Source organism: Emticicia sp. BO119 (assembly GCF_013912375.1).
Classification (GTDB): Bacteria; Bacteroidota; Bacteroidia; order Cytophagales; family Spirosomataceae; genus Emticicia.
Map to the genome: position 1 here is coordinate 1 of NZ_JACETV010000013.1, position 57,671 is coordinate 57,671.

The 57,671-nt window shown below is 38.1% G+C and carries 53 protein-coding genes (1 of these 53 running past the window's edge); 26 read left to right on the plus strand and 27 right to left on the minus strand.

Going from position 1 to position 57,671, the window contains the following annotated elements; genetic code table 11:
- Positions 1-239: 239 nt before the first annotated feature.
- From H1R81_RS25920 to H1R81_RS25940, 5 genes are all read left to right on the plus strand, one after another.
- Positions 240-1,043, plus strand: coding sequence for a helix-turn-helix domain-containing protein (locus H1R81_RS25920; protein ID WP_181843671.1), 804 nt, complete (start codon positions 240-242; stop codon positions 1,041-1,043).
- A gap of 94 nt (positions 1,044-1,137) precedes the next feature.
- Positions 1,138-1,656: a dihydrofolate reductase family protein gene (locus H1R81_RS25925; protein ID WP_181843672.1), complete on the plus strand. Its 519-nt coding sequence runs from the start codon at positions 1,138-1,140 to the stop codon at positions 1,654-1,656.
- A 179-nt stretch (positions 1,657-1,835) separates the two neighbouring features.
- Complete coding sequence (locus H1R81_RS25930; protein ID WP_181843673.1) at positions 1,836-2,459, plus strand: HPP family protein; 624 nt, start codon at positions 1,836-1,838, stop codon at positions 2,457-2,459.
- Between the two features lie 183 nt (positions 2,460-2,642).
- Positions 2,643-3,869, plus strand: a complete 1,227-nt coding sequence (locus H1R81_RS25935; RefSeq protein WP_181843674.1) for a hypothetical protein — start codon at positions 2,643-2,645, stop codon at positions 3,867-3,869.
- Positions 3,870-3,900: 31 nt separating this feature from the next.
- Positions 3,901-5,535 carry a hypothetical protein gene (locus tag H1R81_RS25940; RefSeq protein ID WP_220275321.1) on the plus strand — a complete coding sequence of 545 codons (1,635 nt, stop codon included), beginning with the start codon at positions 3,901-3,903 and terminating at the stop codon, positions 5,533-5,535.
- A 91-nt stretch (positions 5,536-5,626) separates the two neighbouring features.
- On the opposite strand, the gene H1R81_RS25945 is transcribed toward H1R81_RS25940, so the two are convergent.
- Complete coding sequence (locus H1R81_RS25945; protein ID WP_181843676.1) at positions 5,627-6,745, minus strand: DUF2971 domain-containing protein; 1,119 nt, start codon at positions 6,743-6,745, stop codon at positions 5,627-5,629.
- 28 nt (positions 6,746-6,773) lie between these two features.
- Complete coding sequence (locus H1R81_RS25950; RefSeq protein WP_181843677.1) at positions 6,774-7,688, minus strand: alpha/beta fold hydrolase; 915 nt, start codon at positions 7,686-7,688, stop codon at positions 6,774-6,776.
- A 186-nt stretch (positions 7,689-7,874) separates the two neighbouring features.
- Between H1R81_RS25950 and H1R81_RS27555 the strand changes: the two genes are divergently transcribed.
- A complete protein-coding gene (locus H1R81_RS27555; RefSeq protein ID WP_229251227.1) occupies positions 7,875-8,636 on the plus strand; it encodes a glycoside hydrolase family 97 N-terminal domain-containing protein in 762 nt (253 codons plus the stop codon).
- A gap of 32 nt (positions 8,637-8,668) precedes the next feature.
- Positions 8,669-9,847 carry a glycoside hydrolase family 97 catalytic domain-containing protein gene (locus H1R81_RS27560; RefSeq protein WP_229251228.1) on the plus strand — a complete coding sequence of 393 codons (1,179 nt, stop codon included), beginning with the start codon at positions 8,669-8,671 and terminating at the stop codon, positions 9,845-9,847.
- A gap of 69 nt (positions 9,848-9,916) precedes the next feature.
- On the opposite strand, the gene H1R81_RS25960 is transcribed toward H1R81_RS27560, so the two are convergent.
- From H1R81_RS25960 to rplK, 5 genes are all read right to left on the minus strand, one after another.
- Positions 9,917-11,362 carry a Gfo/Idh/MocA family protein gene (locus H1R81_RS25960; protein WP_181843678.1) on the minus strand — a complete coding sequence of 482 codons (1,446 nt, stop codon included), beginning with the start codon at positions 11,360-11,362 and terminating at the stop codon, positions 9,917-9,919.
- 403 nt (positions 11,363-11,765) lie between these two features.
- Positions 11,766-12,146, minus strand: coding sequence for a 50S ribosomal protein L7/L12 (rplL, locus tag H1R81_RS25965; protein WP_181843754.1), 381 nt, complete (start codon positions 12,144-12,146; stop codon positions 11,766-11,768).
- A gap of 123 nt (positions 12,147-12,269) precedes the next feature.
- Positions 12,270-12,803: a 50S ribosomal protein L10 gene (rplJ, locus tag H1R81_RS25970; protein ID WP_181843679.1), complete on the minus strand. Its 534-nt coding sequence runs from the start codon at positions 12,801-12,803 to the stop codon at positions 12,270-12,272.
- Between the two features lie 2 nt (positions 12,804-12,805).
- Positions 12,806-13,504, minus strand: coding sequence for a 50S ribosomal protein L1 (gene rplA, locus H1R81_RS25975; protein ID WP_181843680.1), 699 nt, complete (start codon positions 13,502-13,504; stop codon positions 12,806-12,808).
- Between the two features lie 79 nt (positions 13,505-13,583).
- Positions 13,584-14,021 carry a 50S ribosomal protein L11 gene (gene rplK / locus H1R81_RS25980; protein ID WP_181843681.1) on the minus strand — a complete coding sequence of 146 codons (438 nt, stop codon included), beginning with the start codon at positions 14,019-14,021 and terminating at the stop codon, positions 13,584-13,586.
- Between the two features lie 486 nt (positions 14,022-14,507).
- On the opposite strand from rplK, the gene H1R81_RS25985 reads away from it, so the two are divergent.
- Complete coding sequence (locus H1R81_RS25985) at positions 14,508-15,194, plus strand: response regulator transcription factor (protein WP_181843682.1); 687 nt, start codon at positions 14,508-14,510, stop codon at positions 15,192-15,194.
- Positions 15,195-15,279: 85 nt separating this feature from the next.
- A complete protein-coding gene (locus tag H1R81_RS25990; protein WP_181843683.1) occupies positions 15,280-16,344 on the plus strand; it encodes a cell wall metabolism sensor histidine kinase WalK in 1,065 nt (354 codons plus the stop codon).
- Positions 16,345-16,394: 50 nt separating this feature from the next.
- Here H1R81_RS25990 and H1R81_RS25995 read toward each other — a convergent pair whose 3' ends face one another.
- The 5 genes from H1R81_RS25995 to H1R81_RS26015 form a co-directional block, all read right to left on the minus strand.
- Positions 16,395-16,970 carry a collagen-like protein gene (locus H1R81_RS25995; protein WP_181843684.1) on the minus strand — a complete coding sequence of 192 codons (576 nt, stop codon included), beginning with the start codon at positions 16,968-16,970 and terminating at the stop codon, positions 16,395-16,397.
- Between the two features lie 37 nt (positions 16,971-17,007).
- On the minus strand, positions 17,008-17,583 hold the full coding sequence (locus H1R81_RS26000; RefSeq protein WP_181843685.1) for a collagen-like protein: 576 nt from the start codon (positions 17,581-17,583) through the stop codon (positions 17,008-17,010).
- A 45-nt stretch (positions 17,584-17,628) separates the two neighbouring features.
- Positions 17,629-18,210 carry a collagen-like protein gene (locus H1R81_RS26005; RefSeq protein ID WP_181843686.1) on the minus strand — a complete coding sequence of 194 codons (582 nt, stop codon included), beginning with the start codon at positions 18,208-18,210 and terminating at the stop codon, positions 17,629-17,631.
- A gap of 200 nt (positions 18,211-18,410) precedes the next feature.
- Positions 18,411-21,197: an S-layer family protein gene (locus H1R81_RS26010; RefSeq protein WP_181843687.1), complete on the minus strand. Its 2,787-nt coding sequence runs from the start codon at positions 21,195-21,197 to the stop codon at positions 18,411-18,413.
- Between the two features lie 126 nt (positions 21,198-21,323).
- Positions 21,324-24,122, minus strand: a complete 2,799-nt coding sequence (locus tag H1R81_RS26015) for an ATP-binding protein (RefSeq protein ID WP_181843688.1) — start codon at positions 24,120-24,122, stop codon at positions 21,324-21,326.
- Between the two features lie 264 nt (positions 24,123-24,386).
- Here H1R81_RS26015 and H1R81_RS26020 point away from each other — a divergent pair, with 264 nt between their 5' ends.
- Complete coding sequence (locus H1R81_RS26020; RefSeq protein ID WP_181843689.1) at positions 24,387-25,172, plus strand: RluA family pseudouridine synthase; 786 nt, start codon at positions 24,387-24,389, stop codon at positions 25,170-25,172.
- Positions 25,173-25,208: 36 nt separating this feature from the next.
- Here H1R81_RS26020 and H1R81_RS26025 read toward each other — a convergent pair whose 3' ends face one another.
- The 4 genes from H1R81_RS26025 to H1R81_RS26040 form a co-directional block, all read right to left on the minus strand.
- Complete coding sequence (locus H1R81_RS26025; protein WP_229251229.1) at positions 25,209-26,111, minus strand: EamA family transporter; 903 nt, start codon at positions 26,109-26,111, stop codon at positions 25,209-25,211.
- A gap of 68 nt (positions 26,112-26,179) precedes the next feature.
- Positions 26,180-26,599 carry a Fur family transcriptional regulator gene (locus H1R81_RS26030; protein WP_181843691.1) on the minus strand — a complete coding sequence of 140 codons (420 nt, stop codon included), beginning with the start codon at positions 26,597-26,599 and terminating at the stop codon, positions 26,180-26,182.
- A 93-nt stretch (positions 26,600-26,692) separates the two neighbouring features.
- The gene (locus H1R81_RS26035; protein WP_181843692.1) at positions 26,693-28,594 is read right to left on the minus strand and encodes an ABC transporter ATP-binding protein; all 1,902 of its coding nucleotides are present in this window, start codon (positions 28,592-28,594) and stop codon (positions 26,693-26,695) included.
- Between the two features lie 63 nt (positions 28,595-28,657).
- The gene (locus H1R81_RS26040) at positions 28,658-29,662 is read right to left on the minus strand and encodes a gliding motility protein (RefSeq protein WP_181843693.1); all 1,005 of its coding nucleotides are present in this window, start codon (positions 29,660-29,662) and stop codon (positions 28,658-28,660) included.
- 109 nt (positions 29,663-29,771) lie between these two features.
- Here H1R81_RS26040 and H1R81_RS26045 point away from each other — a divergent pair, with 109 nt between their 5' ends.
- Together H1R81_RS26045 and H1R81_RS26050 are read left to right on the plus strand one after the other, a co-directional pair.
- On the plus strand, positions 29,772-30,956 hold the full coding sequence (locus tag H1R81_RS26045) for a serine hydrolase (RefSeq protein ID WP_181843694.1): 1,185 nt from the start codon (positions 29,772-29,774) through the stop codon (positions 30,954-30,956).
- 323 nt (positions 30,957-31,279) lie between these two features.
- Positions 31,280-33,418, plus strand: a complete 2,139-nt coding sequence (locus H1R81_RS26050; RefSeq protein ID WP_181843695.1) for a peptidylprolyl isomerase — start codon at positions 31,280-31,282, stop codon at positions 33,416-33,418.
- A gap of 113 nt (positions 33,419-33,531) precedes the next feature.
- Here H1R81_RS26050 and H1R81_RS26055 read toward each other — a convergent pair whose 3' ends face one another.
- Together H1R81_RS26055 and H1R81_RS26060 are read right to left on the minus strand one after the other, a co-directional pair.
- A complete protein-coding gene (locus H1R81_RS26055; protein WP_181843696.1) occupies positions 33,532-34,680 on the minus strand; it encodes a hypothetical protein in 1,149 nt (382 codons plus the stop codon).
- Between the two features lie 215 nt (positions 34,681-34,895).
- Positions 34,896-36,011 (minus strand): alkane 1-monooxygenase, encoded by a 1,116-nt coding sequence (locus H1R81_RS26060; RefSeq protein ID WP_181843697.1) that lies wholly within the window; start codon positions 36,009-36,011, stop codon positions 34,896-34,898.
- 88 nt (positions 36,012-36,099) lie between these two features.
- Here H1R81_RS26060 and H1R81_RS26065 point away from each other — a divergent pair, with 88 nt between their 5' ends.
- The 3 genes from H1R81_RS26065 to H1R81_RS26075 all read left to right on the plus strand — a co-directional run bounded on the left by H1R81_RS26065 (position 36,100) and on the right by H1R81_RS26075 (position 40,067).
- Positions 36,100-36,693, plus strand: coding sequence for a HupE/UreJ family protein (locus tag H1R81_RS26065; protein ID WP_181843698.1), 594 nt, complete (start codon positions 36,100-36,102; stop codon positions 36,691-36,693).
- A gap of 103 nt (positions 36,694-36,796) precedes the next feature.
- Positions 36,797-39,175 carry a M1 family metallopeptidase gene (locus H1R81_RS26070; RefSeq protein ID WP_181843699.1) on the plus strand — a complete coding sequence of 793 codons (2,379 nt, stop codon included), beginning with the start codon at positions 36,797-36,799 and terminating at the stop codon, positions 39,173-39,175.
- A 16-nt stretch (positions 39,176-39,191) separates the two neighbouring features.
- Positions 39,192-40,067: a crotonase/enoyl-CoA hydratase family protein gene (locus tag H1R81_RS26075; protein ID WP_229251230.1), complete on the plus strand. Its 876-nt coding sequence runs from the start codon at positions 39,192-39,194 to the stop codon at positions 40,065-40,067.
- 77 nt (positions 40,068-40,144) lie between these two features.
- On the opposite strand, the gene typA is transcribed toward H1R81_RS26075, so the two are convergent.
- Both typA and H1R81_RS26085 read right to left on the minus strand, forming a co-directional pair.
- Positions 40,145-41,965 carry a translational GTPase TypA gene (gene typA / locus H1R81_RS26080; protein ID WP_181843700.1) on the minus strand — a complete coding sequence of 607 codons (1,821 nt, stop codon included), beginning with the start codon at positions 41,963-41,965 and terminating at the stop codon, positions 40,145-40,147.
- A 315-nt stretch (positions 41,966-42,280) separates the two neighbouring features.
- Positions 42,281-42,790: a hypothetical protein gene (locus H1R81_RS26085; RefSeq protein WP_181843701.1), complete on the minus strand. Its 510-nt coding sequence runs from the start codon at positions 42,788-42,790 to the stop codon at positions 42,281-42,283.
- 209 nt (positions 42,791-42,999) lie between these two features.
- On the opposite strand from H1R81_RS26085, the gene H1R81_RS26090 reads away from it, so the two are divergent.
- The gene (locus H1R81_RS26090) at positions 43,000-44,064 is read left to right on the plus strand and encodes an acyl transferase (RefSeq protein ID WP_181843702.1); all 1,065 of its coding nucleotides are present in this window, start codon (positions 43,000-43,002) and stop codon (positions 44,062-44,064) included.
- Between the two features lie 2 nt (positions 44,065-44,066).
- On the opposite strand, the gene H1R81_RS26095 is transcribed toward H1R81_RS26090, so the two are convergent.
- Entirely contained in the window at positions 44,067-44,948 is an 882-nt protein-coding gene (locus H1R81_RS26095) for a fructosamine kinase family protein (protein WP_181843703.1), read from the minus strand.
- 249 nt (positions 44,949-45,197) lie between these two features.
- Here H1R81_RS26095 and H1R81_RS26100 point away from each other — a divergent pair, with 249 nt between their 5' ends.
- On the plus strand, positions 45,198-46,349 hold the full coding sequence (locus H1R81_RS26100) for a 1-deoxy-D-xylulose-5-phosphate reductoisomerase (protein WP_181843704.1): 1,152 nt from the start codon (positions 45,198-45,200) through the stop codon (positions 46,347-46,349).
- A 3-nt stretch (positions 46,350-46,352) separates the two neighbouring features.
- On the opposite strand, the gene H1R81_RS26105 is transcribed toward H1R81_RS26100, so the two are convergent.
- Positions 46,353-46,847, minus strand: a complete 495-nt coding sequence (locus tag H1R81_RS26105; protein ID WP_181843705.1) for a globin family protein — start codon at positions 46,845-46,847, stop codon at positions 46,353-46,355.
- 346 nt (positions 46,848-47,193) lie between these two features.
- Here H1R81_RS26105 and H1R81_RS26110 point away from each other — a divergent pair, with 346 nt between their 5' ends.
- From H1R81_RS26110 to H1R81_RS26150, 9 genes are all read left to right on the plus strand, one after another.
- Complete coding sequence (locus H1R81_RS26110) at positions 47,194-47,598, plus strand: cupin domain-containing protein (RefSeq protein ID WP_181843706.1); 405 nt, start codon at positions 47,194-47,196, stop codon at positions 47,596-47,598.
- Between the two features lie 8 nt (positions 47,599-47,606).
- The gene (locus H1R81_RS26115; protein WP_229251231.1) at positions 47,607-48,044 is read left to right on the plus strand and encodes a putative quinol monooxygenase; all 438 of its coding nucleotides are present in this window, start codon (positions 47,607-47,609) and stop codon (positions 48,042-48,044) included.
- Between the two features lie 237 nt (positions 48,045-48,281).
- The gene (locus H1R81_RS26120; protein WP_181843707.1) at positions 48,282-48,644 is read left to right on the plus strand and encodes a hypothetical protein; all 363 of its coding nucleotides are present in this window, start codon (positions 48,282-48,284) and stop codon (positions 48,642-48,644) included.
- A 104-nt stretch (positions 48,645-48,748) separates the two neighbouring features.
- Positions 48,749-49,531, plus strand: a complete 783-nt coding sequence (locus H1R81_RS26125; RefSeq protein WP_181843708.1) for a hypothetical protein — start codon at positions 48,749-48,751, stop codon at positions 49,529-49,531.
- Positions 49,532-49,540: 9 nt separating this feature from the next.
- A complete protein-coding gene (locus H1R81_RS26130; RefSeq protein WP_181843709.1) occupies positions 49,541-49,924 on the plus strand; it encodes a hypothetical protein in 384 nt (127 codons plus the stop codon).
- Entirely contained in the window at positions 49,921-50,604 is a 684-nt protein-coding gene (locus H1R81_RS26135; RefSeq protein WP_181843710.1) for a DUF3592 domain-containing protein, read from the plus strand. The genes H1R81_RS26130 and H1R81_RS26135 overlap by 4 nt, the downstream gene beginning before the upstream one ends.
- Positions 50,605-50,722: 118 nt before the next feature.
- Positions 50,723-51,055, plus strand: a complete 333-nt coding sequence (locus H1R81_RS26140) for a LytTR family DNA-binding domain-containing protein (protein ID WP_181843711.1) — start codon at positions 50,723-50,725, stop codon at positions 51,053-51,055.
- Between the two features lie 84 nt (positions 51,056-51,139).
- A complete protein-coding gene (locus H1R81_RS26145; RefSeq protein ID WP_181843712.1) occupies positions 51,140-51,865 on the plus strand; it encodes an RluA family pseudouridine synthase in 726 nt (241 codons plus the stop codon).
- Positions 51,866-51,952: 87 nt separating this feature from the next.
- Complete coding sequence (locus tag H1R81_RS26150; RefSeq protein WP_181843713.1) at positions 51,953-52,891, plus strand: hydroxypyruvate isomerase family protein; 939 nt, start codon at positions 51,953-51,955, stop codon at positions 52,889-52,891.
- Positions 52,892-53,050: 159 nt separating this feature from the next.
- Here the strand turns inward: H1R81_RS26150 and H1R81_RS26155 are convergent, their stop codons facing one another.
- The 5 genes from H1R81_RS26155 to nuoL form a co-directional block, all read right to left on the minus strand.
- Positions 53,051-53,224: a hypothetical protein gene (locus tag H1R81_RS26155; RefSeq protein WP_181843714.1), complete on the minus strand. Its 174-nt coding sequence runs from the start codon at positions 53,222-53,224 to the stop codon at positions 53,051-53,053.
- Between the two features lie 143 nt (positions 53,225-53,367).
- A complete protein-coding gene (locus H1R81_RS26160; RefSeq protein ID WP_220275322.1) occupies positions 53,368-53,868 on the minus strand; it encodes a GtrA family protein in 501 nt (166 codons plus the stop codon).
- A gap of 28 nt (positions 53,869-53,896) precedes the next feature.
- A complete protein-coding gene (locus H1R81_RS26165; RefSeq protein ID WP_181843715.1) occupies positions 53,897-55,291 on the minus strand; it encodes an NADH-quinone oxidoreductase subunit N in 1,395 nt (464 codons plus the stop codon).
- 50 nt (positions 55,292-55,341) lie between these two features.
- Entirely contained in the window at positions 55,342-56,790 is a 1,449-nt protein-coding gene (locus H1R81_RS26170) for a NuoM family protein (protein WP_181843716.1), read from the minus strand.
- Positions 56,791-56,839: 49 nt separating this feature from the next.
- Positions 56,840-57,671, minus strand: partial view of an NADH-quinone oxidoreductase subunit L gene (nuoL, locus tag H1R81_RS26175; protein ID WP_181843717.1) — the final stretch only. 1,112 nt of this gene lie beyond the right edge of the window; the window shows 832 of its 1,944 coding nt (coding positions 1,113-1,944); the start codon falls outside the window, past its right edge; it ends in the stop codon at positions 56,840-56,842.

Here is a 57,671-nt window from a genome sequence, read left to right on the forward strand (position 1 = left end):
GGAAGTGAGATGCCATCGGGCACATATTTTTATGTGGCCAAGGTAACCTTGCAGCGATTGGATAAAAAGGATGAAACTCCCACAACTATTAAGGGTTGGATTCAACTGATAAGGTAAATAACCTGATATTTAGCTCAAAATCAATTATATTTTATAGATTTGTTAGCTGACTACTAATATTTTCATAAAATATTAGTAGTCATTTTCATATATGTTTTAGACTTATGAAATGAAGAGTTATGAAGTTAGAATTGTATCCCATCTTCCCCGAACTTCAGCCTTATATAAAGGCTATCTGTTCCATAGAAAGTGATATAGCTACACCATTCATTTCGCCTTTCAGAGTTCTGCCAGATGCTTGTGTCGAATTGTTTATCAACTTCAATAATAGTCAGGATACCTTAGCCACTATTACAGGCAGAAGAATATTTGATAATAGCCAGAGCTTTGTGATTTCACGTATGAGCGATTTTATGGATGTGCAGATGAAAAGTAAAACAGGGTTTATTTCAGTTTGCTTTTATCCAGACACAGCCTACCTGTTTTTTCAATTACCTATGAACCAGGTAGCAGATTCCCTGACAAATCTTCAGTATTTATGGCAATCAGAAGCGATACAGATGGAAGAAGAAGTAGGCAATGCTGATAGAAATGAGCAAAGGGCAGTAATTATTCAACAATATTTATTAAGACAATTAATCAGACAGAGGTTTGATAAGACTATTGCTTATTGTGTGCAGGAAATAAATAAAGCAAATACGCCATTTTCTGTAACTGAATTAGCCAATAAAGTAGGTTTAAGTCAAAGGCAATTAAGCCGGAAATTCAATTATTGTATTGGGCTTTCAACCAAAGAGTTTATTCATATTAATCGTTTTATTGCTTCATTGGTCTATCTCAAAAAATATCCCGCTATGAGCCTTACTGATATTGCTTATGAAAGCGGATATTACGATCAGGCACATTTTATACATGATTATAAATCATTTGCCGGACTTACTCCCGGTGCTGTACTAAATGCAGGAAATCTGGTGATATGTTAAAAGACCTGAGTAGTATTTTCTGTTTTCCTTCTATGTCTGATTTTTACAATTTTATTATCTGCTAACCTTGCAATTTTGTAGAAAAAACAATTGTATGAGAAAAGTAATTTTAGGATTGGCTATCAGCCTCGACAGTTTTATTGAAGGCCCTAACGGGGAATATGACTGGTGTTTTACAGACCAGGATTATGGCTTAAATGAATTTTATAAAAAAGTCGATTCGGTTTTTATCGGCCGCAAAAGCTATGAAATGTCGTATGGATTAGAAGACGGCGGAGGTTTTGGGTTGCCTAAAATGAAAGAATATGTTTTCTCCAATACTTTGCAGCAGGTAAAAGAGGGAACAACCTTAGTTTCGGGAGATATTAAGCAGGCAGTACAGAGAATAAAACAGCATGAAGGAAAAGACATCTGGCTTTTTGGTGGCGGCAGCCTCACGGCTTCTTTAATGAATTTGGGTCTGGTAGATGAATTATGGCTATCAGTTCACCCAGTCCTGTTAGGTGCAGGTAAACCCTTGTTTCAGGGCATCAAAGAGCGCGTCCCCCTTCAATTGATTGAAACTAAAGTGTATGAAACCGGGCTTGTTTCATTAAAATATGTACTGGCATAAGAAATGTCTTTAAAACATTTTTCTTTTTGCAGAGCAGGCGCATATTACCAGTCCTGCTCTGCAAAAGCTTAAATCTGATTCTTATTAATCTACTAATTCGATAGAAAAACTTGAATTTACTTACTAAGGCAAAATCAAAAAAACATATCTTTGCGGTATAATATGGTTTACAACAATACATGATAAAAAGTAGAATTAAGCGTGGACTTAGGGTTTCCCGTTATGTACTTTATAAAGAAACACTGGTTGATTTTAGAGAACATTTCTGGTCGTTTGCAGGAGCTTTTGTGGGTATAGGCTTAATTGCCTTTTTTCAAAGTAAAATTCTTACACAATTTGAGAATATATTTCTGATAGGTTCTTTTGGTGCATCAAGTGTATTAATCTACGGAGCTATTCAAAGCCCATTAGCCCAACCTCGCAATCTCATCGGTGGACACGTTATTTCGGCCTTTATAGGAGTTTCCATTTATCATTTGTTGCCTGATATAATCTGGATTACCGCACCAATGGCAGTGTCTGTCTCAATTGTTATGATGCAGATTACTAAAACGCTTCACCCACCTGGTGGTGCTACTGCGCTGATTGCAGTGGCGGGGTCAGAAAAAATCAAAGCATTAGGCTTTCTATATATTATTTCTCCTGTCTTGACCGGCTCTCTGATATTGCTTTCCATAGCACTTATTTTTAATAATATAACCACTCACCGGACGTACCCAACAAATCAGTATTTTACCCGTTCACTGATAAAAACTCTCAAAAAGACCCATAAAAAAACTAAACAGGCACTTCATTCATGGTAAAAGCAGCATAAATTAAGCTTATTTGTCAATTCTGCTCTTTATTATTAGTTATACGGCATAATTTATGCTTAGTATTCCTATACATTTCTGTTTATTATCCTCTACCGGATTACCAGTTAATTTTTTGATTTTGTGGGGGAATTATCAATTCTGTTTGTCTTTTCATAAAACACACCTTAATCAATGGAAACAACAGTTAGTCGGTCATTTACTGAAAAAAAAGCAAAATCATCCACACGAGAAATCTTATTAGGTATTCCACTATATGTTTATATAGGCGTTGTAGCTTCTCAATTAGTTATCTTAGGAATCTTATGGGATATCGCCTGGCACATGAGTATAGGGCGCGACGGCCTGTTCTCTGCGCCACATTTAGCCATATATATAGGTGCTGCTTCTGCAGGACTTTTTTCCGGCTATCAGGTATTGAAAACTTCGTTTTGGGGGAGCTTAACAGAAAAAAGCAGGATGGTTCATTTCTGGGGAGTTTTTTATAGTTCCTTAGGAGGGCTTTTTTCTATCTGGGGTGGAATTGCCGCCATTACTTCTGCACCGTTTGATGATTGGTGGCATAATACTTATGGTTTAGATGTACAGATTTTCTCTCCGCCACACACAGTTTTGCTATTAGGTTTAATGAGTGTACAAATGGGGGCTATGCTGGCCGTGTTAGCCATACTAAACCGTAAAGAAAAAATTTTACATTTATCTGAGCAACAAAATATTATTCGTATCAAACGCTTACAATGGATGTTTATTTTTACAGCAGGGTTTCTCATTACTACTGTATTTACAACGCTCTCTGAATTCTTAGACCGTTGGGCCATGCACAGTACAGTATTCTATCAGATAAGTGCTGCGGCTTTTCCTCTTTTCTTATTGGCTACCGCCCGAGGCTCGGGTATGAAATGGGGTACTACCTGCATTACCATCATATTTATGGTGTTTCACTGGGCAGTAAATGCAACTTTACGTTTATTACCTGCCGAACCATTATTAGGCCCTATTTATAATAAAATCACAACCTATCAGACTTTAGGTTTTCCTATACTTCTCGTTTTCCCGGCTTTCGGAATAGACTGGTTAAGAGCAAAGCTCTCTGCCAAAAATGACTGGTTGGTAAGTCTGGTTTTAGGATTTGCCTACCTTTTCATCTTTTTTGTAATTCATTATCCATTCGGAAACTTCATATTGGAATCTCCTTTGGCTCGCAACTGGTTTTGGGGAAGTGCCTCCTGGTCTTACCCGAATGAACCTTCCTGGGAATTTCGCTATAAATTTGCGGAATGGAATACTACCAAAGGTATTGACAACTGGGCAAGTGGGTTAGGGATAGCCTTATTATTGAGTCTCGTATCTACTCGTATAGGTTTGGCATGGGGCAAATGGATGCAAAAAGTACAACGCTGAATTTGAAGTAATTTTTTAATAAATGAAAAAAATGACAAGGATATATATAAAAATAGTAGCCTTTCTTTTAATAAATGTCGGGCTTATCAGTCGGGTGGATGCCCATATTGGTAGCGCAGGTGTTGTGCAGGAAGGGAAAGCCGGAAACTATCAAATACAGGTATATATAGAGCCGCCTGATGTAATCCCCGGAGTAGCAAAGGTGTCAGTTTCTGTTGATGGAATGGATATTGAAAGTGTAAAGCTGAGCCCAATTTATTATTGGGCAGGAGATGAGGGCTCTCCTAAAGAAGATGAAGCCCTGCCGGTAGCAGGCGAATCAGGAAAATTTGAAGGTAAGATATGGCTCATGGAAACTGGTGCAGCCAGTGTAAAAATAGTGATTGAAGGTAAAAGAGGTAAGGGAGAAACACTGATTCCTATTGCTGCAATTGCCACTGCTAAACGTGATTTACCTAAATCTTTAGGGTGGGTTCTGGCTGGTTTAGCTGTGCTTTTGGTAGGTATCATGACAACCATTGTAGGCGCAAGCACAAGTGATAGCCTGCTAAAGCCTGGGGTTGAAGGAGATAAAAAGACAAACAGGCGTAGAGTAGTGGGGTCTACAGTTGGCCTGAGTTTTTGCGGGCTTTTGTTGTTTGTAGGCAATGACTGGTGGGGTTCTATATCGAAAGATTACAGAGCCAATTATCTGTTCCGGCCCTATACGGCTACCTCTACTGCAAAAATGCAAAATGGCCAGAGGATATTAAATTTTAAAATAGATGCAAATTCTATTGAACGCCGTTGGACAAGTTATGTGATTCCTGACCACGGAAAACTGATGCACTTATTCCTGATAAGACAAGGCACCTTAGATGCTTTTGCGCATCTGCACCCTGTCAGAAAAGATACCATTACTTTTGAAGCCCCATTGCCAAATCTACCTGCCGGCAAATATCTCGTATATGCCGATATTCTCCGTTTTCATGGCTTGCAATATACAATCGCCGATACAGTAGAAATTCCGGCATTAAAGATTTCAGCAGAAAACTTTGAAAAACAAACAGGTGATTCTGATGATACTTATGTAGTAACTAATCCGATTAATACCAAAACTTCGACTATACAAGATGCCGGAATCAGTATTTGTGGTACTCCGGGCGTAAAAACTCCTTTACAGGATGGTTCAAGTATTGTATGGGAAGAAAAACCTGATCAGGCTTTAAAAGCAGGACAGGTATATAATTTAAAATTTTCAGTGATAAGCCCCGATGGAAAGCCGGCTGAATTGCAGACCTACTTAGGTATGATGGGCCATGCAGCTATTCTGAAAGAAGATGGCTCGGTTTATATACACTTACATCCGAATGGTACTTTTTCAGCCACTTCTCAACAAGTGATGGAAAAACGTGTGGGTGAAAAAACTAACCCAAGCCCACATTTGAGTAACGCCAAGAAATTCAGAGATAGTATCGATAATATATTGCTGCAATTACAAGCAATGCCCGAAGCAGAGAGAGATAAATTATTAATGAGGGGGATGATACACCAAACTACCGGACATCATAGCGGAAGTGTCAGCTTTCCGTATGTATTTCCAAGCGCAGGTAATTATCGAATCTGGCTCCAGATAAAAAGAGATGGCAAGATTCTGACAGGGGCTTTTGATGCAAAAGTGATATGAACTTGACTCTTCATACTCTATTAAAAACTATTAACCAAATAGACCTCGAACTTCAAATTAGGCTATGCCATTTTATTAGAGGTCTACCTGCTTATTCATTATAATACTCCCAATTTTTAAATGCCAATTTATCTCCTGAAATTGGGATACAAGTGAAGTATTTAATATTTTGAGTATGATACCTATTAAAGATTTTGTAAATTCTTTTTTTGATTTCTTCTGGGGTTCTCATACCAAAATATATGCCTGTCAAGCATTCAAGAGGATAGTGGTAAATTCTTTCTTCAGGATCTTTTCTTTCATCAAAGTTGATATTTATACCTCTCCATTCATTTTCATAAGCCCAAGGTGTAGTCTTAGTCAAAAAAGCATTTTCTAATTCATATGCATATTCATGAACCCAACCTTTAGATATACCAATTAAATCACAATCATATTCATTATCAAATACTGGAATAAAATCAAAAAAATTAATGTAAGGTTGTTTATCTTGATATTTTACTTTTCCTATTCTTTCCCAAAAGATTGTTTCCTCAACCTGTCTCTCTGAAATTCTTTTCAGATACTCTTCTTTGTTATGATTTTTGTATTTTGATATTTTATATGGAAAAAGGCCACTATTCTCAAGGGTAAATTCTAAACAGATACCGTAATGTTTGCTTGCATAATGTGACCACATCAAAAAGTTATCATTTCTTTCAGAAAAACAAGTGATGTAACTATTCTCAAGAAATTTAGTAGTTAATCTTTTAATTTCGACTTGGAAATTTGATATATCTAATTTAAATGGAATGGCATTAGAAGTTGAAAGGAGAATGTTTTCCAATTTATCAAAAGAAATAAATTCTTGATTTAAAGCTAATTGATTTAATTTATCAAAAAGCAATTCTTTATAAACTGTCCTTAATTTCTTGTTTTTATTAAAGGCTAAAAGTTTCCTGTTATTCAACTTTTCATTGTCAGCTATTTTCTCTGGGCTAATTTTCAAAGTTGTTTTAAATAAAAACCAAAACAGACTTTCAATTTGGTTAATTTCAGTTGGTCTAAATTCAATTCTTACACTTAAGTCTAATGGGTCATTAAGTTCTGAATATGAAGAAAAATACAACTCTTGGTAATATAATTCTTTAAATAATAAATCATTTAGAGGTCTGTATTTATAGAGCAGATTCATGGTTAATGTTTTGTTTAGAGGTAAAGTCTCGGTCATTTTTTATACCAAACTACATAACCACAGTTTATTTCTTAATTGATTTTATATCATCAATTGCTTTCTCCAACAAAGCATTAAACTTCTCCGGCTTTTCAAGCATGGGATAATGCCCCGTTTTACCCACATTAAAAAAACGATAAGCAATTCCATTTTTTCTGAAAGCCACAGTATCAGTAGGGTTAGCAGAACTATTAATCAGATATAAAGGCATTTTTAAGTTTTTTAATTTCTCATCTCCCTGATAGCTCATGCTTTGTTCAATGCAATCTAAGGCTATTGTAGAATCAGAATTGGCAATATCATCTACTACTCTTTTGCGGATTGATTTAGGCGTTGACGGAGCAAACAAAGCCTTCTTAACATAAGCTGTAACCGTTTTCTTATAATGTGCTCTGGCCTTTTCAAAAAACGCTTCTGTCTCTTTTTTCGATTGTGGTGTGTCCTTTGCACCATACGTATTAAAATTATCAATACCTATCAGGCCAATCACACGAGGCTGGTTATTCAATGCTGCCTCTAAAGCAATAGCTCCGCTCATAGAATGTCCGATAAGAATTACATTTTTTAAGTCTAATCCATTCAAAACAGCCGAAACATCATTGGCATAATCTTCTACTGTCCATGATTTTCTGTTTTTGCCAGACTCTCCGAAACCAGGTAGATCCATCTCAATTACTCTGAAATGTTTAGCAAAAACAGTATCCTGATTTCCCCAATAAGACCTGTTAATTCCCCATCCATGGATAAATACAAGGGTTGTGTCACCTTTTTTGCTATCATCATAGGCGATATTTACACCTTTATTTTCAACCTTGAAATTCTCTGCCGAATCTTTGGGTATTGCTGTAGAATCTATCGTTGAATAAGTGTTAGCAGGATTTGTACATGCCACTGGTAAAATCAAAGAAAGGATACTGAATAGTTTTATTAATCGGGTCATATTATCTGATTTTAACTTGTATTTTAAAAATTATGATAAAAACTTATGCCATATCTGTTTAACAATTACGCATAAAATAAAAACGGTATTTTCCTGAAAGTTTAAAGATTCGTTTAAAATATTTTTAAGTGCATGATCGAATCCTGAAGAATTATTGAATCTTTGTGATAAATATACTATCAACCTATGAAACATTCTTTATTCGCACTATTGTTGGCGTTATGCTATTTAGATGCCCGTGCAAAAGATTCCTATGAGCTTGATTCTCCCGACGGTAAAATCAATTTTACGATTTTTGTTAGTCAGAATACTGTTTTCTACAAGGTAGGATACAAAAATACGCCGATTATTAACAATAGCCCATTAAGTCTTTCATTTAAAGAAGGTGATTTTAATCATAATGTTCAGATATCGAACGGGGTATATCGCGATGGCAGAGAAACGTATGATTTGGTAGTAGGTAAGGCAAAACATATCAGTGAGCCCTATAAAGAACTTACGATTCAGGTACAACAGACACAAAAGCCGGGATTGTCATTTTCAGTTGTTATCAGGGCTTTTAATGGTGGTTTGGGGTTCAGGTATGAATTACCACAATGGCCTGGTCATGGTTCATTTACACTGCTTGAAGAAAATACAACTTTTAATTTCATCGGCGATCCTTTTGCCAGAACCCTTATCTTACCTAATTATACAAGTTCGCATGAAGGTCTTTATACCAAAGAGCCGTTGAGCCATATAGCTAAGGATACGTTGATAGATATGCCCGCACTTTTTGAGTTTAAGAATAAAGTTTACCTGTCTATAACCGAAGCAGCTTTAGCAGACTACGCAGGTATGTACTTATCTAAGAATAAAGACACAGGAGTATTGCAAAGTAAACTTTCGCCATATCCATCTGATAAAAGTATTAAAGTAAAAGCTTCTCTGCCACATCATAGCCCCTGAAGGTCTTATTAATCAGTGATAAAGTAGGTGATTTGTTAGAATCAAATATTATAACAAATCTTAATGAACCCTCCCGTATTCTTGATACGTCCTGGTTAAGACCCGGTAAAACTACTTTCCCCTGGTGGAATGGGAATGTAATGCCTGATACGATTAATGCACCCGGAAACAATTTTGTGAGTGCCCAATATTATATAGATTTCTGTGCCCGCAATAATATCGATTATCACTCAGTAGTGGAGTATGGTCTGCATCAGTGGTATGTTGATGATGGTGTGGGGTTTCAGCCGGGCCCAAACTCAGATGCTACCAAGCCTGTACCAGGTTTAGATATGGCCGAAATATGTGCGTATGCCAAATCGAAAGGTGTAGACATAAGAGTATGGGTACATTGGGCTGCGTTATATCCTAAATTAGATAAGGCATTTGAGCTGTATGAAAAATGGGGCTTAAAAGGCATGATGGTAGATTTTATGGATAGAGATGATCAGGAAATGGTGAATATCCAGAACGAAATTCTGGAAAAAGCAGCTAAACACCATTTGCATATTCAGTTTCATGGAGCCTATAAACCTACAGGAATGCACCGTACCTATCCGAATGAATTTACGAGAGAAGGCACATTGAACTATGAGTGTAACAAGTGGGCTAATTACATTAAGCCCGGTATGGACGTTGACATTGCTTTTACCCGACTGATTGCCGGAAGTACCGATTATCATTTAGGTGGCTTCAGGGCAGTACCGCCTTCACAAATAAAGCCTAATTATACCCGACCGCTTATGTTAGGCACTCGTTGCCACATGATGGCAATGTATGTAGTGCTTGAAAATTATGTACAGATGGTATGCGATTACCCCGAGGCTTATGAAGGGCAAAAAGGTTTTGAGTTTATTCAGGAGGTTCCAACCATCTGGGACGAAACGAAGGTGCTGGATGCTAAACCTGACGAATACATTGTAATGGCAAGAAAAAAGAATAATGACTGGTACATTGGAGCCATTAATAACGATACTGCCAGAGATATTAAAGTAGCTTTTGATTTTTTAGATAATGGCAACTATGAAGCTACTATTTATGCCGATGCCGAAGATACGGCTACAAACCCGAATAATCTGACAAAAAAAGTAATGACTTTAGATAAAACTGCCGCTATTTTTCTGAAATTAGCCAGTGGCGGAGGTTTGACCGTGCAATTAAAAAAGAAATAATATCTAAGACTCATAAAGATAGAAAAAGGGCTTTATCAAGAAGCCCTTTTTCTATCTTTTATGTATTGCTTATATCCAACCTCCGGCACGATACTCTCTTTTGACGAACGCATTGGCCTGGTCGAAATTGGTGATTTTCATATTAGGACCATCCCATAGGAGTTTCTTACGCCCGATATAATTGTTTTTGGAATCACGGAGTAAGAATGAACGAACAGCCAGATTTCCCATCAAGACTGTTTCGGTAAGTGGGCCGGACTGGTCGAATGATGAACTGGTATAAGTACCGAAACCAGCTTTACAGGCTTTTACCCATTGTTGCTGGTGTCCTTCAGTATCACCTTCAACAAGTGGGCGTTTTGGCGCAGGTAATTTTACATTCAGGAACTTAGATTCAGGGAAAAACTTAGGGTTATTTCCAAAAAGTTCAGTTGCTAAAATACCTTTACTACCTATAAACAAAACACCTCCATCAATACTTGTAAATACTTTATCATAATCACAACCATCGGGTAGTTGTGGACGGATTCCCCCGTCATACCAATTCAGGCTTAGTTCTTTGAATTGTTTACCCTTTGGATTCGGGAATTTCAGGTGAATAGCCGATGATGGTGGGCAAACATCATCAAAATGGGCTTCCTTGAAGAAATCGGCATATACCTGTCCTACCGAACATTCTACCGAGGTAGGAGAACCCAGTTTCAAGGCACGGAAGGGCACATCAATAAAGTGGCAACCCATATCGCCTAATGCCCCTGTACCAAAGTCCCAGTATCCGCGCCAACGGAATGGCATATAAGCTTCGTGATAATCACGCATAGGAGCAGTTCCTATCCATAAATCCCAGTTAACTTCAGGTGGTATCGGCTGATTCATACCCTTATCTTTCGGAGATTGTACACCTTGTGGCCATACCGGGCGGTTTGTCCATACTTCAACCGTATGTACATCACCAATCATACCACTCTGGATAATGGCTTCTGTGATACGTGTTCCTTTACCGCTACTACCCTGATTACCCATCTGGGTAACTAATTTGTATTTTTTGGCTGCCTCTGTTAATTGGCGGGCCTCCCATATATCATGTGTCAATGGTTTTTCAACATACACGTGTTTGCCTAACTGCATGGCCGACATCGCTATCGGATAGTGCATATGGTCTGGTGTAGTAACAATTACGGCATCAATATTTTTAGCTTCTTTTTCAAGCATCTGGCGATAATCTTTAAAATAAGGTGCTTTCGGGAATTGCTTTCTGAATTTCTCTGACATTCTATCGTCGACATCACAAAGTGCTACAATATTGTCACTTCCCTTATTATAAGCCAGCGGGATGTTTACCTCAGCCTTACCACCGCAACCTACAGCAGCCATGTTCAGTTTATCGCTGGGAGCAACAAAACCTTTGCCTAAAACGTGGCGAGGAACAATCATAAAACCTGCTGAAGCTAATGTCGCACTTTTAAGAAAACTACGTCGTGAAGATTCGTTTTGTTTTTTGTTTGAGTTTTTCATAGGTAAATAGAAGTTTGAAAGAGTTTTGTTTTATTGTACAACTTGTCTATACAAATCTGGCAGAAAAGTACAAAATATTATTTAGAATGTTATGGTGAAAAGAAGGTTTTTTAAGAAGAGAAAGGAACAGGGAGGAATGGAGAAAGGAAAAAATTGTGGCGCGAGCATCCGCGCGGCGTCCGCCAGCTCGCAGTGGGAATAAGGAAAAGAGAGAAACGAAAAAAATGGAAGAAGGTTTGTAAACAGAAAAATGTAAAACCGAGAAATGAAAATTGTAAAAGTAAAGGTACTAAATGAGAAAGTCAAAAATCGTAGTCAAAGTAATTCCCCTTTAGGGGTTAGGGGCAAAACAAAAGCCCGAAAGGTTGCTTTCGGGCTTTGTTCTGAGATGGTATCAGTAAAATTATTTTACTTCTACTTCTGCACCAGCTTCTTCTAAAGATTTTTTCAAACCTTCAGCTTCATCTTTAGCAACACCTTCTTTCAATGGTTTCGGAGCTGAGTCTACTAAGTCTTTAGCTTCTTTCAAGCCAAGACCAGTAAGATCTTTCACTAACTTCACAACTTGAAGTTTGTTAGGACCAGCACCTTTCAAGATTACGTCGAAAGATGTTTTTTCTACTGGAGCTTCAGCAGTGTCAGCAGCAGGACCACCTTGTACCATTACTGGAGCAGCAGCTGCAGGCTCAATGCCATACTCGTCTTTCAATATTTGTGCTAATTCGTTTACTTCTTTTACAGTCAAATTTACTAATTGCTCTGCAAATGCTTTCAAATCTGCCATTTTTGTATAGAATTTAAAAGTTAATACTTGTTTTTGATAAATAATTTTGAATTTAATATCAGCCAGTCTGGCTGATGGGTGTTTACTGTATATAACCATTGAAGGTTACAGTCTGTAAACGAATTAGGCTGCGTCTCTCTCCGACAAAGTCTTGATAATACCAGCCAATTTGTTGCCACCGCTTTGCAAGCCAGAAATAACATTTTTGGCAGGTGATTGCAACAAACCGATAACTTCGCCAATCAATTCTTGCTTTGATTTCAAAGTCAGCAACGTATCCAATTGGTCGTGGCCGATGAATAAAGCAGAATCGACAGAAGCACCTTTAAGAGTGATGCTGTTTTTGTTAGCTTTCAGGAAGTCTTTAATCAATTTTGCAGCTACTTTGCCCGACTCATCGTGGAACATCACACCTGAAAAACCTTTAAGAACAGTTCCGTCAAACGACGAATAATCGGTATCTAATCTTTCAAGAGCCTTGCTGATTAGTGTATTTTTCACTACACGATACTCAATACCACGCTCGAAACACAAACGACGTAATTCATTGGTTTTAGCAACGTTCAATCCGCTTGCATCGGTGATATAGAAGTAAGGGGTAGCTGCAAATTTCTCAGCCAACTCTTCAATTATTGCTCCTTTTTCTTCTTTTGTCATGATTACAATCCATTAATGGTTGTTTTGTCGATTTGAATACCAGGTCCCATAGTGCTGGCAAGTGCTATGCTTTTCACATAAGTACCTTTAGCAGAAGATGGTTTCAATTTCAACAAAGTCTGAATCAATTCTGTAGCATTTTCTGCTAATTTCTCAGGCGAGAAAGAAACCTTACCGATGGAAGCGTGAATGATACCGGTTTTATCAACTTTAAAGTCAATTTTACCAGCTTTCACTTCTTTTACTGCTGTTGCTACGTCGAGCGTTACAGTACCAGACTTAGGGTTTGGCATCAATCCGCGTGGTCCGAGGATTTTACCTAACTTACCAAGTTTAGCCATTACAGTTGGCATCGTGATGATTACGTCGATGTCGGTCCAACCTTGTTCGATTTTTTGGATGTATTCGTCCAGACCTACAAAATCAGCGCCAGCAGCTTTTGCATCAGCTTCTTTATCAGGTGTACATAATACTAAAACGCGAACAGTTTTACCGGTTCCGTGTGGTAGAGCTACCACACCACGTACCATTTGGTCAGCCTTACGAGGGTCAACACCTAAACGAACGTGAACATCTACCGAAGAGTCGAATTTGGTGTATGAAATCTGCTTCAGAACATCAGCTGCATCTTTTAGAGAATAAGCTTTAGCAGCATCATACTTCGACATTGCTTCCTTTCTTTTTTTGGTCAATTTTGCCATTTGCTTTGTTTGGTTATAGCGTTATGCCGTGCATAACTCCCATGAATAATAATGAATGAGTAACAATCATTCGGTGTTTTTAAAACGGTGCGTTGCCCGAGATAGTAATGCCCATGTTTTTGGCAGTACCGGCAATCATCTTCATTGCTGATTCAACAGTAAAGCAATTCAAGTCTGGCATTTTGGTTTCGGCAATAGTTTTTACCTGATCCCAAGTTACCGAACCAACTTTCTTACGATTGGGTTGGTCTGAACCTGTTTTTACCTTAGATGCTTCTAACAGCATGATAGCAGCGGGTGGAGTTTTGATCGCAAATTCAAACGACTTGTCAGTAAAGTAAGTAATTACTACTGGCAAAATCATACCCACTTTATCCTGAGTACGAGCGTTGAATTGTTTACAAAATTCCATGATGTTCAAACCTTTAGAACCCAATGCCGGACCAATTGGTGGTGAAGGGTTGGCTTGACCGCCTTTTACCTGAAGTTTCACATATCCTGCGATGTCTTTCGCCATTGTCTTTCAGATTTTAAGGAATTTTACAAAAAGATTTGTTTGAGTCTTGAAGAAGGGCTCACATTCCTGCCTCAGTATCAATCATTTCCGTTGATTTTGGTTCAGAAATTTCACCTTTTATCAGGGGAAGCGACACCGTGTGAATAGGCATCAAGATAAAGACTGATTTCTGCCGGCTCAAAAAGTATTTACATACCTTTTGAAAATCGGACTGCAAAAGTAGGAGTTTTTGATTTCTTACGCAAAAAAAATGTAAAGTATTTTCTAAAAATCTTACAAATTTCCAGAAATGATTAAATATAGAGAAGCAACTGACTATAAAGAGGTTACATATAGGTTTTCGATAGGGCAGAGTATGACATTTTTGGGTAAAAATGCTATAAAACAATGATTTATAATACCCTTTGATAAGATTTAACATTGACTTAACACACCTAACGATTTTTTAACCATAACTTTGCAGTACACTAATTGAAAAACGCCTTTATGAGTTCTGCTCACCGTGTTTTAGTAGTTGACGATGAAGCCGATATTGTTGAATTGTTAAGCTACAACCTTGAAAAGGAGGGGTATAAGGTCGCTACTGCCCCTGATGGAAAAAAAGCTATTGAAGTTGCCCGTGAGTTTCTGCCTGACTTAGTTATTCTTGATATAATGATGCCACACATGGATGGTATCGAAGTAGGGCGGACCCTCCGCTCCATGCCTGAAATGAAGAATATCTACATTCTATACCTGACTGCCCGCTCTGAAGAATACTCTGAAATTGCCGCATTTGAAGTTGGCGCCGATGATTATCTGACCAAACCTATCAAGCCCCGTGCTTTAATGAGCCGTATCAATGCGTTCTTCCGCCGTGAGGCTCAGAAATCAGACACAAGCGATACACTTGAAGTGGCCGGTCTGAACATTAATCGTCAGAATTATACGGTTACCAAGCAAGATGGTTCAACTATCGTATTACCAAAAAAGGAATTTGAATTACTTTTCTTCTTAGCCCAGTATCCTAACAAAGTATTCAGCCGCGACGAAATCCTGCAGAAAATCTGGGGGGTTGATATTTTCGTAGTAGAGCGTACAATCGACGTACACATCCGTAAAGTACGCGAAAAAGTAGGCGAAAACTACATCAAAACCCTAAAGGGTGTAGGATATATGTTTACAGATGAGTAATAATCTGTATAAAAAGATAATTATCAGTTAACTTTGTATAAGTTTTATACAAAGAAGAAACTGATAATTTAACCATTCACCCGGAATGTCGTTTAGCCCCCGTATTATTGCATTTTTTCTTGCCGTATTAATTACGACCGTTTCTATTGTATTCTTAAGTTTTGTACCTAATGTGAGTGCGGCTATGTTGTTTGTGGTAGGTGTATCTTCTTTTTTCGCCTCTTTCTTTTTTGTCTTTTATACCATTGATATTCTGGTCTTTCGAGAGGTAGAGCAGATTTACAAGACCATTCAGAAACTCAAAATCCGTGATTTTGATATTTCACGTAAGACTTTAATCAGAAGTGTGAATCCCATCAAGAAATTAAATTCCGAGATTTCAACGTACGTGACCCGTAAACAACAGGAAATTGACGAATTAAAAAAAATGGAGGTATTCAGACGTGAGTTTCTGGCCGATGTATCGCACGAATTGAAAACCCCCATTTTTGCCGCACAAGGCTTTATTCATACATTGTTGGACGGAGCTATGGAAGACCCAGTCATCCTTGAACGCTTTTTAAACAAAGCCGCCAAAAGTCTCGATGGCCTTGATGCACTGGTGAGAGACCTTGTCACGCTTTCGCAGGTAGAAAAAGGTGACCTGAAGATGCACTTCGAAAAAGCCGACCTGAAACATATTACCGAAGAAATATTCGAGCAACTGGAGTCGAAAGCCAAAACCAGAGGCGTAACACTTAAAATTAAACCTAAAGAACTACAATCAGCCTGGGTAACCGCCGATAAACAGCGTATCTCTCAGGTGATTACCAATCTGGTCGACAATGCCATTAAGTATGGTAAAGAAAACGGAAAGATCATTGTAGAGATAGAAGAAGAGAAAAAATACTTTCAGGTTTCTATAGAAGACGATGGCCCGGGTATATCGCCTGAGCACCTTTCCCGTATCTTTGAGCGTTTTTATCGCATAGATAAAAGCCGCTCCCGTGAAACCGGTGGCACAGGCTTAGGCTTGGCTATAGTAAAGCATATTCTGAATGCTCATCATTCTAAAATCAGTGTTACAAGCAAGATTGATAAAGGTACTCGATTCTCTTTCAGATTACCTGTGGCAAGTGAATCAGCAACGATAAAAGAAGGGGTAAAATGACATATTATTAGCCATCTACCCCATTCTACAGCAAAACAACGAGAGTACTTTTAATCTTCAAGATTAAAAGCTTTTTTCACGGCTTTATAGTCTCTTAGGTCTACACTTTTCAGGCGGGCCCCACTTACACCGGGAATAATAACAACCCTGAATTCTTCATCTATAAAATTATCCTCTGACGGAGTAATGTTTTTTGTGCGCTTTATTAAGCAATCAACTTGTTTAAGCTTTGTATCAAAGCTATAAATTATCTGGTGGGCTCCATTTACAGGGTCAGGACGTTGAAGTATAAAAGGAAGAGGATAAATAACATCTGGGGTATCTGAAATCCGGTTAAAAACCAAAACCAAACCATCTTTTATAATATTATCAGTTAGCTGGTTAAGTTTATTACCGCTCAATGATACTTTGACTGTAAATGTCTTGGGGTCATATGCCTTAATAAAATCAGCTACTGTAAAACGATACCACTCAGTTGCTATTACATTAAACTTTGTAAGATCCCCCGTTGGGCCTTTATCTCCCGTTAAGCCTTGTGGACCAATCGGGCCAGCCTCTCCTGCAGGCCCTTTACAGGCAAATACAGTTAACAACAGGCATATAAAAAGAATTGTATATATTTTCATGTTATTTTTTTATTTATAGATTGATTGTCAGAGATGATTAGTCTTTCAGATTAAGAGCTTTCTTTACAGCTTCGTAATTATTAAAATCAATGTTTTGAAGACGATAGCCACTGGCACCGGGAATAATAATGAAACGATACTCTTCATCAGCAAGATATTTATTAATATCTACTGATTTTGAGAACTCTACAAAACAATCAATTCCTTTTGGGTAAGCAGCTATATAACGACTTATCTGCAAACCAGACTCAACATTGCCATAATCTATCACATTTGGCAACGAAATAATTCTGGCTTTATCAGCCGCCCAACGATGATACGACAGAATAACACCATCGTCCAGTATTTTTTGAGATAATTTATCCAGCTCGCCACCCGAAAATCCCTGAGACGTATATAATAAATCCGGATCATAAAATTTAATCTGTTCTGCTTTGGTAATTGAAATCCAGTTTGTGGCAAATATTTCGGCGACACCCGGATCACCTGCTGCACCAATTTTCCCTTTTTCTCCCTTTGGCCCTATCAGACCGGTATCACCAGCCTCTCCTTTACAGCCATTAAATAGTAATGAAATACAGAGTAAGATGAGTATATAAAAAGTATTTTTCATAAGAAATTTCAATTTTTGAGTTTTAAAAAGCCTGTAATAGAGAGTCTAATCGTTCAGATTGAAATAATCCTTAACCGCTTCATAATTAGTTAAATCAATATTTTTTAATCGGAAACCACTTGGTCCCGGAATGATGATAAAGCGGTATTCTTCATCTTGCAGATATTTACTGATATCGGCTACCGATTTTGAGTATTCTATATAGCAGGCTATTTTTTTAGAACTGGGTGCGAAGTAGTAAGTCTGTTGCAGATTTTCACCGGTAGCGCCATAGTCAACGAAATAAGGAAGAGCCATAATCTTGCTTTTATCTGCTGATTTACGGACATAGGCCAGTATCACCCCGTCATCAATTACTTTCTGCGATATTTTGTCAATCTCGGTCCCGGTAAAATCTGTTCCGGTGTATAACCCATTTTTAACGTAGTGGTTTACATGATCTTGTTTGGTAACTGCAATCCAGTTGGTAGCATATAGCTTTGCACTTCCTGCAACCCCCTTTGCCCCGGTATCTCCTTTATCTCCCTGTGGCCCTATTGGTCCTTGTTCTCCGGCAGGGCCTTCACAGGCAATCGTTAGCAATACTATTATTGATAGTATGAAAGGATAGTAAATGGTTTTCTTCATAAATAGAGTTAAGTTTAAAATTCGCATCAAAATTCTTATCTTTTCAATACCGTATCAATACGGCATTTGTCGTATTTTTTATGCATACCTTTAAGAGAAACCATTTTCTTAGCCGGGAAAATCCTTGACTCTGATAAATAAAGAAGCCTGTTTGTTTAGTCATAAGCTAAACAAACAGGCTTCTTTAAAATAGATAAACTCTAATTACATGCCGCAATCGGCGTAGCCTTTGCTACAAATACTGCTCCTGTATTTGCCTCAAAACCTGCATCTAACGAAATACTATTATTGGCTAAGTATTGTACATTGGCAGTACTCAGTACCTTGTTGGTTGCCATAATAGTATTGGAAGAGGCATAAATAGCTGTACCGGATATAGAGGCACTAAGACTGATATTAGAGGAGACAGTTGATATTGTTATCTCAGCGGTTGCAACTCTTTCACTTTTACAATTGCCGGCTTCACAAGCACTATAATATATGATATTAGCTGCCGGAGATTGATTCAAGTTATTGCCTGTTCCTATGGCTGTCCCTCCTGTTGCCTGATTATACCAGGTTATAGTGCCTGTACTACATTGGGCCGATAAAGTCACGGTATTTCCCGGGCATATTACTGTTTTATTGACAGAAACATTAGTAGGAGCATTAGTAATAGTAGGCGCAGATTGACGTTCGTAGGCGCCAATATCTGCTATCCCATTACTATATGGACGGGGGGAGTTCGTAATATCACTTTCAAAAACATTGCTGTTGGTGCCTGTATTAATCCCTGGAGAACAACCAGTTAAAGATAGGCCATCGTCAGTACTGAAAAATTTATTATCTGCTCCGTCAATATCAGAAATATCTGTAAAAAACGGGTTTCCATCATAATTATTTCCACCGTCTGTGCCATAATTATCATTCCAGATACCACCGGCTCCTGAGTTTTGCAAAATCGAGTAACTGCTGGTGAGTGTTCCGCCGGATTTAGAAATATTGCCTCCGTTATAAGGAGTTTCATTCCAGATAATTGTATTAATAAAACTCACATCTCCGGCTTCAGTCCGGAAAGACTTGTAAGAGGTGCTGTAATTATTAACAATTGTAGTATTAGTAAACCGGATAGTTTTACCTGCCTGCATATTGGAAGAAATATTAACAGCCCCACCGTAATCTGAACTATTATTAAACATCACCACATTATCAACTAAAGTATGCCCTCTATGAATAAACATTCCGCCACCAAATTGTGCTCTGTTATTTAAGTAAAAGCTATTATTAATTTTTACGGTATCTGTTCCGTTTACATTATTATGATAAGTAGCGCCATACATACCATTATTGCCTATAAACACACAATTAGTAACAGTAGGGAAAGAAGCAGTTATATTAATGGCAGGGCCAAAAACTGTTGAAAGAGAACTGCTACCGACCGTTTGTTGTGGGTCGCCTGATACACCACTTTTACCTGCTGTAAAAGTGATACCGTCTATGCGGGTGGTTTTATCACAACCGATTACACCCAGCACATGGTATGAATTATTACCTTGTATATCAGTATAACTTTCGGCAATAAAATTCCCGTCTGTGTTGGTGTCATTATTATCAGCATCTCCCGAAAAAATAGTTCTGTTAGTTTTAAAATCACGCTGGTCAATTGAAGTTTCTGTCCCCGCAAAGCCTCCAAATAATTTGACCCCCGATTTCATATAAAAAATCTTGTGTCTTACATTAGCGGGGTTAGCATTCCCCGTGCCATCATATAAAGGAATATACACGCCGGTAGCTATCCAGACACTATCGCCACTGGCAGAGGCATTAATCATGGCCTGAATGTCATTTGTGGCATTGGCCCATGAAGTGCCATCGCCTGTGCCTGTTGCGCTTGTTTTTACATATCGGCGTGTAGGGGGTTTTACATAAGTAAAAGGTACCACAAAGGTACAGCTACCAAAACTGACTTTGGCATAAAGGATATAAGTGCCTGCGGCAAAATTGCCCGGCACAAAAGTATTGTTATTCTGTGTATAAGTTCCGGCTGAATTAGTGGCTGCAATATCAAGGAAAATACCATTGATAGTTGAACTCCCTGCTGAAGAAGAAATAGTAAAGATAGTGGTATTAGTAGCATTATTATTTATCCTGACTCTTCGGTTCGTAAAAGTTGGGTAAGAATTGGCAACCAATACGCCATTATTAGTAAAAGTACCATCATTATATAAATCTCCGCTTATCTGCAATTGACCGGCATTAGTAGTAGTAACACTGGCATTATTATAATAATCTCCGGTGATTTTTATTATCCCACAGGCATTGTTAGTAATGGTGCTGTTTGCTGTATAGGTTTCAATAGTTCCGGTTATATTAACAGTACCTGTGTTGGTGAGTTTTCCGGGGTTAAAGATGGCTCCGGTATGATCACCTGTTCCTGTTAAAGTAGCACCTGAATTATTGTTAAATCGGGCATCGGTATTACTGCTATGAATCACTTCTCTTCCGGAAGTCATAACAGCTCCGCCTGTCAGGTTATTAAATGTTCCCTGAGCTATATTGAGGGCAAAATTCAGTCCGCCACTAACCGTAACTGTTCCTGCATTATCAAGCGTTCCATTAGATTGCAGGCGTATAGTACCTGAGGTGCCATCAAAAGTTGCTTTAGCATTTGTTACATTGATGGTTCCATTGTTGGTAAGTGTTCCGCCATGTATAAGCAATGGTATATTATCATCAGAAGACAGTGTGAGTATAACACCATTGTTAATAGTTAGCCCGCTGTTAGCTATTGATAGTTTTACTGACCTGGCAGAAGCTGCGCTGCTAATAACAGGATTATTTGTAGTGGTATTGATTTCTACATCGTCAGAAGCCGTAGGAACACCCACGGGATTCCAGTTGCTGGCAGTATGCCAGTCGGTGGTAGTACCTGCCCATATTTTTGTTTGTGCAAATGAGTACCGGGCGTAGAAAAGACCCAATAGCAATAGTAATAAAATTTTCTTCATGTCAGACTTTTGATGGTATTAAGCTGGGAAATAATACATCAAAAATAGCCTTGCTACTTTACAGGGAGTTAGCACAAAATGGACATTCTTTTACTCATTTTGAACATGAAGAAAGTTTATTTGATCTTATTGACTATTAGCATATTCAGAGGGTGTAATTTCAAATTCTTCCTGAAATACCTTCGTGAAATAAGGAAGGCTCTCAAAACCTACCTGATAGGCAATGTCAGAGACCATCCCTGCTTTTTGTCTGAGGAGGTTAGCAGCTCTCTGCAATCGATATCTACGAATAAACTCTACGGCTGTCTGATTGGTTAATGCCTTAATTTTACGGCGTAGCTGAACAGTACTCATGGCCATTTCTCCTGCAAAACGGCCTAAGTCAAATTGGCTGTCTGAAAGATTTTTTTCAATTATAGCCTTGGCTTTCAGAAGAAACGCTTCATCAATAGAATTTACCTTGATTTCATCAGGTTTTAACTCAACCACCTCTTTGCCATACCATTTTTTGAGTTTTTCACGTATCAAAATAAGATTCCGTACCCTTACTAATATCTCCTCCTTATAAAAAGGTTTGGTAAGATAATCATCAGCCCCCAATTCCAGTCCCTCCATTCTGCTTTCTATATTGGCTTTGGCAGTAAGCATGATAATCGGGATATGGCTTGTTTTTTCATCAGATTTCAATACCTTACAAAATTCAAAACCATCCATCTCTGGCATCATCAAATCACTGATAATCAGGTTTGGGATTTTTTCAGTAGCTTTATCAATCCCCTCTTTACCATTTACAGCTTCAATAACCTGATACTCTTTTTCAAAGATGCTTTTGATGTAAGTCCTTATATCGTCATTATCATCAACTATCAATAATATATTCTCCTGCTCTCCGTTCAAAGGGTCAGTCATAGATTTAACATGATCATTTACTATTAAGCTTTGGGTAAGATTTTCAGAATGGTTATCAGTTTCTGAAACTTCTTCACTAATCACGTTCTTCCAGGTTTCTTTATCAACAGGCAATTTTATTATGAATGTAGTACCCTCATTTTCTTTACTTTCTATACTGATACTTCCTTTTAGCACATCTACTAATTCTTTAACCAGAGCCAGCCCAATACCAGTACCTTCAAATTTGCGGTTCTGAGAGCTGTCTACCTGATAGAAACGGTCAAAAATCTTATCTAATTTATCTTTTTTTATACCAATACCAGTGTCGCTGATAGCAATAGAGATGGTTTTAGAATTATAACTTTCTATTTTGGCAGTTACCTTACCCTCTTTTGCCGTGAACTTAAAGGCATTTGAAAGTAGGTTAGTAATAATTTTATCTAATTTATCTCTATCAATATAACCCCATATCTCTTCTTTTCCAACGGAGGTCTCAAATGCAATTTTCTGGCTTTCGGCTAATGAAGTAAATGAACTGGTAAGTGTGCGGAAATATTTACCGATATTCTGCCTGCTTACTTCAACCTTCATTTGCCCGGCTTCTAACTTGCTGATATCTAATAGCTGGTTAATCAATGTAAGAAGCCTTTGTGTATTACGCTGCATCAATGGCAATAGGTTTTCAAACGGATATTTTTGTTTCAGTTCCTGAATCGGCCCCAGAATCAGGGTAAGAGGTGTACGTAATTCGTGAGAGATATTAGCAAAGAATGTTGTTTTCAGGCTATCTAATTCTTTCAGACGGGCATTCTGTTCTAAATTGAAACCCAGCTGTTGTTCTGCAAGAATTTTATTCCTCTCGGCACTTCTGAATATCTGCCCCAGAAAAAAGACGAAAACAAAGTTTTCAGTAATAAATAGCAGAGAAGATAAGCGGAATAAAGGCTTATATTCAAGCCAGCCTAACAGCCGTGTGCAGATAAGCAGATAACTTATCATACCAAAAATGAATGGGATTGCATAATACTGGTGCGTAGGCAATTTCTTTATTAGACTATAGATATAAACTGTCAGAAAGTAAAATGAAGAAAAGACAATTAAATAAAGTCCGGTTTTGAGCCAATACCATTGATAATCCATAACTGCCAATATATCAATAGTAATAGCCGCAAAAATAAAAAAATAAGTAAGCATCTTATGCCATTTCGGAAGTTTATGCGTAGCAAAAGCTGCTAAAACAAGCAATGCGTTTGTGATGGTAACAGAATTATAAGAGAGAAAATCTATTTTTTTTGCTATATCAGGATTAGCCGTAAAAAGCGGCCCTGGGATATTCATTAAACCCCAGTAGGTAAATGTCTTAAAGACAGTATGCAAGGAATATATTCTGAAAATCGGAAGTTTGATGATAAAAATAGCCAGTATGACTACTAAGAAAAAACGAAAAAACAGAAGGCCATTAGTAAAGCTCTGCTCAATATAAGCATCTAAAGTTTTTTTGGTTAGCGATTCAGGCGAATGAATACTGATAGTACCATAATGCCCCCGTTGTGAGGTGATCTTAACGTAAATAATCTTTGAGGTATGTGGGGCTAATTCAAACGCGAAAGCCGGTTCTACCTCTAATAATTTTTTTTCTTTTTTGGTAATTAATCTGTATTCAGTATGTGTAAAATGTTGCTTTGTGCTATCTGAAATATAAAAATCAAGTTTTTCTACTAAAGGATTAAGCCATTGAAGCGTCCAGTGCTTATTCCTAACATTCTTATTCTCAATTTTCAACCTCACCCAATTAACATCGTTTGTATAGGGAAATATAAAGTAGTCATCTCCCAAAGGTCTGAAATTTTGTTTACGGATTTCTTCAAAAGATAGTTTAGCTGATGTATCTCTGAAAGTTTCTAAAGAAGAGGTTGGATGAAGCGGGGTTTTTGTTTGAGAATCTATAACAACAGGAGCCTGGGCATATCCATTGTTATTCATAACCACAACAGCAATAATACTTATAAAAGTAAATAGTTGTTTAAATTTCATGACACAATATATTAAAAATGCTAAGGTTTTTTCTTTTTGGTAATCTGGGTTGTTATGTCGGACTCTTAATTAGATTATAAATATAATTAACAGCAGAGAGAAGGAATGGTAACTTATGCAAATATATTAAATTAATGGCGTTAAAAAAAAGCGCATTGAATGAGCTGCTTAGATTCAGGTAAAAGGGTATGAGGTTCTTGTTTTGTCTTATTTTAAAATATAAAGTCTAACTTTGTATAAAATTTCATTATTCCCGTCTGCAATATGGATTACGAATTCGAGTTTCAGGAATTTCAGGAGACACCAAAAATAAAAACGACACCCAGGAATGTGGTTTTTGAAGATTTAATCATCTTTGAAAACAACGACTATATAGTAATTAATAAGCCCCCTTTTTTAGCGAGTCTTGACGAGCGCACACAAGACAAGCACCAGAGTATTCTGCGTTTAGCAAAAGGGTATTCAGATGACGCACAATTGTGCCACCGTTTGGACAAAGAAACGTCAGGAGTATTGGCTATTGCTAAAAATCCGGCAGCATACCGAAATCTGGCCATGCAGTTTGAAAACCGTGAGGTAACCAAACGATACCATGCTGTAGTGAATGGTGTGCATGATTTTGATAGCGTTTCGGTTTTCTTACCTATTGCTCAATTGAAAGATGGTACAGCTGTAAGAATTGACCGGGAAAAGGGAAAAATAGCAGAGACAATTTTTTTTACTTTGAAAGCCTATCGCTATCATACCCTTGTAGAATGTATTCCCATTACAGGCCGTATGCACCAGATTCGGGTACATTTACAATGTCTGAAGGCTCCTATTGTTTGTGACCCGACTTATGGCGGCGACGATATTTTCTTATCTCAGCTAAAAAGTAAGAAGTTTAACCTGAAAAAAGGCACTGAAGAATTACCGTTAATTAAAAGAGTGGCATTACATGCTCATTCGCTTACTTTCCGCTTATTAAATGGTGAAGTGGTCAAAATAGAAGCCCCTTACCCGAAAGATTTTGATGTGCTGGTAAAACAACTGGATAAGTTTACGGCATAGGTCTTGTACGGCGGTTCAAAAAATTGCGGTATAGCTCTATTCAATCGGAACAGTTTTTGAAGCTGGCTTTCGTCTACCTATTGTCATCAATATTACACCTGTTAATACAATAGAAGAAGCTATCAATGAACGGGTTGTCAGTAACTCACCTTTAAAAATCCAACCCAAAAAGAAAGCTACTACCGGATTGACATAGGCATAAGTGGCCGTTAATTGTGGTGGAGCATTATTTATTAGCCATAGATAAGCACTATAGCCCACATAAGAGCCGACTATAATCAGATAAAGGACTGCCATATAGGTTTCAAAAGTCATATTCCTGATGGCTTGCAGATGATTATCTTCAAATATCAGACTCATGGTTAAAGAAAAAATTCCTCCGGCAATCATTTGTATAGCCGTAGATTGCAGAGGTCTGGGTAATAATAAATAAGGAGATTTAAGAGACCCAAAAGCCCAGGCCACAGAGCCTGCAAAAACCAGCAGAGCCGGAAAAATAGCTACTTCCCGATTGGCAGTATTTGCCGGATTTGTGATATCCAACAAATAAACCATACCAAACAAACCTACAATTAATCCTACCAGACCAATCAGAGTCGGCTTGGTTTTGCTGAAAAACCAGAAGTCGAGCATAATCATCCAGGCGGGTAGAGTAGCTACCAGTAGGGCTACTAAGCCTGATGGCATAAATCGTAAGGCAAATGCCACTGCGCAATTGCCTATGCCACTCAACATTACACCAACAAGCACTGCACCACGAATCTGGGTCGCTTTGGGTATTCCATAGCCTTTCCAGAGTGTAAATATAAAAAGCAGAACTCCCCCAGTAAGAAAGCGTAAGCAGGAAACCATCATGGGTGGAAGCACTTCTATGGCATACTTCATACCTAAAAAGGTAGAGCCCCAGACCACATATACGAGGCCGAGTGCTATAATCAAATTGGTTTTATAAGACATTGATGGCTAAAAGTAGAAGAAACTCAAAATAACAGGGTCTAATACGAAACTTATGCTTTACAATTAGGACAAATGCCCTGCATCAGCATATTAATATCGGTCAGTTTGTAACCATCAGGCAAATTGATTTTCGGAATATGTACACTTTCAATACAGGTAGTATTACCACATACCAGACATTTAAAGTGCACATGGTCGTGGTGGTGTTCATCATGTGTACATTCCGTCGAACGGCAAAGCGCATACTTCGTGCCGCCTTCGTCGTCTAATACTTTATGGATAATACCTTTTTCGACAAAAGTTTTCAGTGTACGGTAAATCGTTACTCTGTCGAAACGCTCGCCGAATAGCGTTTCCAGATCTCCATGCGAAAGAGCATGGCTATAAGACTGGAACGACTGCAATATATCTTCCCGACAGCCCGTATGGCGTAAGTCGTATTCTTTTAGTGTATTTTTAGAGAAATTCATGACTTTTTACCTTTAAATTCATGAAAAGTAATGAAATACCATTTACCTCAATTTAAAACTTCTTTATGAATCAGATAGTATTTCAGATAATTATTATTCTACCAGCAAATTTACATTATCAAACTGTAATTTAACCATATTTGCATAAATTCCTTCTTCTTTCAGAATCAAATCATCGTGTGAGCCTGATTCTGCAATGGCTCCGTCTTTCAATACATAGATCGTATCTACATTGCGGATAGTTGCCAGCCGGTGCGCAATAATAATAGTTGTCCGGTTCTTCATTAACTCATCAAGTGCATCTTGTACCAGTTTTTCAGATTCAGAATCCAGTGCGCTGGTAGCCTCATCAAGAATCAGAATAGATGGGTCTTTCAGAATCGCACGGGCAATAGCAACTCGTTGTCTTTGTCCACCCGATAGCTTTACCCCTCGTTCCCCAACAACTGTTTCGAATTTCTCAGGAAAAGAAGTAATAAAGTCAAAAGCATTGGCTTTTCGTGCTGCTTCATACACTTCTGCTTCAGTAGAGCCGGGCTTGCCATAAGCAATGTTTTCATAGATACTGCCACCAAAAAGCATCACCTCCTGTGGTACTATAGCAATATTGCTTCTTAGTTCTGTTACATCCTGTTTCGCAATATCTTGCCCGTCAATTATTATCTTACCTTTGGTAAGCGGATACAGTTTCATTAATAATTGCACGAGTGTCGACTTCCCTGCACCGCTTTGGCCAACTAAAGCCACTTTTTCACCGGCTTTCACATCAATAGAAATATCTTTCAGAACCGTTACATCAGGTCTTGACGGATACACAAAGCCTACATTTTCAAATGCTACATTGCCTTGTGTTTTCTTAAACTCAAACGGACGACGCACATCTACTTCCGATTTCTCCTCTAAAATTTCTAATACCCTTTCAGAAGCACCAATCGTTTTTTGTATCTGGGCATACATATCTCCCAGGCCACCAACCGAACCACCAATAAAGCCTGTATAAATAATAAAGGTAAAAAGATCTTTGAAGTCTAATTCTCCACTCAATACCAGATTGCCACCATACCATACTACACCAACTACGCCGCCAAACAGCACAAAAATGATAAACGAGATAAAACCACCTCTGAAAGTGGCAGCTTTTAACGCATAATCAACCACACGCTGAATAGAAGTAGTATAACGATTAACCTCCAGACGCTCGTTAGTAAAGGCCTTTACGACATTAACCGATTGAAGCGTTTCTTCCACAATGATATTGGTCTTGGCTAATTCGTCCTGCACCTTTTTAGAGTTTCTTCTGATAAACCTTCCGAAAACTATAGCAGCTACTACCAGAAAAGGAAAAGTAGACAGCATAAAGAGAGTTAATTTGCCAGAGATAAGCGTAATTAATAAAACCCCACCAACCAATGTAAACACCTGACGGAATAACTCTGCTAATGTAATGGAAAGTACATCCTGCAATTGTGTAACATCAGAAGTAATGCGGCTCATTAATTCACCTACGCGGCTTTTTTCAAAAAAAGTGATAGGTAAAGTAATGATTTTGGTATAGAGTTCTTTCCGCAAATCACGCATTGATTGCTCTGATACACGCGTAAAAGTGTAGACCCTCAGGAATGAGAAAGCGGCTTGCAATATCAATAAAACAACAAAAAGAAAGGTTACTTCATTTAAAGTGAAATTAGGTGCCGAATGAAAAATATTCTGTAGTTTATCACCCATCACATTCATATTGCCCATAGGATTTGAATCGGGCAATGGAGTAGATTTATCTGGCGATACAATAGCACCCACCATTTGCCCCATCAGAAGCGGAATACTCATGGAAGTCAGTTGTGAAAGAATCAAAAAAATGAAGCCTATCACAAATGTCCATTTATAAGGTAAGGTAAATCTGAAAACTTTCAGGGCTTTTTTAAACCCTTCTGCACTTATTTTTTTCTTGTCTTTTTCTGAAGCCTCTTCTCCAAAACTTCGGTGTCTCTTTGCCATAGTAAGTATCCTCTTTATTTAAACATGAGGATTTTAAAATTAAATGGGTGCGAAGTAATACGGCTATTCTTCCGTTTGTCCTTTATATTTCGATTGCTCAAAAATCTCACGCGCATTGGCGTTTTGCATTAATTCTTCTAACGTAATCTTGGGGTTTTCGGTTCGATAACGGCTTACTATTCGCCAACCTAACCACTGGCCTATGCGTCCGGGGCAATCTGTACCTATTTCGGTTACATAGGGTCGTTCGCCTATATACTTGTCTTTGATTCTGTCATTGGTTTCATACAAGAGCTTATTATCAATAAAATGCGCCCATACCTGCCCCTGATTATGCCAGCTTTTTACAAGATTAGAGTCTGCATAAGCCATTACTAAAGAATCGGCTATATTCGGAATCACGGCTCTCGTAAATTCAAAGCTTTTGCCATAGAAAACCATATCGGCCAGTAATGTTCGGTCGTTTATATCAATCTTATTATACTTTCTCGATAAAAGCGTAACAACGGTCGGTACTATATAAGGTTTATCGTAGCGTCTTAACATATAATTAGGATGTTGCGGACGATACTTAGCTTTCGGGCCAATGAATGATTCTAAAGGGATTATTATCAGGCTATCGCTTACCACCAATTCATTATCAAGTGCGGCAAAAGTCGTAATGATTTTAGGTTCTTTAAAATCTGGATAATGATATTTGATATGCTTAAAGGCGCCCTCAAACTCTTTTTTTAAATCATCTAAATTGCCGAATTCCTCTTGTGTTTGCCTATATAATTCCTGAATCTCAGGATAATGAATCAGATAATCAAGTCTGCTGATAAGTGCCGTATCGTTGGCAGGAGTCTGGTAAAAAGTTTCAACAAAAGTGCGGTGTTTTTCTAAAAAACCTTTGATTTCCTCTTTCGTCTTCAATTGCATCAAAGGCTCCTCCAATCGCTCAATATTCACGCTGACTTTTACATTAGATACATCTACATCAGAGGCTTCGGTAGTTGATTCTGAACTTTGACAGGCATAAAAACAAGAAGAAATGAAACAGAAAAATCCGAGAATACGATATTTCATAAATAAAATGAGGTTTCTTCAAAAAACGCACAAAATTAGCTAATTATTTGTCTTGTATCACGTAGCTTCGCAAATTATAAGAAGTTTTTAATCTATTACTCCCTTTATCATGAAAAAGCACATCTTTAGCATTTTAACAGGTATCATGGCGTGTCTGTTTATTTCTTATGCACAGGCACAACAAACTGCTTATAGCAAAGAAGTACAGGAGAAAATTAAACAGGTAGAACAAAGCCTGTTTAATAGTAAACCTGCCGACAAACCTGATGCTCCCAGACAAAACTGGAAGCTTGACGAGCGTATGAACTATTATGGCGTATATGGTTTAAGCATAGCTGTTATTAAAGATTATAAAATAGAATGGGCAAAGGCATACGGATGGGCTGATATAGCCGAAAAACGACCAGTTACTATCGAAACACTTTTTCAGGCGGCCTCTCTCAGTAAATCATTAAATGCAGTAGGGGTATTGAAATTAGTTCAGAATAAAAAACTGGCACTTGATGCTGATATTAACACTTACCTCTCTTCATGGAAGTTTCCTTATGATGAAAAATCAAAAGATAAAAAAATCAATGTGGCAAATCTGCTTAGCCATTCAGCCGGATTGACGGTACATGGTTTTCCGGGTTATGAGGTAGGGGATAATCTTCCTACTATTCCACAAATATTAGATGGTAAAAAGCCTGCGAATACTTCTGCCGTCCGCTCACAGTTTGAACCAGGACTGAAAACGCAATATTCGGGTGGAGGTACTACCATCGCACAGTTAATGGTGATGGACATTACAAAAGTACCCTATGCTCAATATATGTGGAACAATGTGCTGAAACCTATGGGCATGTTGAATAGTACTTACGCACAGCCGCCAGTTAATAAGAAACCGAATCAACTGGCAACAGGATACAGAGCAAACAAGAACGAAATAAAAGGGAAGTATCATATCTATCCCGAACAAGCCGCAGCAGGCTTATGGACTAACCCAACCGATTTAGCCCATTACATTATCGAAACGCAATTATCTCTCGCAGGAAAATCCAATAAAGTGCTTTCACAGGAAATGACCAGGCTAAGATTGACTCCTTATTTTGATAAAAGTGCAGCTTTAGGTGTTTTTATTACGCAAAATGGTTCAGTAAAAACCTTTGGACATGGCGGAGCCAATGAGGGTTTCAGATGCCAGTACTATGGGAGTTTAGAGGGTGGCAATGGAGTAGTTGTCATGGTGAATTCTGACAACGGAGAAATTTTGCAGGAATTGATTAATAGTGTGGCGTTAGTCTATGGGTGGTAAACGTAGGCCTCTAAAGGAGGGGACTTTATTAAATGAATATTTTTAATAGTTACTCCAAATTATTGAAAATAAAGATTTTATAAAAAAATATTATAAGCCTTAATTAGGATAAAACAGTCTGTTTTAGAGCCAATTGAGGCTTTTTGTGACAGCTTGTGGTTCAAATGCTATAAAACTTGTTAAAAAACAGATAATCCTAATTGTATTTCTTTGATAATATGTATGAATCTATGTATTTTTGCGGTTCGTTTTTTTACAGGTTTTACCTTTTACCGATTATCACCTAAAAACACGGACTAAAATTCAGTATAAAATAAAAACTAATGGCTTTAATTAACAAAATTCGGGAGCGTTCGGGGATCGCAGTTGCAGTTATCGCAATTGCCCTTATTCTATTTATCGTTGGAGGAGATTTATTCTACGGAAATGGTGGAAATGGAGGCCTTTTTGGCGGTAACAAAAATAAAATTGGTGAAATCGCAGGCACAAGCATTGATGCACAGGCATTTCAGGCAAAATTAGATGTAGCACGTACCAATTACGAACAACAGGCAGGAAGAGCATTACAAGAACAAGAAGTGCAACAACTCCGCAATCAGGTTTGGGAGCAAATGATTTTTGATATTGCTTACAAAGAAGAATTTGAAAAATTAGGCTTAAAAGTAACTCCTGATGAATTACGTGAGATGATTCAAGGTACTAAAAACCTGAGCCCGATGATTAAACAACAGTTTACAGACCCTCAAACAGGGCAGTACGACCGTGATCGTCACATCGAATTCATTAACGCTGCGGCAAGTAACCAGTTGCCTGCTCCGCAAAAAATGGCTTGGGATCAGATTAAAGAAGGTGCCGTACAACAACGTTTGTTAGAAAAATATAACGCATTACTTTCTGCCTCAACTTTTGTAACTACAGCAGAAGCTAAAAAAGAATATGAAGGACAGGTAACCAAAGCAGATGCTAAATACTTGTACGTTCCGTATTTCAGCGTTAACGATACAACCGTTAAAGTAACTGACAGCCAGTTGTCTGACTACCTCAGCAAACATAGCAAAGAATACGTAGGTTACGATAGCCGCACGTTCGACTACGTGGTATATCAGGTGGCGCCAACCAAAGAAGATAGTGCCGCGCTTTATGACGACATTAAATCTTTTGCGAAAGGTTTAGCCGCGGCAACAGAAGCACAAGCCTATGCTACAGCTAATTCTGAAGTAAGAGTTCCTTTCGAGCGTTCAGCCAGCGAACTAAGTGCTGACTTAAAAACAGCTTTAGCTACGGCAATTCCAGGGGCAGTAATCGGGCCATTCAAAGAAGGCAATGTATATTCGATTCATAAATATGAAGGTACTACCACAGATACTGTTTATACAGCACGAGCAAGTCATATCCTGATCCCTGCTAATAAAGCAGCTCCTGATTCAGTAAAAGCTGCTGCCCGTAAACAGGCACAGGATTTATTAGATCAGTTGAAACAAGGTGCTGATTTCGCTACTCTGGCTCGTGCAAACAGCCAGGATGGTTCGGCTCAGCAAGGCGGAGATTTAGGTTTCTTCCCGCAAGGCAGAATGGTAAAACCGTTTAATGATGCGGTTTTTGGCATGAGCGGAACGGGCTTAATCCCGAACCTGGTAGAAACAGATTATGGATACCATATCATTAAAGTTACTGAGCCAAAAACGAATCTTAAATACAAAGTAGCCAGCATCAGCCGTGAATTACAGGCAAGTGAAGCTACACGTAATGCAATCTACCAGAGAGCTGAAACACTCCGGGCAAGTGCAGATTCTGACAAAGAATTTGAAGAAGCAGTAAAAAAAGACCCGAAACTGGTCATGTTGAAAGCTGAGAGAGTATTCCCTGATGCAGCCGCATTTAATACAATTCAGAATGCACGTGAAGTAGTATTGTGGGCATTTAATGACGATACTAAAGTAGGCTCGGTTTCAAACAGAGTTTTTGAGATAGGAGATAATTTCATAGTTGCGGCCATTAAATCGAAGTCAGATAAAGACGATCCTAAAGTAGATGATTTCAGAGATGCCTTGACGGCGAAGGTCCGTAATGAAATCAAAGCAGAACAAATCATGAAGAAATTAACAGGGGCAGCAGGAACATTGGAGCAAATTGCCGAGAAATATGGTGCAGGTGCCATTGTTGAAGCCGCTAACCAGATTAGTTTTGCGACAGGTTTATTGACTACTCCGGGTGTTGACCCGATTGCGATCGGTAAGATTTTCAGCCAGTCAGCAGGTAAACGTTCAAAACCATTTGTAGGCGAAAACGGTGTGTTCATTGTAGAAACTACTGCGCTTACGCCTGCGCCTGCTATTGCTGATTACTCTCAATACAAAACACAGGTAATGCAACGTGCCGGTGGCTTTGGTGCTTCTTACTTAGCTAATCAGGCTATCCGTGACAACGCCAATATCAAAGATAACAGAGCGAAATTCTTCTGATTTTATCAGACTTGAGCATAATAACAGAAACAGCAGCCCGAAAGGCTGCTGTTTCTGTTATATCATCTTTTTAAAGTTTTTTATTCCTTTTTATAGTTACCTTAGTGGCATATTTAATCTTTAATAGGCTCTAATTTAAAATTTTCATTCTGAATATTTGCCGCATAAGCCTCATATAGATTTTTGAGCTTTTTAAACTCATCCGAGTCCTTTGGCTTTTCGGCCATTTGTTTCTTAAGACGTTCTCCTTTGGCTTTATAATTTGAATCATTATATAATTGCATGGCTTCTTGCAGAGCTCCGGTAACTTCGCCTATTTTATCAGATGCTCCATAGAATTGTTTTAATATTGATGCTGAAGCTAAGGTTGGAGCAAAAGCTTCCAGACTTTGTCTTGTGCCACCATCTAATGAAACGATTAAATAAGAAGCAGACCCATTATACACATCACCGCTTGTTTTATCTACTAATTTTAACTGAGGGTTTGTATTAACATCGGTAACTAAGGCCATTTTTAGATTCGCAAATTCAGCTTTGTCCTTTTCGTTATATAATACATACGACTTAGGTTCGGTTGGAGGAAATATCGGAGATTCGAATCGGATTGGTATTGATTCAGATAAATTAGGCTTTCCTGAAAATACGGCATCGCCTAATTTTGAGCCTATATTTATTAATTGAGAACCACCCAGTAAAAATGGTGCTGCGGGAGAAAAAAGAGGTATTCCAGCGGCAGAAGTGGCTAAAGTTGAGATAATATCAAATAATTTTGTGTTAAAATTATCAAACATAATTTCAAAAGAAACAACCATTTGTTCGGCATCAACAGCAGGTGTATAATAAACAATATTTGTTCCTTCATCAAACGCACTCTGCGAAAGAAAAGCCCTTTCATTAACATTTTTAGCCTTAATATTAATAGCACGTGGGCTTGCTCCGAAGGTAAGGCTGTTTTTTATCCCGGAAACGATAAGTACATCTTTTTTACCTCCTAAAAACTTTTTATAATCACCAATATATACAGTAGTAATTTCAATACTCAATGGTTGCCCCAAGCCTATTGGAGTAAAGGTTGGGTTTAAATCCTTATTTACGTCAAGTAATGTTTTAAATTCGAAGGTTCCGATATTGGCAAAACTTATAGTTTTATTGGAGTTTTCAAAATCAAGATTCCGCGTTGCTTCTAATTCTCCGCTAAAGCGTTTATTAAATAATTCTTCCGGGTCAATTAATGAGTCACCGATAACATGAAATGTTGCCATAATTTTAATGATTTTTTATCTGTTTATGGAATGAGCAAATAATAAACAAATATTACTATGATTTTAGAACGTAGAAATATTTGTTATTTATCGGTAACATTTTCTATTTATCGGCACCTTTATTAGAGAAAAGCAGGATAGATTTTTTTAATAGAACAATAGTTCAAAATCATTTTGATCTATTATAAAGATACCAGAAGAAGGCTTTTTACTAATCAACTAAACCGACTCACCACTGCTCGTATCTCCTCAGTACTGTATTCTCTCTCTTGCCACTCCTCTAATCGCCTATTCATTGTCTTAAACCACAAAGGTGGCACCAATGAAATCAGTATCATCATGGTATAACCGTAGGGCAGTTGTGGACTTTCATCAAAATGACGTAATACCTGATAAGGCCTTGCAGCATAGGCATGATGGTCTGAATGGCGTTGTAAATGAAAGAGCATCAGGTTGCTATAATAATGATTAGCATTCCACGAGTGTAAAGGATTTACTTTTTCATATTTGCCAGGTGCAATTTCTTTACGCATAATTCCATAATGCTCTATGTAATTGACACATTCAAGAGAAAGTACAGCTATTATGCTTTGAACAATGAGAAATACTGGGATAATCCACTCAAATCTACCTGATAAATAGCTGAATAATAAAGTCATACTTAAACAAAACAGAATAGGTAATACAATTGCCCAAATCATACTATTGTGCCACGACCATACAGAAAGATTTTGTTTTGTCAATTGCTTCTTCTCAATCTGCCAGGCACTTCTGAAACTACCGATGAGAGTTTGTTTCCAGAAAGAATAGATAGTTTGATTCTTGCGGGCGGTGGCAGGGTCAAGTGGCGTGGCTACGTGTGTATGATGCCCCCGGTTATGCTCTATCAGAAAGTGCATATAGCCCACGGTCATCAAAGCGGCTTTGGCATGAAATTGCGCCCATGGATTGGTGCGATGTCCTAATTCATGAGCTACATTAATAATAGTAGAAGCATATACACCTTGGCTCAATAATAAGCCCGTTATCTGCCACCAGGTCAGGTTGTCATAAATCAGGATATAGCAGCCCCATACTAACATAAAATACTGTATATATACGTGCGAATACACCAATACATCAAAATACTTGTCTTTTAACAATTTTTCATATTCTTCTGTACTGGCATTCTGCGAATCCCGGCTAATGACTGCATCTAAGATAGGTACCAGCACATAGCCATAGATAAATACAAAGAATGTCCAGTTATGACTGACAAAGTAGTAGCCTGTCAGCAGAAAGACAATGAAAGAATACCCCCAGGCAAAGCCAATTTTCTTACGGATATGCATAATTTTAAAAATTTAGCAGATACTTTCTAATCAGGGTCTTACAAAACTTGTATTTTTGTTACTAATATACAACCCTAACACTGCACTAATGACAGAATTTTTTATTTTTTTAAAATTAGGTTATCAGCACATAACCGATATTAATGGCTATGACCATATTCTTTTTGTAGTAGCTTTATGTGCCATATATCGCATAACCGATTGGAAAAAAATACTGGTTCTTGTTACCGCATTTACCATTGGGCACTCAATTACTTTAGCGTTAGCCGCCTTAAATATAATTGATTACAGTACCGACCTCATAGAGTTTCTGATTCCTGTAACAATCATCTTTACCTGCATCACTAATCTTTTCCATAAGAGTAGCGATAGTATATTAGACAAAGAAAGTTTTTCGCCTGTCAGGTATATTCTGGCACTTGGCTTTGGATTGATTCATGGCATGGGGTTTTCCAATTATCTGCGCAGTTTATTAGGTAGAGACGAAAATATTATTCCACAATTACTGGCCTTTAATATCGGGCTTGAATTTGGTCAGGTATTAATTGTTTCTATTGCAATGATGCTTTCATTTTTAGTTCTGAGCGGTTTTCAGGTGAGAAAACATACCTGGAATCTGATTCTTTCGAGTTTCGTAGCTGGGGTAGCCTTTAAATTAATGACTGAAAAATGGTTTTTCTAAAGAGAATATCCCCTAAATTGCGTGATTATCGGTGCATAAATTTCTCTAATTTCGCATAAATTTTATACATCATCTGAACTGTATTAAACCTTCATCTCAAAGCATGAAAAAACTATCTATTTTTATTGGTTTGGTGATTTGTGGAAGTTTGTCTGTCAATGCACAACAAGCACCCACTACCCAATACAACGCCAATACCAGGTTCGAACAAATGGGTACAGGCTTGCCTACACCCAACACCTTCCGTACGGCTGCTGGCGCGCCTGGCAGAGACTATTGGCAACAAAAAGCTGATTATGATATCAAAGCCGAATTAGACGATACTAACCAGAGTATCACAGGCACCGAAAAAATTACTTATACCAACAATGCGCCCGAAGAATTACGTTACCTCTGGTTACAATTAGACCAGAACGTATTCTCAAAAAACTCAGATGGTAATATCACCCGCCAGAGTGCCATTAACCCAACCAATGGTTCAAGTTTTACTACATTGGGCAATTTAAGTGGAGCGAATGATAAAGACTATGGCTATAAGATTTCTGCCGTAAAAGATGCCACGGGCAAAGACCTACGCTATACTATTAATGGTACCATGATGCGTGTTGACTTGCCTGCCCCATTGGCTAAGGGTATGCAGTTCGTGTTTCAGGTCGACTGGAAATTTAATATCATTGATTTGAAATCGGTTGGTGGTAGAAGTGGTTATGAGCTTTTTCCGAAAGATGGCAATATTTTATATGAAATCGCTCAGTGGTTTCCTCGTATGGCGGTTTATGATGATGTAAACGGCTGGCAACATAAACAATTTTTAGGTCAGGGAGAATTTACGTTGCCTTTCGGAGATTATAAAGTAGCTTTAACAGTACCAAACGATATGGTATTGGGTGCAACAGGAGAGTTGCAAAATGCAAAAGAGGTTTTATCAGCTACGCAGATGAAGCGTTTAGAGCAAGCTAAAACAGCTAAGTCGCCAGTAGAGATTGTCACACAAGCAGAAGCCGAAGCCGCAGAGAAAGGCAAGCCAACTGGTAAGAAAACCTGGATATATGCAGCCAAAAACGTACGTGATTTTGCCTTTGCTACTTCCCGTAAATTTATCTGGGATGCCATGCAGGTCGATGTAGAAGGTAAAAAAGTATGGGCCATGTCTTTGTATCCAAAAGAAGCCAATCCGCTTTGGGGACAATACTCAACCCGTGTAGTAGCACATACGCTTGTTAATTACTCAAAACGCTCAGTAGCTTATCCTTATCCGGTGGCTTATTCAGTACATGGTTCGGTAGGCGGTATGGAATACCCGATGATGAGCTTTAACGGTGCTCGTCCGGAAGCAGACGGTACCTATTCAGAAGGCACTAAGAACTTCCTGATTCTGGTAGTTATTCATGAAGTAGGTCATAACTTCTTCCCGATGATTGTAAACTCTGACGAACGTCAATGGTCATGGATGGACGAAGGCTTAAACTCATTCCTGGAAGGATTAACCTGTCTGGAATGGGATAGAAACTTCCCTGCTACAGGTATCGAACCTCAATACATTACTAACTACATGAAACTGGATGCAGATAAGCAAAATTCAATCATGAGTAGTTCTGATAATATTATTCCGGGTACTTTTGGCCCGAATGCTTATTCAAAACCTGCTACCGGTCTGAATATCCTCCGTGAGACTATTATGGGCCGTGAACTATTTGATTATGCTTTCAAGGAATATGCACGTCGTTGGGCATTTAAACACCCGACACCCGCCGACTTCTTCCGAACTATGGAAGATGCTTCCGGCGTTGATTTGGATTGGTTCTGGAAAGGCTGGTTCTATGGTGTTGAACCAGCAGACCAGGCGATTGCTAATGTAGAATGGTATAGCATAGATACCCAAGACCCTGCTAAACAAAAAGCAATGGCAAAAGCGGATGCCGATGCCAAGAGAGAGACTTTGAGTAATATCCGTAATAAAACAGATATTAAGCAAACGGTTGTTGAGGCAGATTCAACCATGAGAGATTTCTATAACTCTTATGATAAATTTGCTGTAACAGATGCTGATAAAAAGAAATATGAGCAATATCTTTCGACGCTAACTGCTGACGAACGCAAAATGATAGATGAAGGCAAAAATTTCTATGTGATGAGCCTGAAAAATAAAGGCGGTCTTGTAATGCCGGTAATTATCAGAATGGAGTTTGAAGATGGTACCTTTGAAGATGTAAGAATACCTGTTGAAATATGGAGAGTGAACGATAAAGAGGTGAAAAAGACATTGATAACCACCAAAAAAGTAGCGAAGTTTAAATTGGATCCTTATCACGAAATACCGGATATTGATACTTCAGACAATGCCTTCCCCAAAGAACCTGCGCAACCTACGCGCTTCCAGGCCTTTAAACAAAGAGGTTTTGGCGGTGGTGGCTCAAATCCGATGCAGGAAGCAAGAAAAAATCAACCGACAGGTGTACAAACAAGTGGAGAGAAGAAATAATAAATCGTAGAGAAATTTGCGTAAATTTAGCCGGAGAGAGCCCTCTCCGGCTTTTTTATTCAACAAACCACCAAATGCCATGCTCTTGCAAACATTAAAACTTTCGATTGAAAAACATATTGCACATGTAATACTGAACCGACCCGAAAAAGCCAACGCGCTTAACCAGTCAGCATGGGATGAAATCAAAGAGATTTTTGAGAATCTGGATGAAAATCCCGACATACGGGTCATTATTCTGGAAGGAGGAGAAAGCAATCATTTCTGCGCAGGTATCGATTTAAGTTTGCTGATGTCGGTATCACAAACTGATATTACCTGTGAGGGTAGGAGAAGAGAAAAAGTCAGGAAGGATGTATTCTGTTTACAAGCTCCGATTAACGCTATTGAAAACTGCTCGAAGCCTGTTTTAGTGGCGGTTCATGGGGGTTGTATTGGCGGTGGCATAGACCTGATTTGCGCTTGCGATATGCGCTATTGCACCGAAGACGCCTACTTCACCATTAAAGAAATAGATATGGGCATGGTAGCCGATTTAGGCACGCTACAACGACTGCCTAAACTTATCGGTGACGGCTTAGTACGTGAAATGGCCTATACTGGGAGAAATGTTGACGGCAAAGAAGCAGAGAAAATAGGCATTGTCAATCGGACTTTTCCTGATAAAAATACGATGATGGATGAGGTATTCAAATTAGCTGCTACCATTGCTTCTAAATCTCCCTTATCTATTCGCGGCACTAAACATATCCTACTACACACCAGAGACCATTCTGTAGCTGATGGACTGAATTATATGGCAACCTGGAATGCAGCTATGTTACTATCAAGCGATTTGCAGGAGGCTTTTATGGCTAAGATGCAGAAGCGGGAGAGTAATTTTGAGGATTGAGAATAAATAGAACAACCACAAACAAAAAATCCCTACCGTATGGCAGGGATTCTTCTATATATTCTATTTCAATCAGCTTACGCCATCGCAAAAGCACCTTTGCTTTCGTAACGTTTACGCTCGTTTTCGTCAAGGTAAATTTTACGCATACGAATCGACTTAGGCGTGATTTCCAGGTATTCATCTTTCTGGATATACTCCATTGCATCTTCTAATGAGAAGTTGATTTTCGGAGCAATACGCACATTATCATCAGAACCAGAAGCACGCATATTGGTTAATTTCTTCGCTGTTTGCAGGTTAATCACAATATCATTCTGACGGTTGTGCTCACCAACTACCATACCCATATAAATATCTTCATTCGGGTCGATAAAGAATACGCCTCTATCCTGCAATTTATCAATTGAATAAGGAGTAGCCGGACCATTACCCATAGAAATCAACGAACCGTTGATACGACCAGGAATAGCACCTTTGAATGGTTCGTAAGCCTTGAAGCGGTGGTTCATGATTGCCTCACCATAAGTAGCTGTCAGGACATTTGAACGTAAACCAATCAAACCACGGGAAGGGATATTGAACTCAAGGTGTTGTAAATCGCCTTTAGGTTCCATAATCAATAACTCACCTTTACGTTGTGTTACTAACTCGATTACTTTACCTGCAGTTTCTTCCGGTACATCTACTACCAAAGTTTCAACCGGTTCTAATCTTTCACCGTTTTCACCTTCTTTATATAATACCTGTGGCTGGCCAACCTGTAACTCATATCCTTCACGACGCATCGTTTCAATCAATACAGATAAGTGAAGAATACCACGACCAAATACAATAAATTTATCTTCTGTTTCACCTGTCTCTACACGTAAGGCAAGGTTTTTCTCAGTTTCTTTCATCAAACGGTCACGTAAGTGGCGCGAAGTAACGAATTTACCTTCTTTACCAAAGAACGGAGAGTTATTGATGGTGAACAACATATTCATTGTTGGCTCATCAATAGAAATACGTGGTAATGCTTCCGGATTTTCAGCATCAGCAATAGTATCTCCAATTTCAAAATCTTCGATACCTGTTACTGCACAAATCTCACCAGAACCTACTTCAGTCACTCTTGCTTTTCCAAGACCTTCAAATACGTGTAATTCTTTGATACGCATCTTTTTCGCGCTACCGTCAGCTTTCAAAAGTGCTACCTGCATACCTTCTTTCAAAACCCCTCTTGCCACCCGGCCGATAGCAATACGACCTACGAAAGATGAATAGTCCAAAGAAGTAATCTGCATTTGCGCAGTACCATCTACTACCGGAGAAGCCGGAATATTAGCAACAATGGCATCCAGTAACGGGATAATGTCTGTCGTTGGTTTTTTCCAGTCGGTGCTCATCCAGCCTTGTTTTGATGAACCATACAAGCAAGGGAAGTCCAATTGATCTTCAGTTGCATCAAGGTTAAACATCAAATCGAAAACCTGCTCGTGAACTTCTTCAGGACGACAGTTCTCTTTATCTACTTTATTAACAACTACAATTGGTTTTAGGCCTAATTGTAGAGCTTTTCCTAATACGAAACGGGTTTGAGGCATTGGTCCCTCAAAAGCATCAACTAATAAAATAACACCATCAGCAAGTTTTAACACACGCTCTACCTCGCCACCGAAGTCGGCGTGGCCTGGAGTATCTATAATATTGATTTTAACATCGTTATAACGTACCGATACGTTTTTCGACACAATGGTGATTCCGCGCTCACGTTCCAAATCGTTGTTGTCAAGAATTAAATCACCGAATTCCTGATTCTCTCTGAAAATTTTTGAAGCATGAATAATTTTGTCAACCAACGTTGTTTTACCGTGGTCAACGTGGGCAATAATGGCAATGTTTCTAATGTTTTGCATTGAAGTCTAACTGTTATCGTAATGCGTCAATCTTTACCCCGACACATCACGGATAAACGACTAACGAACTACACCTTTTTAAAATAAACTGCAAAATTAGAAAAATACAATGAGAAATCCTCATTTTTCTATAATAATCCTATGATTATCAAATTGTTAATAAGAATAGTACAAAAAATGAAGCGTTTTGCAGAGTAGAGTATTTAAAGAAAGTATATACGAAAGTCTTGAAAAAGTATAAGTTTATTGATGAATATAGCCACACACAAAAAGTATAGACTTTTTTAAATGAAAATGTAAAACTGTTTATTAGGTTTAAAACTCATTCAGAATAATCACTTTCGATTCTATGGTATTAGATAAATTCCCTGATCGGTCTTTAATGGTAACCTGATATTTCAGAGAGTCTTTTTTAGGTGTAAAATCCTGAAAATACACAAATGAATAATCAAGCGTTCCTTCAATAGGCCCCTTTTTATTATCTACTTTCAAACGTGGGAAAAACCCTGAATAGGTTACATCAGGAATTACTTCTTGGAAAACGCCTTTTTTCTGACGAAAAATACGCACAATATAATTGAAGTCCTGATTCGTTACGGCTGTCTTTTTTTCTTCTTCATTCAGCCCTAAATCTCCATCTCCATCCTGAAACTTGATTGTCAGAATAACCGAGTCTTTCTTTGAGCCTGAAAACTGGTCTAATCTGATTTCCTTACGTAAATCTTTGAACTCAATATAGGGTTTTATATCAAATGATACCTCTTTGTAACAACCTGTAACCAAAGCCACTACACTAAAAACAACCAATACTGAAACCTTTTTCATTTCTTATCTGTAATTTTATAAGCAATTTAGTATAAAAAAGATAGTTTAGTGTTTGAAACCATAAAATTTTGTTGCTGAAGTTGTTTAGGATTTTAATTTATTTTTAAAAATAGTGGTGTTTTGGGCGAACCAAATCAACACATTTTTAAATGAAAGAAATAATCCTAAACAACTTCGTTCTCTCCTAAACTATTAATTAATCTTTTTACATGGGTATTCGTGACGAACTAAAATCGGCGGTATTGCAAATCAATGATCATTCTCAGAATTCACATACTTTTGAGGAATTGGCTTTAGAAATCTTTCGCTTTCAGGCAGTTGCCAATCCGGTCTATCAAGAGTATTTAGGTTTTCTAAGAGTTAACCCTCAAAAAATTGATCGTTTAGATAAAATTCCTTTTTTACCAATTCAGTTTTTCAAGTATCACAAAGTTATTACCGATCATGCACCTACGCAAATGGTCTTTGAAAGTAGTGGTACTACCCAACAGAATACCAGTAAACATTATGTGAGCGACCTACCTTTTTATGAGCACATCAGTCAGAAGATTTTTGAGCAGTTTTATGGCCCTCTTACCGACTATCACATACTGGCACTACTACCTTCGTATCTTGAACGAAATAACTCGTCTTTGGTGTATATGGTGCAGAGTTTTATTTATCGCACTTTTTCGCGTGAGTCAGGATTCTACTTACATAACACCACAGAATTGCTCGAAAAACTCCACCAGCTATCAGAAAACTCTCAGACACACCGAAAGGTTTTGCTCATAGGTGTAACTTTTGCCTTACTTGATTTAGTGGAAAATGAAAGGGAATTGGATTTTTTAGACCATTTCAAAGACAAGCTCATAGTAATGGAAACTGGTGGCATGAAAGGCCGAAGAAAAGAATTACTACGCGAAGAAGTACACGAAATATTAACCAGCCACTTGCCAATACAACATATACACTCTGAATATGGAATGACCGAATTACTCTCTCAGGGCTACTCCAAAGGCGAAGGCGTTTTTGAATTACCTGATACCATGAAAATCTTATTGAGGGAAATCAACGACCCATTCAAAATCATTTCATCACAATTCCGTGCAGATACTTCTAAAGAAACAACTATTCGTGGGGGAATTAATGTAATAGACCTGGCAAACATAGATTCCTGTAGTTTTATCGAAACACAAGACTTAGGAGCCTATCAGGTAAATAGCCGGCAATTTAGTGTTATCGGGCGTTTTGATAATTCAGATATTCGTGGGTGTAATCTGTTAGTACTTTAGATTCACAAATACCTGTTCAAAGTTCTGAGCACAGGAGGCAGGTAACTTGTACCAAAAATATTGACGTGTACCATCAGTGGATAAATGTTATAAACAGGTATCCGTTCATCGAAACGGGGTTGTAAAGGAAAACTTTCGTGGTAGGCCTCATAAAAACGGTTATCGAAACCACCAAAAAGCGAAGTAAAAGCCATTTCCATCTCACGGTTGCCATAATATACGGCCGGGTCAACCAGACAAGGATTCCCCTTATCATCAGTAATCACATTACCCGACCATAAATCCCCGTGCAATAAGGCTGGGTTTTCGTTCGGCAACAGATTGGGCAGAGCTTTATAAAAATTTTGAAATTTGTCGTATAAGTCTTTGCTGATGAGGTCGTTATAATAAGCAAGCCCTGCCTGAATATTCAACCTTTTTTCGATAAAAAAACTCAGCCAGTCAGTATAAGGCTCATTGTTTTGTGGCAAAGATCCTATATAATTATTAAAATGTAAACCAAAAAAATCGTTAGTGTTCCGATGGAGTTTAGCTAAATTTTGTCCCAACACTTCCCAATAATTAAAGTTAGGCTTAGAGTATTCAATGTTTTCTAAAACCAGGTAATCCTGCCCGTCTCTTCTACCCCAGTTAATTACCTCCGGAATCCTTATTACTTCAGCTTCACGCAATAGATTCAATCCTTTAGCTTCTGTTTCAAACATACCTTCGTGGTTACGGGTATTATACTTAATGAAATACTTCCCTTCATTGGTATGAACCTGCACGGTTATATTGATGCTTCCACCCTGAAGCAAACGATATTCAGTAACCTGCACATCTCGCCCCAATGTCTCAAAAAAGACACCCTCAAAGAATTGAAATTGGTCTTCTGTCGTTTGCATATATCTGTCTCCTCAAAGAAATTTTATTAGTGTGCATCTGAAATACTCAGGCTATTCAGCCAAAACCAGGTTTATCAGCCCTTGGTTTAAATATACTCCTGTCTCAATACGGTTAGCAAAATAAAAAATTCTCATTAAATTTTCCGAACTTTGTCTTAGATATTAAGCGTAACTCAGAAAAGCTTTATAAAAAATATTAACGCAGGTACAACAGATTTTATTCTCAGATTATAATATTCCTGATTATTCATGAAAAGAAATTTAGCTATTTTAGGCTCAACGGGGTCGATAGGTACACAGGCATTGGAGGTAGTAGCGGCAAACCCCGATATTTTTGAAATCGAAGTGCTTACTGCCCAGAATAATGCAGATTTGTTGATAGAACAAGCAATCAGATTTCGGCCTAATGTAGTAGTTATCTCAAACGAAACCCTCTACGATAAGGTCTTTTCTGCGCTTGACCCGCTGGATATTAAAGTATATACCGGAGAAAAATCCCTCTCGTCGGTGGTTCAGATGGAGTCAATCAATATGGTGCTTACGGCCTTAGTGGGCTATGCAGGGCTGATTCCGACTATTGCAGCCATAAAAGCAGGTAAACACATTGCATTAGCCAATAAAGAAACCCTTGTAGTGGCCGGAGAATTAGTAACCGGTTTAGCTGCTAAAAACAGGGTAGATATTCTTCCGGTAGACTCAGAGCATTCAGCTATTTTTCAATGTCTGGTAGGAGAGTTTCATAACCCTATCGAAAAAATAATACTGACCGCTTCCGGTGGCCCCTTCCTGGGCAAAGATAGAGAGTTTCTGAAAAACGTAACCAAGCTACAGGCACTCAAGCACCCGAACTGGAGCATGGGGGCTAAAATTACTATAGATTCGGCTTCTTTAATGAACAAAGGTCTTGAAGTCATTGAAGCTAAATGGTTGTTTGGCCTCACTCCCGACCAGATAGAAGTAGTAGTACACCCACAAAGTATTATTCACTCAATGGTACAGTTTGAAGACGGAAGTATCAAAGCACAGATGGGCTTGCCTGATATGCGTGTGCCGATACAATTTGCTTTGAGCTACCCTGCCCGCCTGAAATCTGATTTCCCGAGATTCGATTTCAGCAAATATCCTTCATTGACTTTTCAGCAACCCGATTTACAGACGTTCAGAAACTTGGGTTTTGCTTTTGAAGCGCTCAATCAAGGCGGTAATATGGCTTGTATTGTCAATGCAGCCAACGAAATAGCCGTGGCTTCTTTTCTGCGCGATGAAATCGGCTTTCTGGAAATGTCAGATTTAATCGAAGATTGTATGCAGCGGGTAAGTTTTGTAAAGACGCCAACCTTGGAAGACTATATCAAAACCGACGAAGAAACCCGCCGCAGAGCATTGGAGTTTTCTTTTTAACGGTTAAACTGCTACTTCCTGGCTCATTTCTTTCATTGCTCTCGACAGAAGAGTATAACAAACAACCCAGGCTTCCTGGGTGTCCTCTGTCCAGTTTTTTCCTAAGCCTTGCTCCAGTGTCCATAATAGTGCCTCACCTACTTTTTCATAATGATAATCCTGTACACCGTATTTCACGTGACGTTGAGAGAGCCTGGCTACATCGTCAAGAATCGTTTCAAGATTATTTAATTTGCTGATAATATATGAAAGCATCGATAATAGTTTTCGTGACTGTTCCGTCATATCAGCATTTCTGAACATAGGTTTTAATTCGGGTGCTATCTCAAATAAACGGGTATAAAAAAGGTTGCCAACGGTTTCAGCAGGGATTTTAGCGACTAAACTAAAACTTTCTTTGACGAGTAAAATCTGATTTGTCTTCATGTCAGTATGATATTCTGTAATAAATGTAATTTTTTGTACTTCCTGCTGTATCCGGCAGTAATTAGTTTTCATGACTTTTACTTATTGATGTCAAAATTAGGAAGTAGCTAAAACCCTGACAAAAATTTCAGATTGAGTGGTTGTTATTTGAAAACGAATGGCATAAAAAGACATATTACCTGTACCACAGAGAGGTGTTTTGAGTAGTTTATTTCTTGAAACCTAATCAACTACTTAGTAAAGAGATGTTTTCGCAAAGGAGATTAGTTGTGGTACTGATTTTATTTTGTTTTTGATTCAACAGAAAGGAGTGGGGATAGAAATTATCTCATAAATTTTAAACAATCATCACCTGAAACTGATTAGCTTGCAAGTAATTCTGCTTTTTAGCTTGTTTCATCTAAACGCATAAAATGAAATGGAGACAAACGCAATTTTTCCGAAAGGCGATAAACTCACGAATGGCTATTTTACCGGCGATGCCTTTTTAAAGGTTCTGTTGGCCAGAGATAAAAATAGTGACTTTTTATTAGGTAATGTAACTTTTGAACCCGGCGGAAGAACCAACTGGCATACACATCCGAAAGGACAGGTGCTCATTGTTATTGAAGGCGAAGGTTTCTATCAGGAAAAAGGTAAGCCTGCCCAAGTCATAAAAAAGGGAGATGTTATTAATATTCCTGAAAATACCGAACACTGGCACGGGGCTTCGGCCAGAACCGAAATGACGCATATTGCTATTACGCATTTTAAAGATGATGTAAATGTAGTATGGTTACACCCTGTTTCTGAGCAAGAGTATGAGGAAGTAAATAAACCATGAGCAAAAAAATGAAACATTTTATTCGCAACTTTCCAACTATGAGGTATAAAATCATCTTTCTTTTTATACTAACAAGCCTTATGATTCTTTCATTCAAGCCCTCTGTTGCCCAACAAAAAGACATGATGATACGCATAGCAGAAATTGAGATTATACCTGAATATCTCGAAGAATACAAAGCTATTTTGAAGGAAGAATCTTCTGCATCTGTAAAAATAGAACCGGGTGTAATTGTTATATTCCCGATGTATCAGAAAGAAAACCCCAACCAGATAAGGCTTCTGGAGATATATGCCAATAGAGAGGCTTATGAGGCGCACCTGAAAACTCCACATTTTCAGCATTATAAATCCACTACGCTTAAAATGGTGAAGTCGTTGAAGTTGATAGAGATGAGTGCTATAGACCCTGAAACTATGCAGGAGATATTCAGGAAGATAAAATAGGCACATATATAGAAAGAATTTTTTGCCCGAGCTTCGCTTCAAAAGTATGGCTCGGGTATTTTTTTGTACGCATTACTTTATTGATAAAAACCATTAAAACCTGTTTTCCTGCAATCCATTAGTCGTTTTTGGCACTTCGGCGTCTTATATTTTTTTTGGAATCTACATTCACTCAACTTTGTAGCGTCAAAAACAGACAAACAACCGAATAGTCATAGAAAACTAAAAGCATTTAAAATGAAAAAGCAATTATTAATCATCGCTATTATTCTTTTCAGTTTGCAAGCCAATGCAGACGATAAAAAAATTGAGTACAGAAGTAGTAACCTCAACATTGGTATGTACGAGTACGAACACGTAAATTCTTTGAAACTAAGCCTGAATATTGCAAAAGATAAAGGACAAAAAGCCAAAGTGAAATTGATGGATGCCGACGGCAGAACCTTGCATGAAGAACTCATAGGCAGAAAACAAACCTCGGTAAATGTACGCGTTGATTTGTCTTCAGCACCAGTAGGAAAGTATTATGTCGAATTAACCAGTGGTGACAGAATCATTACCAGAGAAGTAAATCGTGGGCAACAATCATTAAGTTATTAAAGTAGGGTTTTTCTCATAAGTTTAGGGGTTAGAACAAAAGCTCTTCCAGATTGGTAGAGCTTTTTTTATACCATTTTAAGGCATCTTTAAATTTACATAAACACATGAAAACTAAAATTGTCATTTTGCTGCTTAGCCTATTATTGAAAGCCTGTATAAAGAATGAAAAACCCGTGGCAGAAGCAGCCAAACACAATGAACTTTCATCAGAGTCAATAAAGCCCCTGATAAAAATTACTTATCCCGAAGATGAATTATCTCAGAAGAGTTTTGTCTATGATGCTTCGGGTAATCTGATAAAATTTAACAGTATTTCAGATACCGCTTATTATACTTATACCAAAGACCATATCCATAGAAAATGGGTAGATACCAAGGGAGCCCCGATTTCGGAACAGGAATTTTCTTTAGATAAAGACGGAAGAATCATTGCCTCTACTTTTACAGAGACGGCTATAGGAAAAATTTATGAAACTGCTTATGCCTATAATGCTGAGGGCTTTTTGATAAAGGCGATTACTAAAAACTTCACGACTAATAAGGATAATATCATTGTGCATAGTTATAAAGCAGGTAACCTGATAAGTACCCGATACCTGACTGATGACAAGCTTGATATGGAACTTTGGTATGAATATGATAGTAACCATGAGAATAAAATAGCTTTGAATGTCTCAAGTGTCGATGAATATTTTACAGGTTACAGGATGGGGAAGCTAAGTAAAAATGTAATAATACAATCACTATGCAAAAGTGCTGAGGGAGATACACTGAGCCATCTGAAATACAAAAATGAATTTGATAAAGGCGGATATTTAGTAAAAACTACTGAGCAAGATATAATTAATGAGATAAGTGTTGAAAAACTGTATCATTATAAAAACTAATGAATGACCATGAAAATAGTAAAATACTTAATCGGGCCGGAGTTACTCTGGCTATTGGTCTTTATAGGCATAAAGTATTTTGGCAGATATAATATAAGCACACAGGGCAAATACAATGATAGTATAGAAAATATGGCTTATGTATTACCTCTGGTTGTGATACTTGCTTGTATGAGTATCTACGGCATAGCCGTTGCACCTAAAGAATACCTGTTGATACGGATTATCATTGTGTCACTCATAGGCAGTCATTTTGTGTTCAGCTATTGTGCCGGTTCACATACTGCAGGCGGGCCGGGTGCAGGTATGATATACATTGCAGGTATCTGCTTTACTCTTTTGCTCTTATTTATAGCCGGTTTGGTTAAACTCTTTTTCTTCTCAAATAAATGATTAAAAATAATTTCTACCTCATTTTCTTCGGAATATTCTCTTTCGTTGCTACCATTATGGGGACAGTGGCTTATTTCAGCTATAAGAAAGCACATAAGCTTTTACATGAGGGCGTAAAGACAACAGCCATAGTAGAAGGCGGCTTTGCGGATAATAAAGGCCATATCCGCTATAAGTTGGTGTATTTTGATAATCAGCAGAACTCTCATACCTATTGGTTAGAAAAACAAAGCTGGACAAATCCCTTAAATTACGGAGATAAAGTACCTGTTTATTATTCACCCCATAAACCTGATGAAGCAACCGGAGGAGGCATGGATGCCTGGTTTGTAACGATTCTGCTAAGTTTGTTTTTCTTTGTGTTCGGGCTGATAGGATATATAGGCCTGACCCGGCAATTGTTCTCTCTCAGTCAGAAAAAGCATCTGCAAAAGTGGGGAATAAGTATTAGTGCTCACGTAGATGATGTATATAAAAATTATAGCATACGCGTTAATAACGAGAGTCCGTATATTATACGCAGTACCTATAAATCGCCTTCTGATAACAAGATATATATCTTCTATAGTAACCCCATCTGGTTTAATCCCTTACCATATCTGAAAGATAGCATTGTTGTGAAAGTAGACCCGGATAATTATACACAATATATAGTAGAAACAGACTTCCTGGCCTTATAAAACCATTCATTTTTATTTTTCTACTATTCAATAGGCATTTTTGCGTATTCAGCCGTTTAAATTTTAGAACCTCCTGATTATCAGTCATTTTTGTCTCATAATTATAACAAAAACAGACATGGAAACTAAAATCAGAAAACCTCACCGAAATCACAACAAGTTACTTTTCAGAGCTTCAGATAATATCGTAAGATTAGAAGCAAATATCAATTATACTACGTTTATTCTGAATGGGGGTACACAAAAAGTAATGTCCTATACCCTGAAAGTGTATGGTACTATTTTACCTCAATCATTTGTAAGAGTCAACAGATCTTGCATTGTCAATACCAGATTCATAGCCGACCTTAATTTCGACCATAAAACAGTAGTTTTAAAAGACGGAACAAAGATTGGTATCTCACGCAGAAGATTAGAGACTGTCCGCCAGAATATGGGGGCTGTAGCTTAAAAAACGGCTGCTAAATTGCTATCCCTCACGGTTTTGTAGTTAAACTTAGAAAAACTGAGTATCTTTGTGAGAAATTATAAAGATATGAAACAGCCTTTTTATGTTCTTTACGAAGACAATCATCTTATAATTGTCAATAAAGCAGCAGGAGTTTTAGTACAAGGCGATGCTACAGGAGATAAGACTTTATCAGATTACGTAAAAGACTACATCAAAGAAAAATATAGTAAACCAGGCGATGTATTTTTAGGAACAGTACATCGCCTCGACCGTCCCGTAAGCGGGATCGTGGTTTTTGCTCGTACCTCAAAAGCACTTGAGCGCATGAATGAATTATTCAGAAGAAGAGACATGCAGAAAACCTATTGGGCAGTAGTAGGCAAAAAACCTGAAAAGAAAAGTGCTAAGCTGACCCATTTTTTAGTAAAAAACGAAGAGAAAAATACAGTTAAAGCTTTTGATACTGAAGTGAAAGGCTCTCAGAAAGCCGAATTGACTTACCGTTATCTGGGCGAAATCAATCACTATCATTTACTGGAGGTAAACCCTGTTACAGGTCGTCCGCATCAAATCAGAGTTCAGTTGGCCAGTATAGGCTGCCCGATCAGAGGAGATGTAAAATATGGCTACCCGAGAGCCAATCCTGAGGGTAATATCAATCTTCATGCGCGCCGTTTATATTTTGTTCATCCGGTTAAGAAAGAACCAATCCTTATTAAAGCTCCACTGCCCGAGAATCCTTTCTGGGAAGAATTTCTGGAGCTTGAAACAGAAGAAATAAAAACAGAAAATCTGGATTTCTTGTATTAAGAAATCCAGATTTTTTGCTTATTTAACGCTTCATTGACAATATTTTCGTAATTTGTTCGCCTCAATCAACCCCTTAATCTATTCAAAATGAATCGTAGAAACTTTCTTTCAAAGAGTGCTATGGCAGCAGGTGCTTCTGCTTTGCCGATTGGCACTGCTTTAGCATCTGAGACACAACAAGACTTCCCTAAAACTACTTCAGCCGATAAATTTAAACTCTTATACGCTCCTCATTTCGGTATGTTCGAGAACTCTGCCGGAAAAGACCTTGTTGACCAGCTGAAATTTATGGCCGATAATGGCTTTATGGCATTAGAAGATAATGGTATGCTGGGCCGTCCGGTTGATGAACAAAAGAAGATAGGCGAGACCCTGGCAAAACTGAATATGAAAATGGGCGTTTTTGTGATTGATGGTGGCGACAACTGGAAGACATCTTTAGCGACAGGAAAGAAAGAGTTTTTAGAGAATTTCCTGAAAACCTGCCGCACATCTGTTGAAGTAGCCAAGCGTGTCAATGCCAGATGGGCAACGGTTGTGCCAGGATTTTTTGAAAGAAGATTACCCATAGGTATTCAAACTGCCAATGTCATTGATGCCCTGCGTCGTGCCTGCGATATTCTGGAGCCTCATAACCTGACTATGGTATTAGAGCCTCTAAGCGATACACCTGAATTATTTCTGCGTAATTCAGACCAGACTTTTATGATTTGCAAGGCTGTTAACAGCCCATCATGTAAGATTTTATTTGATATGTGGCATATGCAACGCAATGAAGGCCGTATGACACAGAATATGGACTGGTGCTGGGACGAAATCGGATATTTTCAGATAGGCGATGAGCCGGGGCGCAATGAACCAACTACCGGAGAGATAAACTATAAAAGCCTGTTCAAACATATCTACGAAAAATCTAAAGCAAAGAATCAGGAGTTTATCATGGGTATGGAACATGGCAATGCCTACAAAGGTGCAGAAGGAGAGAAGAAACTAATAGAGGCTTATAAATGGAGTGATAATTTTTAAAATGCTATTCAGATAGTTTAAACAAAAATTAAGGTATCAGGGTTTTCGGCTGATACCTTTTTTATTATTTGTACTAAACAATACTAAACAAGATCCCAAATAAAAAGGTCTTATCCGAATGAACGAATAAGACCCTTCTATTATCTGATTAAGTATTAATTACTTAGTTGAATCAGCAGCCATTGAATCAGCAGCCATTGTTGTATCAGGAGTCATAACTGAAGTAGCAGTTGAATCTACAGCTGTAGAGTCAGTAGCAGTTTCAGTTTTAGATGTACAAGCGGCCAAAGAAGCCATACCAGCTACGAATAAGATTGCAAATACTTTTTTCATTTCTTTATGTTGTTTTTAAGGTTTGAAACGCATTGCAAATTTAAGTTTATTTTAAGATACGATGCAAGCATTTCTTAAATTTTTTTTAAAATTACCTTAAATACGTCTTAATAAAGCAATAGAATCTTGAAATTGTCCAATTTTTAGCGGGGATTTCGGGTTTTGAGTTTGTCATAAATTCCTGTACTTCTAAAGGTAAGAAATTTGTGACCGAAATAATTGGCAAGAAAACTAAAGCCCATACCCACTACATGAGAACTTTTTTCACGGACAAAAAGAGAGTATTGAGAAAAATATTTGTTAGCTACATGGTCGAAAGTAAGAGAAGAAACCCCTACCTGTATGCCCCAGGCCACCAGTGCAATAATCAGAAACTTCACAGATTCCCGGCGTGTATTGCCTGATTCTTTGGCAGAAAAGGCAAAAACTTTAGCAGGAATAAAACTCACAACTGTGGCGGTCAGATACCCGGCAGAAACACTTAGATTAAATGCAGGCTTGTCAGCAAAGCCCAGATAGAGAAAAAGAGATTTATAAGGGATTTGTGTGATAAAGTTTGTGCCGGCACCTAATATAGCTGTAAGGAAAAAAGAAATAAAACTTCTTAATTCCTTATTCCTGATTTTTTCTAATATTTTTAACAAGATTTTATGATTTAAAATATGCTCTTTATCACATTAAGCTACGCAATAAATCAGGGAAAAGCCCAAGCAGAATAGAACCAAATGTTGTAATTCCTAAAATTATCTTATAAAAAGGCTTTATGCTGATTATCTCACCCTCGCTTTCTCTCATATAGGCAGCAATAATAGGTTTAAAATAATAGTAAATCCCTACAGCTGACATCAGAATAGCCACTACCAATAACCAGATATGCCCTCTGAAAGCTGCATCTGAAAATACATAGAATTTACCCCAGAAGCCTGCTGTTAAAGGTATCCCCGCCAACGAAAGCATTGAAATAGCTAAAATAAAAGCAAGGAATGGATTTCTCTTGGATAAACCATTCAATACCGTAATACTTTCGTCTGGTCGTCCATCAACTAATTTCTCTTTCGACACCGCCATCAATACACCAAAAGCACTGATAGTAGCCAAAGAATAAGCTAATGAATAAAATACGATTGAATCATCAGATTTATTGCTCAATCCTATCACAGCCATCAGCATATATCCGGCATGAGAGATACTTGAAAACGCCAGCATACGTTTAAAACTACCCTGCGATACGGCCGTCACGTTGCTGATAATTAAACTCAGCACGGTCATTATAACCACCATTACCCACCAGAAACTATAAATAGACGAGAATGATACTTCTAATATACGATAGATAGCGGCAAATCCGGCTGTCTTTACAATGGTCGACATGAACGTTGTAAAGATAGTTGGCGCACCTTCATACACGTCAGGAGTCCAGAAATGAAACGGAGCGGCAGATACTTTAAACAACAAACCAATTAAAAGGAACGTAACACCGACAAACAGATATACAGGTCGTCCGGCCAATTGTGTTTGCAGAATTACCGCACGGGCGGTCTCAATATTAAATGAATAATTGGCACCATATAACATAGCAATACCAAATAGCATAATACCTGTAGCAAACGACCCCATTAAGAAATATTTAAGGGCGGCTTCATTTCCTCTCAGATTCCGCTTGTCACTTCCGGTCAGTACATACATCGAAACAGATAAAATCTCAACACCGATAAACAGCATAATCAGATTCTGGTATCCTGTCATCATAATAGCTCCAACTAACGAAAACTGTAGTATCGCAAAGTACTCAGCCGGCTGTGCATGGTCATCATCAATAAAACCTTTCGACAACCCAATAATCAGAAAGGCAGAAAGCAGAATAATAGCTGATAACAGAATAGTGAAATTATTTACCTGCAACATATTGTTGAAGTACAAGCCCGGTTTGTTCCAGTCATATAGATTGGCTAAAAACGCAAGTGTTACAAAAAATAAGGTAGCAGGAAGTAAGACTTTCTTAGATTTAAGAAAACCTAAGAACAGGGTAATAATTCCGGTTATAGAAAGTACGAGTATTGGATACATAATATCTATTGAGCATTATCAGTTCACAACTGTCGGGTGTAAACTATTAATTAAGGATGAATCAGTTGTAATAGGCTGTTAACCGCAGGTTCAGTAATTTTCAAAAATACATTCGGGAAAATACCCATCAATAAAACTACGGCAGCTATAGGCAATAAAACGGCTACTTCCGTACCTTTTACATCCTTAAACTTGGCAGTTACCTGGTTACTTTCGCCAAACATCGAGCGTTGCATCATGCGTAGCATATATACGGCACCTAAAATAATTGTTAAACCTGCAATACCACCTAACCAGGCATTTTTATCAAATACACCTTTCAGTAATAAAAATTCTCCTACAAAACCATTAGTCAAAGGTAAGGCAACGCTCCCCAACATGATAATCATGAAATAGATACTCAATGCCGGAGTTTTTTGTGTAATACCACCCAAAGAATTTAAATCTCTCGTATTAGTGCGGTCGTACATAATTTTTATGATGAAGAACAAACCTACTGCATTGATTCCATGCGCAACCATTTGTAATAAAGCACCCTGAATACCACTTAATGTACCCGATAATACTCCTGCCGCCATCAGGCCCATATGTGCAAATGATGAATAAGCAATCAGGCGTTTGATATTGTTTTGCTGAATCGCAATAACCGAACCATAAATCAAGCCGGTTACTGATAAAATCATGGCAATAAAACCAGAATCTGACAACCCTACCGGAGCCAACGGCAATAGGATACGGATTAACCCGTAAACCCCCATTTTCGACAACAAGCCTGATAATAACATGGTAGCCGGAGTTGGCGATTCGCTATAAGTATCCGGTTGCCATGTATGAAATGGTAATACCGGCATTTTGATAGCAAAGGCAATAAAGAACGCCCAGAATAATAAATTCTGGCTCGCAGGCGAAATAAATTTCGCAGCTGCATATAGTTCCTGAATATTGGCTGTTGATGCTTTTATATATAGATACACGATGGCAACCAGCATAAACAAACTTCCAAACATGGTATAAACAAACATCTTGAAAGTAATTCTTGGTGCATTTTCACCTCCCCACAAGGCCGCTAAGAAATATACCGGTATCAGTGCTGCTTCGTAGAAAAAGTAAAACAGGAAAATATCTTTTGCCATAAAAACACCCATCAAAGCCGCTTGGGTCAATAAGATAAGCGAGTAGAAAGATTCCTGTTTTTTATAGCTAAACTTAAATGTGGAAAGAACAATCAAGGGTACTAAAAAGCCTGTCAGAGCAATCATTAAAAGGCTGATGCCATCAATTCCTAAATGGAAATTAATTCTCAGGTCCTTCATCCAGGCATATTTGACTTCTACAACAGTTTGAGAATCAAAAGTGATAAAAGCATAAGCAGCAATAACAAACTCTATAAGAGAAGTCAATAAAGCTACATTTTTTGATACTCCAGCATTACTACCTCTTAATGAAAACAGTAAAAGACTGCCAATAAGGGGAATTAGTATAAGGATTAGTGCTAACATCCGTTATTATTTTTAAATTTTTAAGTCGTAATGTTCGGTTGGATTCGTATTATTTTATCCCAACAAATGCTTTAATAGTTTCTAAAACCTGATAACCTAAGTTTATACCCATAAACAGGGCAATACTTATTACCATTGCAAATAAATAGAAGCCGGTTCCTCCTGCCTGTAATTTACGGGTAAGCCCACTGAACGAATTAACCAGTTTTCCTACACCATTTACGATACCATCGAAACCTTTAGGTTCAAATATGTTTACAAATATGGCTGACAGACGCTTAACAGGATTTACAAAAACAGCCCAGTAAATTTCATCAATATAATATTTGTTGTAAATAACTTTTTGTACACCTGTAATCTCGCTGTCTTCTACAGGTACATTTTTACTGCCGCCAAATCTGGTATAAGCCACAAAAATAGCAATCAAAGCAGCTCCCAGCGAGATTCCCATCAACATCCACTCAGTTGAATGTTCAACCGGATGAGCTCCGAACTCAGGGTTAACAACTTTTGAACCTTCATAAATCGGATTCAGAAACTCTGCTAATAGATGAGGGGTATGAAACACTTCAGGCATACCGATAAAACCACCAATAAACGATAAAACCGCTAAGACCATCAAAGGGATTGTCATGCTTGCCGGAGATTCATGCAAGTGGTGTTCCTGTTCATGCGTTCCTCTGAAAGTACCCGTAAAAGTAAGGAAGAATAGACGGAACATATAAAAGGCAGTCATCATAGAGCCAATCAATGCCAATACCCACATCAATTTATTATGCTCATATACATGCGCTAATATCTCATCTTTCGAGAAGAAACCAGCAAATGGGAAAACCCCTGAAATGGCTACAGTACCTACTAAGAATGTAATAGCAGTAATT

Bases quoted from the DNA above. Each gene is read 5' to 3' on its own strand.
- H1R81_RS25920 (WP_181843671.1), top strand. From the start codon at position 240: ATGAAGTTAGAATTGTATCCCATCTTCCCCGAACTTCAGCCTTATATA.
- H1R81_RS25925 (WP_181843672.1), top strand. From the start codon at position 1,138: ATGAGAAAAGTAATTTTAGGATTGGCTATCAGCCTCGACAGTTTTATT.
- H1R81_RS25930 (WP_181843673.1), top strand. From the start codon at position 1,836: ATGATAAAAAGTAGAATTAAGCGTGGACTTAGGGTTTCCCGTTATGTA.
- H1R81_RS25935 (WP_181843674.1), top strand. From the start codon at position 2,643: ATGGAAACAACAGTTAGTCGGTCATTTACTGAAAAAAAAGCAAAATCA.
- H1R81_RS25940 (WP_220275321.1), top strand. From the start codon at position 3,901: ATGACAAGGATATATATAAAAATAGTAGCCTTTCTTTTAATAAATGTC.
- H1R81_RS25945 (WP_181843676.1), bottom strand. From the start codon at position 6,745: ATGACCGAGACTTTACCTCTAAACAAAACATTAACCATGAATCTGCTC.
- H1R81_RS25950 (WP_181843677.1), bottom strand. From the start codon at position 7,688: ATGACCCGATTAATAAAACTATTCAGTATCCTTTCTTTGATTTTACCA.
- H1R81_RS27555 (WP_229251227.1), top strand. From the start codon at position 7,875: ATGAAACATTCTTTATTCGCACTATTGTTGGCGTTATGCTATTTAGAT.
- H1R81_RS25960 (WP_181843678.1), bottom strand. From the start codon at position 11,362: ATGAAAAACTCAAACAAAAAACAAAACGAATCTTCACGACGTAGTTTT.
- rplL (WP_181843754.1), bottom strand. From the start codon at position 12,146: ATGGCAGATTTGAAAGCATTTGCAGAGCAATTAGTAAATTTGACTGTA.
- rplJ (WP_181843679.1), bottom strand. From the start codon at position 12,803: ATGACAAAAGAAGAAAAAGGAGCAATAATTGAAGAGTTGGCTGAGAAA.
- rplA (WP_181843680.1), bottom strand. From the start codon at position 13,504: ATGGCAAAATTGACCAAAAAAAGAAAGGAAGCAATGTCGAAGTATGAT.
- rplK (WP_181843681.1), bottom strand. From the start codon at position 14,021: ATGGCGAAAGACATCGCAGGATATGTGAAACTTCAGGTAAAAGGCGGT.
- H1R81_RS25985 (WP_181843682.1), top strand. From the start codon at position 14,508: ATGAGTTCTGCTCACCGTGTTTTAGTAGTTGACGATGAAGCCGATATT.
- H1R81_RS25990 (WP_181843683.1), top strand. From the start codon at position 15,280: ATGTCGTTTAGCCCCCGTATTATTGCATTTTTTCTTGCCGTATTAATT.
- H1R81_RS25995 (WP_181843684.1), bottom strand. From the start codon at position 16,970: ATGAAAATATATACAATTCTTTTTATATGCCTGTTGTTAACTGTATTT.
- H1R81_RS26000 (WP_181843685.1), bottom strand. From the start codon at position 17,583: ATGAAAAATACTTTTTATATACTCATCTTACTCTGTATTTCATTACTA.
- H1R81_RS26005 (WP_181843686.1), bottom strand. From the start codon at position 18,210: ATGAAGAAAACCATTTACTATCCTTTCATACTATCAATAATAGTATTG.
- H1R81_RS26010 (WP_181843687.1), bottom strand. From the start codon at position 21,197: ATGAAGAAAATTTTATTACTATTGCTATTGGGTCTTTTCTACGCCCGG.
- H1R81_RS26015 (WP_181843688.1), bottom strand. From the start codon at position 24,122: ATGAAATTTAAACAACTATTTACTTTTATAAGTATTATTGCTGTTGTG.
- H1R81_RS26020 (WP_181843689.1), top strand. From the start codon at position 24,387: ATGGATTACGAATTCGAGTTTCAGGAATTTCAGGAGACACCAAAAATA.
- H1R81_RS26030 (WP_181843691.1), bottom strand. From the start codon at position 26,599: ATGAATTTCTCTAAAAATACACTAAAAGAATACGACTTACGCCATACG.
- H1R81_RS26035 (WP_181843692.1), bottom strand. From the start codon at position 28,594: ATGGCAAAGAGACACCGAAGTTTTGGAGAAGAGGCTTCAGAAAAAGAC.
- H1R81_RS26040 (WP_181843693.1), bottom strand. From the start codon at position 29,662: ATGAAATATCGTATTCTCGGATTTTTCTGTTTCATTTCTTCTTGTTTT.
- H1R81_RS26045 (WP_181843694.1), top strand. From the start codon at position 29,772: ATGAAAAAGCACATCTTTAGCATTTTAACAGGTATCATGGCGTGTCTG.
- H1R81_RS26050 (WP_181843695.1), top strand. From the start codon at position 31,280: ATGGCTTTAATTAACAAAATTCGGGAGCGTTCGGGGATCGCAGTTGCA.
- H1R81_RS26055 (WP_181843696.1), bottom strand. From the start codon at position 34,680: ATGGCAACATTTCATGTTATCGGTGACTCATTAATTGACCCGGAAGAA.
- H1R81_RS26060 (WP_181843697.1), bottom strand. From the start codon at position 36,011: ATGCATATCCGTAAGAAAATTGGCTTTGCCTGGGGGTATTCTTTCATT.
- H1R81_RS26065 (WP_181843698.1), top strand. From the start codon at position 36,100: ATGACAGAATTTTTTATTTTTTTAAAATTAGGTTATCAGCACATAACC.
- H1R81_RS26070 (WP_181843699.1), top strand. From the start codon at position 36,797: ATGAAAAAACTATCTATTTTTATTGGTTTGGTGATTTGTGGAAGTTTG.
- typA (WP_181843700.1), bottom strand. From the start codon at position 41,965: ATGCAAAACATTAGAAACATTGCCATTATTGCCCACGTTGACCACGGT.
- H1R81_RS26085 (WP_181843701.1), bottom strand. From the start codon at position 42,790: ATGAAAAAGGTTTCAGTATTGGTTGTTTTTAGTGTAGTGGCTTTGGTT.
- H1R81_RS26090 (WP_181843702.1), top strand. From the start codon at position 43,000: ATGGGTATTCGTGACGAACTAAAATCGGCGGTATTGCAAATCAATGAT.
- H1R81_RS26095 (WP_181843703.1), bottom strand. From the start codon at position 44,948: ATGCAAACGACAGAAGACCAATTTCAATTCTTTGAGGGTGTCTTTTTT.
- H1R81_RS26100 (WP_181843704.1), top strand. From the start codon at position 45,198: ATGAAAAGAAATTTAGCTATTTTAGGCTCAACGGGGTCGATAGGTACA.
- H1R81_RS26105 (WP_181843705.1), bottom strand. From the start codon at position 46,847: ATGAAAACTAATTACTGCCGGATACAGCAGGAAGTACAAAAAATTACA.
- H1R81_RS26110 (WP_181843706.1), top strand. From the start codon at position 47,194: ATGGAGACAAACGCAATTTTTCCGAAAGGCGATAAACTCACGAATGGC.
- H1R81_RS26115 (WP_229251231.1), top strand. From the start codon at position 47,607: ATGAAACATTTTATTCGCAACTTTCCAACTATGAGGTATAAAATCATC.
- H1R81_RS26120 (WP_181843707.1), top strand. From the start codon at position 48,282: ATGAAAAAGCAATTATTAATCATCGCTATTATTCTTTTCAGTTTGCAA.
- H1R81_RS26125 (WP_181843708.1), top strand. From the start codon at position 48,749: ATGAAAACTAAAATTGTCATTTTGCTGCTTAGCCTATTATTGAAAGCC.
- H1R81_RS26130 (WP_181843709.1), top strand. From the start codon at position 49,541: ATGAAAATAGTAAAATACTTAATCGGGCCGGAGTTACTCTGGCTATTG.
- H1R81_RS26135 (WP_181843710.1), top strand. From the start codon at position 49,921: ATGATTAAAAATAATTTCTACCTCATTTTCTTCGGAATATTCTCTTTC.
- H1R81_RS26140 (WP_181843711.1), top strand. From the start codon at position 50,723: ATGGAAACTAAAATCAGAAAACCTCACCGAAATCACAACAAGTTACTT.
- H1R81_RS26145 (WP_181843712.1), top strand. From the start codon at position 51,140: ATGAAACAGCCTTTTTATGTTCTTTACGAAGACAATCATCTTATAATT.
- H1R81_RS26150 (WP_181843713.1), top strand. From the start codon at position 51,953: ATGAATCGTAGAAACTTTCTTTCAAAGAGTGCTATGGCAGCAGGTGCT.
- H1R81_RS26155 (WP_181843714.1), bottom strand. From the start codon at position 53,224: ATGAAAAAAGTATTTGCAATCTTATTCGTAGCTGGTATGGCTTCTTTG.
- H1R81_RS26165 (WP_181843715.1), bottom strand. From the start codon at position 55,291: ATGTATCCAATACTCGTACTTTCTATAACCGGAATTATTACCCTGTTC.
- H1R81_RS26170 (WP_181843716.1), bottom strand. From the start codon at position 56,790: ATGTTAGCACTAATCCTTATACTAATTCCCCTTATTGGCAGTCTTTTA.